The organism is Silvimonas iriomotensis, assembly GCF_014645535.1.
GTDB lineage: Bacteria > Pseudomonadota > Gammaproteobacteria > Burkholderiales > Chitinibacteraceae > Silvimonas > Silvimonas iriomotensis.
Genome location: NZ_BMLX01000009.1, coordinates 1 through 54,281, shown reverse-complemented (window position 1 = coordinate 54,281; position 54,281 = coordinate 1). Strand labels below are relative to the sequence as shown.

General features: G+C 59.2%; 65 protein-coding genes, 2 tRNA genes and 1 pseudogene (1 of these 68 running past the window's edge). 23 read left to right on the top strand and 45 right to left on the bottom strand.

Features of this window, described 5'->3' with window-relative positions:
• From IEX57_RS20295 to hemF, 3 genes are all read left to right on the top strand, one after another.
• Positions 1–464 carry the 3' portion of a hypothetical protein gene (locus tag IEX57_RS20295; RefSeq protein WP_188706989.1) on the top strand. Its footprint begins 88 nt before the window's first position, so the window shows 464 of its 552 coding nt (coding positions 89–552); the start codon falls outside the window, past its left edge; its stop codon occupies positions 462–464.
• Between the two features lie 96 nt (positions 465–560).
• Positions 561–938 carry an aspartate 1-decarboxylase gene (panD, locus tag IEX57_RS20290; protein ID WP_184100318.1) on the top strand — a complete coding sequence of 126 codons (378 nt, stop codon included), beginning with the start codon at positions 561–563 and terminating at the stop codon, positions 936–938.
• 117 nt (positions 939–1,055) lie between these two features.
• Entirely contained in the window at positions 1,056–1,952 is an 897-nt protein-coding gene (gene hemF / locus IEX57_RS20285; RefSeq protein ID WP_188706988.1) for an oxygen-dependent coproporphyrinogen oxidase, read from the top strand.
• 686 nt (positions 1,953–2,638) lie between these two features.
• Here the strand turns inward: hemF and purD are convergent.
• The 5 genes from purD to dusB form a co-directional block, all read right to left on the bottom strand.
• Entirely contained in the window at positions 2,639–3,913 is a 1,275-nt protein-coding gene (gene purD / locus IEX57_RS20280) for a phosphoribosylamine--glycine ligase (protein ID WP_188706986.1), read from the bottom strand.
• Between the two features lie 13 nt (positions 3,914–3,926).
• Positions 3,927–4,487, bottom strand: a complete 561-nt coding sequence (locus IEX57_RS20275; protein WP_188706984.1) for an antimicrobial peptide resistance and lipid A acylation PagP — start codon at positions 4,485–4,487, stop codon at positions 3,927–3,929.
• A 364-nt stretch (positions 4,488–4,851) separates the two neighbouring features.
• A complete protein-coding gene (gene purH, locus IEX57_RS20270; protein WP_188706982.1) occupies positions 4,852–6,414 on the bottom strand; it encodes a bifunctional phosphoribosylaminoimidazolecarboxamide formyltransferase/IMP cyclohydrolase in 1,563 nt (520 codons plus the stop codon).
• Between the two features lie 110 nt (positions 6,415–6,524).
• Entirely contained in the window at positions 6,525–6,788 is a 264-nt protein-coding gene (gene fis, locus IEX57_RS20265; protein WP_188698084.1) for a DNA-binding transcriptional regulator Fis, read from the bottom strand.
• 76 nt (positions 6,789–6,864) lie between these two features.
• Positions 6,865–7,902 (bottom strand): tRNA dihydrouridine synthase DusB, encoded by a 1,038-nt coding sequence (gene dusB, locus IEX57_RS20260; RefSeq protein ID WP_188706980.1) that lies wholly within the window; start codon positions 7,900–7,902, stop codon positions 6,865–6,867.
• A 316-nt stretch (positions 7,903–8,218) separates the two neighbouring features.
• Between dusB and IEX57_RS20255 the strand changes: the two genes are divergently transcribed.
• The 7 genes from IEX57_RS20255 (at position 8,219) to IEX57_RS20225 (ending at position 15,993) form a co-directional block, all read left to right on the top strand.
• Complete coding sequence (locus IEX57_RS20255; RefSeq protein ID WP_188706978.1) at positions 8,219–9,412, top strand: hypothetical protein; 1,194 nt, start codon at positions 8,219–8,221, stop codon at positions 9,410–9,412.
• A 758-nt stretch (positions 9,413–10,170) separates the two neighbouring features.
• Positions 10,171–11,232, top strand: a complete 1,062-nt coding sequence (hisC, locus tag IEX57_RS20250; protein WP_188706976.1) for a histidinol-phosphate transaminase — start codon at positions 10,171–10,173, stop codon at positions 11,230–11,232.
• Positions 11,233–11,412: 180 nt separating this feature from the next.
• Positions 11,413–11,982 carry a LemA family protein gene (locus IEX57_RS20245; protein WP_188706974.1) on the top strand — a complete coding sequence of 190 codons (570 nt, stop codon included), beginning with the start codon at positions 11,413–11,415 and terminating at the stop codon, positions 11,980–11,982.
• A gap of 15 nt (positions 11,983–11,997) precedes the next feature.
• Entirely contained in the window at positions 11,998–13,002 is a 1,005-nt protein-coding gene (locus IEX57_RS20240; RefSeq protein WP_188706972.1) for a hypothetical protein, read from the top strand.
• Positions 13,003–13,077: 75 nt separating this feature from the next.
• Positions 13,078–14,676: an NAD+ synthase gene (locus IEX57_RS20235; protein ID WP_188706970.1), complete on the top strand. Its 1,599-nt coding sequence runs from the start codon at positions 13,078–13,080 to the stop codon at positions 14,674–14,676.
• A gap of 71 nt (positions 14,677–14,747) precedes the next feature.
• Positions 14,748–15,278, top strand: a complete 531-nt coding sequence (locus tag IEX57_RS20230) for an RBBP9/YdeN family alpha/beta hydrolase (protein WP_188706968.1) — start codon at positions 14,748–14,750, stop codon at positions 15,276–15,278.
• Positions 15,279–15,351: 73 nt separating this feature from the next.
• The gene (locus IEX57_RS20225) at positions 15,352–15,993 is read left to right on the top strand and encodes a LysE family translocator (RefSeq protein WP_188706966.1); all 642 of its coding nucleotides are present in this window, start codon (positions 15,352–15,354) and stop codon (positions 15,991–15,993) included.
• Positions 15,994–16,006: 13 nt separating this feature from the next.
• Here IEX57_RS20225 and IEX57_RS20220 read toward each other — a convergent pair whose 3' ends face one another.
• Both IEX57_RS20220 and IEX57_RS20215 read right to left on the bottom strand, forming a co-directional pair.
• A complete protein-coding gene (locus IEX57_RS20220) occupies positions 16,007–17,545 on the bottom strand; it encodes an MFS transporter (protein WP_229709152.1) in 1,539 nt (512 codons plus the stop codon).
• On the bottom strand, positions 17,542–18,033 hold the full coding sequence (locus tag IEX57_RS20215) for a MarR family winged helix-turn-helix transcriptional regulator (RefSeq protein ID WP_188706964.1): 492 nt from the start codon (positions 18,031–18,033) through the stop codon (positions 17,542–17,544). The genes IEX57_RS20220 and IEX57_RS20215 overlap by 4 nt, the downstream gene beginning before the upstream one ends.
• Before the next feature lie 228 nt (positions 18,034–18,261).
• Here IEX57_RS20215 and IEX57_RS20210 point away from each other — a divergent pair, with 228 nt between their 5' ends.
• A complete protein-coding gene (locus IEX57_RS20210; RefSeq protein ID WP_188706962.1) occupies positions 18,262–20,046 on the top strand; it encodes a GGDEF domain-containing protein in 1,785 nt (594 codons plus the stop codon).
• A gap of 73 nt (positions 20,047–20,119) precedes the next feature.
• Here the strand turns inward: IEX57_RS20210 and IEX57_RS20205 are convergent, their stop codons facing one another.
• Entirely contained in the window at positions 20,120–21,394 is a 1,275-nt protein-coding gene (locus IEX57_RS20205; RefSeq protein WP_188706959.1) for an O-acetylhomoserine aminocarboxypropyltransferase/cysteine synthase family protein, read from the bottom strand.
• Between the two features lie 183 nt (positions 21,395–21,577).
• On the opposite strand from IEX57_RS20205, the gene mutL reads away from it, so the two are divergent.
• The 5 genes and pseudogenes from mutL to IEX57_RS21265 all read left to right on the top strand — a co-directional run.
• Positions 21,578–23,479, top strand: a complete 1,902-nt coding sequence (gene mutL, locus IEX57_RS20200) for a DNA mismatch repair endonuclease MutL (RefSeq protein ID WP_188706957.1) — start codon at positions 21,578–21,580, stop codon at positions 23,477–23,479.
• Positions 23,480–23,488: 9 nt separating this feature from the next.
• Positions 23,489–24,262 (top strand): hypothetical protein, encoded by a 774-nt coding sequence (locus tag IEX57_RS20195; protein WP_188706955.1) that lies wholly within the window; start codon positions 23,489–23,491, stop codon positions 24,260–24,262.
• Positions 24,259–25,215 carry a tRNA (adenosine(37)-N6)-dimethylallyltransferase MiaA gene (gene miaA / locus IEX57_RS20190; protein ID WP_229709151.1) on the top strand — a complete coding sequence of 319 codons (957 nt, stop codon included), beginning with the start codon at positions 24,259–24,261 and terminating at the stop codon, positions 25,213–25,215. Before IEX57_RS20195 ends, miaA begins: the two co-directional genes overlap by 4 nt.
• 2 nt (positions 25,216–25,217) lie before the next feature.
• Complete coding sequence (locus IEX57_RS20185) at positions 25,218–25,655, top strand: GNAT family N-acetyltransferase (RefSeq protein WP_188706953.1); 438 nt, start codon at positions 25,218–25,220, stop codon at positions 25,653–25,655.
• 13 nt (positions 25,656–25,668) lie between these two features.
• Positions 25,669–26,061, top strand: a pseudogene (locus IEX57_RS21265) (NUDIX domain-containing protein); the annotation flags it as partial.
• A gap of 135 nt (positions 26,062–26,196) precedes the next feature.
• Here the strand turns inward: IEX57_RS21265 and IEX57_RS21260 are convergent.
• The 3 genes from IEX57_RS21260 to IEX57_RS20170 form a co-directional block, all read right to left on the bottom strand.
• On the bottom strand, positions 26,197–26,697 hold the full coding sequence (locus IEX57_RS21260) for an SRPBCC family protein (protein WP_229709150.1): 501 nt from the start codon (positions 26,695–26,697) through the stop codon (positions 26,197–26,199).
• Positions 26,675–27,031 carry an ArsR/SmtB family transcription factor gene (locus IEX57_RS20175; RefSeq protein WP_188706949.1) on the bottom strand — a complete coding sequence of 119 codons (357 nt, stop codon included), beginning with the start codon at positions 27,029–27,031 and terminating at the stop codon, positions 26,675–26,677. Before IEX57_RS20175 ends, IEX57_RS21260 begins: the two co-directional genes overlap by 23 nt.
• Positions 27,032–27,187: 156 nt before the next feature.
• Positions 27,188–28,435 carry a 6-phosphofructokinase gene (locus IEX57_RS20170; protein WP_188706947.1) on the bottom strand — a complete coding sequence of 416 codons (1,248 nt, stop codon included), beginning with the start codon at positions 28,433–28,435 and terminating at the stop codon, positions 27,188–27,190.
• 378 nt (positions 28,436–28,813) lie between these two features.
• Here IEX57_RS20170 and IEX57_RS20165 point away from each other — a divergent pair, with 378 nt between their 5' ends.
• From IEX57_RS20165 to IEX57_RS20150, 4 genes are all read left to right on the top strand, one after another.
• Positions 28,814–30,241 (top strand): circularly permuted type 2 ATP-grasp protein, encoded by a 1,428-nt coding sequence (locus IEX57_RS20165; protein ID WP_188706945.1) that lies wholly within the window; start codon positions 28,814–28,816, stop codon positions 30,239–30,241.
• Between the two features lie 162 nt (positions 30,242–30,403).
• Positions 30,404–31,342, top strand: a complete 939-nt coding sequence (locus IEX57_RS20160) for an alpha-E domain-containing protein (RefSeq protein WP_229709149.1) — start codon at positions 30,404–30,406, stop codon at positions 31,340–31,342.
• Positions 31,343–31,352: 10 nt separating this feature from the next.
• Complete coding sequence (locus tag IEX57_RS20155; RefSeq protein ID WP_188706944.1) at positions 31,353–32,192, top strand: transglutaminase family protein; 840 nt, start codon at positions 31,353–31,355, stop codon at positions 32,190–32,192.
• Between the two features lie 113 nt (positions 32,193–32,305).
• Complete coding sequence (locus IEX57_RS20150) at positions 32,306–33,052, top strand: proteasome-type protease (protein ID WP_188706942.1); 747 nt, start codon at positions 32,306–32,308, stop codon at positions 33,050–33,052.
• Positions 33,053–33,062: 10 nt separating this feature from the next.
• On the opposite strand, the gene IEX57_RS20145 is transcribed toward IEX57_RS20150, so the two are convergent.
• Positions 33,063–33,812 carry an alpha/beta hydrolase gene (locus tag IEX57_RS20145; RefSeq protein ID WP_188706940.1) on the bottom strand — a complete coding sequence of 250 codons (750 nt, stop codon included), beginning with the start codon at positions 33,810–33,812 and terminating at the stop codon, positions 33,063–33,065.
• Between the two features lie 124 nt (positions 33,813–33,936).
• On the opposite strand from IEX57_RS20145, the gene prmB reads away from it, so the two are divergent.
• Positions 33,937–34,845, top strand: coding sequence for a 50S ribosomal protein L3 N(5)-glutamine methyltransferase (gene prmB / locus IEX57_RS20140; protein ID WP_188706938.1), 909 nt, complete (start codon positions 33,937–33,939; stop codon positions 34,843–34,845).
• On the opposite strand, the gene IEX57_RS20135 is transcribed toward prmB, so the two are convergent.
• The 4 genes from IEX57_RS20135 to IEX57_RS20120 form a co-directional block, all read right to left on the bottom strand.
• A complete protein-coding gene (locus tag IEX57_RS20135) occupies positions 34,839–35,645 on the bottom strand; it encodes a class II glutamine amidotransferase (RefSeq protein WP_188706937.1) in 807 nt (268 codons plus the stop codon). The two genes, prmB and IEX57_RS20135, sit on opposite strands and share 7 nt — an antisense overlap.
• 202 nt (positions 35,646–35,847) lie before the next feature.
• Positions 35,848–36,630 (bottom strand): enoyl-ACP reductase FabI, encoded by a 783-nt coding sequence (gene fabI, locus IEX57_RS20130; RefSeq protein WP_188706935.1) that lies wholly within the window; start codon positions 36,628–36,630, stop codon positions 35,848–35,850.
• A 100-nt stretch (positions 36,631–36,730) separates the two neighbouring features.
• Entirely contained in the window at positions 36,731–37,744 is a 1,014-nt protein-coding gene (ygfZ, locus tag IEX57_RS20125) for a CAF17-like 4Fe-4S cluster assembly/insertion protein YgfZ (RefSeq protein ID WP_188706933.1), read from the bottom strand.
• A 112-nt stretch (positions 37,745–37,856) separates the two neighbouring features.
• A complete protein-coding gene (locus IEX57_RS20120) occupies positions 37,857–39,086 on the bottom strand; it encodes a hypothetical protein (protein ID WP_188706931.1) in 1,230 nt (409 codons plus the stop codon).
• A 158-nt stretch (positions 39,087–39,244) separates the two neighbouring features.
• Here IEX57_RS20120 and IEX57_RS20115 point away from each other — a divergent pair.
• Both IEX57_RS20115 and IEX57_RS20110 read left to right on the top strand, forming a co-directional pair.
• Positions 39,245–39,320, top strand: a tRNA-Asn gene (locus tag IEX57_RS20115).
• Positions 39,321–39,771: 451 nt separating this feature from the next.
• A tRNA-Asn gene (locus IEX57_RS20110) sits at positions 39,772–39,847 on the top strand.
• A gap of 266 nt (positions 39,848–40,113) precedes the next feature.
• Here IEX57_RS20110 and rplQ read toward each other — a convergent pair.
• The 29 genes from rplQ to IEX57_RS19965 all read right to left on the bottom strand — a co-directional run.
• Positions 40,114–40,500: a 50S ribosomal protein L17 gene (rplQ, locus tag IEX57_RS20105; RefSeq protein ID WP_184100393.1), complete on the bottom strand. Its 387-nt coding sequence runs from the start codon at positions 40,498–40,500 to the stop codon at positions 40,114–40,116.
• Between the two features lie 25 nt (positions 40,501–40,525).
• On the bottom strand, positions 40,526–41,509 hold the full coding sequence (locus tag IEX57_RS20100) for a DNA-directed RNA polymerase subunit alpha (RefSeq protein WP_188706929.1): 984 nt from the start codon (positions 41,507–41,509) through the stop codon (positions 40,526–40,528).
• A gap of 36 nt (positions 41,510–41,545) precedes the next feature.
• Complete coding sequence (gene rpsD, locus IEX57_RS20095) at positions 41,546–42,166, bottom strand: 30S ribosomal protein S4 (RefSeq protein ID WP_188698165.1); 621 nt, start codon at positions 42,164–42,166, stop codon at positions 41,546–41,548.
• 15 nt (positions 42,167–42,181) lie between these two features.
• Positions 42,182–42,574 carry a 30S ribosomal protein S11 gene (gene rpsK / locus IEX57_RS20090; RefSeq protein ID WP_053939957.1) on the bottom strand — a complete coding sequence of 131 codons (393 nt, stop codon included), beginning with the start codon at positions 42,572–42,574 and terminating at the stop codon, positions 42,182–42,184.
• Positions 42,575–42,597: 23 nt separating this feature from the next.
• The gene (gene rpsM, locus IEX57_RS20085) at positions 42,598–42,960 is read right to left on the bottom strand and encodes a 30S ribosomal protein S13 (protein WP_188706927.1); all 363 of its coding nucleotides are present in this window, start codon (positions 42,958–42,960) and stop codon (positions 42,598–42,600) included.
• Between the two features lie 59 nt (positions 42,961–43,019).
• Positions 43,020–43,133, bottom strand: a complete 114-nt coding sequence (gene rpmJ, locus IEX57_RS20080; RefSeq protein WP_018748524.1) for a 50S ribosomal protein L36 — start codon at positions 43,131–43,133, stop codon at positions 43,020–43,022.
• 278 nt (positions 43,134–43,411) lie between these two features.
• Positions 43,412–44,716 carry a preprotein translocase subunit SecY gene (gene secY / locus IEX57_RS20075; protein WP_188698169.1) on the bottom strand — a complete coding sequence of 435 codons (1,305 nt, stop codon included), beginning with the start codon at positions 44,714–44,716 and terminating at the stop codon, positions 43,412–43,414.
• A gap of 18 nt (positions 44,717–44,734) precedes the next feature.
• Entirely contained in the window at positions 44,735–45,169 is a 435-nt protein-coding gene (gene rplO, locus IEX57_RS20070; RefSeq protein WP_188707079.1) for a 50S ribosomal protein L15, read from the bottom strand.
• Between the two features lie 13 nt (positions 45,170–45,182).
• The gene (gene rpmD, locus IEX57_RS20065) at positions 45,183–45,368 is read right to left on the bottom strand and encodes a 50S ribosomal protein L30 (RefSeq protein ID WP_188698171.1); all 186 of its coding nucleotides are present in this window, start codon (positions 45,366–45,368) and stop codon (positions 45,183–45,185) included.
• Complete coding sequence (gene rpsE, locus IEX57_RS20060) at positions 45,365–45,880, bottom strand: 30S ribosomal protein S5 (RefSeq protein ID WP_188698174.1); 516 nt, start codon at positions 45,878–45,880, stop codon at positions 45,365–45,367. Before rpsE ends, rpmD begins: the two co-directional genes overlap by 4 nt.
• 19 nt (positions 45,881–45,899) lie before the next feature.
• Positions 45,900–46,253 (bottom strand): 50S ribosomal protein L18, encoded by a 354-nt coding sequence (gene rplR, locus IEX57_RS20055; RefSeq protein ID WP_188706925.1) that lies wholly within the window; start codon positions 46,251–46,253, stop codon positions 45,900–45,902.
• A 13-nt stretch (positions 46,254–46,266) separates the two neighbouring features.
• Positions 46,267–46,800: a 50S ribosomal protein L6 gene (gene rplF, locus IEX57_RS20050; protein ID WP_188698180.1), complete on the bottom strand. Its 534-nt coding sequence runs from the start codon at positions 46,798–46,800 to the stop codon at positions 46,267–46,269.
• A gap of 12 nt (positions 46,801–46,812) precedes the next feature.
• On the bottom strand, positions 46,813–47,205 hold the full coding sequence (gene rpsH, locus IEX57_RS20045; RefSeq protein ID WP_188706923.1) for a 30S ribosomal protein S8: 393 nt from the start codon (positions 47,203–47,205) through the stop codon (positions 46,813–46,815).
• Between the two features lie 19 nt (positions 47,206–47,224).
• The gene (rpsN, locus tag IEX57_RS20040; RefSeq protein WP_188706921.1) at positions 47,225–47,530 is read right to left on the bottom strand and encodes a 30S ribosomal protein S14; all 306 of its coding nucleotides are present in this window, start codon (positions 47,528–47,530) and stop codon (positions 47,225–47,227) included.
• 10 nt (positions 47,531–47,540) lie between these two features.
• A complete protein-coding gene (gene rplE / locus IEX57_RS20035; protein ID WP_188698188.1) occupies positions 47,541–48,083 on the bottom strand; it encodes a 50S ribosomal protein L5 in 543 nt (180 codons plus the stop codon).
• Positions 48,084–48,094: 11 nt separating this feature from the next.
• Positions 48,095–48,415: a 50S ribosomal protein L24 gene (gene rplX / locus IEX57_RS20030; protein WP_188706919.1), complete on the bottom strand. Its 321-nt coding sequence runs from the start codon at positions 48,413–48,415 to the stop codon at positions 48,095–48,097.
• A 12-nt stretch (positions 48,416–48,427) separates the two neighbouring features.
• Positions 48,428–48,796 (bottom strand): 50S ribosomal protein L14, encoded by a 369-nt coding sequence (rplN, locus tag IEX57_RS20025; RefSeq protein ID WP_184100434.1) that lies wholly within the window; start codon positions 48,794–48,796, stop codon positions 48,428–48,430.
• A gap of 236 nt (positions 48,797–49,032) precedes the next feature.
• Positions 49,033–49,296: a 30S ribosomal protein S17 gene (gene rpsQ, locus IEX57_RS20020; protein WP_188706917.1), complete on the bottom strand. Its 264-nt coding sequence runs from the start codon at positions 49,294–49,296 to the stop codon at positions 49,033–49,035.
• A gap of 1 nt (position 49,297) precedes the next feature.
• Positions 49,298–49,486: a 50S ribosomal protein L29 gene (gene rpmC / locus IEX57_RS20015; RefSeq protein WP_188707077.1), complete on the bottom strand. Its 189-nt coding sequence runs from the start codon at positions 49,484–49,486 to the stop codon at positions 49,298–49,300.
• Positions 49,486–49,902 (bottom strand): 50S ribosomal protein L16, encoded by a 417-nt coding sequence (gene rplP / locus IEX57_RS20010; protein ID WP_184100438.1) that lies wholly within the window; start codon positions 49,900–49,902, stop codon positions 49,486–49,488. Before rplP ends, rpmC begins: the two co-directional genes overlap by 1 nt.
• A complete protein-coding gene (gene rpsC / locus IEX57_RS20005; RefSeq protein ID WP_184100440.1) occupies positions 49,886–50,590 on the bottom strand; it encodes a 30S ribosomal protein S3 in 705 nt (234 codons plus the stop codon). The genes rplP and rpsC overlap by 17 nt, the downstream gene beginning before the upstream one ends.
• 9 nt (positions 50,591–50,599) lie before the next feature.
• Positions 50,600–50,929 carry a 50S ribosomal protein L22 gene (rplV, locus tag IEX57_RS20000; protein ID WP_184100442.1) on the bottom strand — a complete coding sequence of 110 codons (330 nt, stop codon included), beginning with the start codon at positions 50,927–50,929 and terminating at the stop codon, positions 50,600–50,602.
• 9 nt (positions 50,930–50,938) lie between these two features.
• A complete protein-coding gene (gene rpsS, locus IEX57_RS19995; RefSeq protein WP_184100444.1) occupies positions 50,939–51,214 on the bottom strand; it encodes a 30S ribosomal protein S19 in 276 nt (91 codons plus the stop codon).
• 6 nt (positions 51,215–51,220) lie between these two features.
• The gene (gene rplB, locus IEX57_RS19990) at positions 51,221–52,054 is read right to left on the bottom strand and encodes a 50S ribosomal protein L2 (RefSeq protein ID WP_188698201.1); all 834 of its coding nucleotides are present in this window, start codon (positions 52,052–52,054) and stop codon (positions 51,221–51,223) included.
• A 12-nt stretch (positions 52,055–52,066) separates the two neighbouring features.
• Entirely contained in the window at positions 52,067–52,372 is a 306-nt protein-coding gene (gene rplW, locus IEX57_RS19985) for a 50S ribosomal protein L23 (protein ID WP_184100448.1), read from the bottom strand.
• On the bottom strand, positions 52,369–52,989 hold the full coding sequence (gene rplD / locus IEX57_RS19980) for a 50S ribosomal protein L4 (RefSeq protein WP_188706915.1): 621 nt from the start codon (positions 52,987–52,989) through the stop codon (positions 52,369–52,371). Before rplD ends, rplW begins: the two co-directional genes overlap by 4 nt.
• Entirely contained in the window at positions 52,989–53,633 is a 645-nt protein-coding gene (gene rplC / locus IEX57_RS19975) for a 50S ribosomal protein L3 (protein WP_188706913.1), read from the bottom strand. Before rplC ends, rplD begins: the two co-directional genes overlap by 1 nt.
• Positions 53,634–53,832: 199 nt before the next feature.
• Positions 53,833–54,144 carry a 30S ribosomal protein S10 gene (gene rpsJ, locus IEX57_RS19970; RefSeq protein WP_184100454.1) on the bottom strand — a complete coding sequence of 104 codons (312 nt, stop codon included), beginning with the start codon at positions 54,142–54,144 and terminating at the stop codon, positions 53,833–53,835.
• Positions 54,145–54,154: 10 nt separating this feature from the next.
• Positions 54,155–54,281, bottom strand: a 127-nt coding sequence (locus IEX57_RS19965; RefSeq protein ID WP_505965937.1) for an EF-Tu C-terminal domain-related protein, incomplete at its 5' end; no start/stop codon positions are given.

Genomic DNA, 54,281 nt, shown 5'->3' with positions numbered 1-54,281 from the left:
GTTGCGGCCACATGCTGGGCGCTAAAGACATGTTTGGCGTCGCGCGCTTGCTTGATGACAGCCTGGCGATTGCCGCCAAGGCCCAATGCCCCAAGTGTGGCGAGGTTTTTGGCGTGGCCTGTCGCGTGGATAACCACAAGCGCGTGACACGGGTGATCATGCCGGCCTTCCTGTTTGGCTGGTTCCTGCGCAACCTGCCAGTGCAACCGCGCGAGCGTGAAGCGGAAGTCGCCCGCGCCGCCGCCATGCTGGCCCAGGCCACCGAAGCCGCCGCGCCGCCGGCGCCAGTGACACCCCAGGAAATCATCCGCGCCGACGAAAGTGTGGGGAGCTACCAGGGCAAAGTGATCCCGGCCTGGGTGAAAGTAGATGGCCAGCAGATGGCGTTTGACCGCGTGTTGCTGAACGCGCGCCCAGGCCCGGGCGAGTTCTTGCTGGACGACTGCCTCGTCTACCGCGCCTGATCATTGATCAAACAGCCAGATGGCTGAAAGTGCCAGTACACCGGCCATATTTGCGATTTATAATCGCGCCCTTACAAGTGATGTCGGAGCTTTACCATGAACCGCAGCATGCTCAAATCCAAGATCCACCGTGTCACGGCCACCCATGCCGAACTGCACTACGAAGGGTCTTGCGCTATCGATGAAGATCTCCTCGAAGCAGCGAACATCCGTGAGTTTGAAGAAGTCACCATCTGGAACATCAACAACGGTGCACGTTTTTCGACCTACGCCATCAAGGGCGCACGGGGCTCGGGCATCATCTCGCTGAACGGTTCCGCCGCGCGCCAGGCCCAGGTGGGCGACTTGCTGATCATCGCCACCTTTGCCCAATACAACGAGACCGAACTGGCCAGCCATCACCCGGCGCTGGTGTTCGTTGATGCGCAAAACAAGATCAAGGAAATCAAGCACGGCATCCCGACACAAAACTGAGTGTCGCCGCCGCAGCTAAAAGCCCCGCCCGCACGCGGGGCTTTTGTTTTGGCGTCATGCGCCGGACCGGGCATGAATCACGTACCATTTGCTTCTTTGCATCCGGAGAAAACCCCCATGTCCGCTTCCCAGGTGCGCGACTATCTGTTGTCGCTGCAGCAAAACATCGTCGCTACGCTGGAAAACCTGGATGGTCACACCTTCCGCCACGATCAGTGGGACCGCGCGGAAGGCGGGGGCGGGATTTCACGGCTGGTGGAAGACGGTGGCCTGATCGAGCGCGGCGGGGTTAATTTCTCTCACGTCAAAGGGCAGACACTGCCCCCTTCTGCCACCGCGCACCGCCCGGAACTGGCCGGCCGCGCGTGGGAAGCCATGGGCGTATCGCTGGTCATTCACCCGCGCAACCCCTACGTGCCGACCGTGCACATGAACGTGCGCATGTTCCGCGCCTATGCCGAAGGTCACGATGATGTCGTGTGGTTTGGCGGCGGCATGGACCTGACGCCCTACTACGGCTTTGAAGAAGACGCCCATCACTTCCACACCACCTGCCGCGACGCCCTGGCGCCGTTTGGCGACGCGTACTACCCCAAGTACAAAGCCTGGTGCGACACGTATTTCTTCCTCAAACACCGCAACGAACCGCGCGGCATTGGCGGCATTTTCTTCGACGACTTGTCAGAACTGGGTTTTGAAGGCGGCTTCGCCTTCATCCGCGCCGTAGGCGACGCCTTCCTGCATGCCTGGGTACCCATCGTCGAACGCCGCCGCGAATACCCGTTTGGCGAACGCGAACGCGACTGGCAAGCCTATCGCCGCGGCCGCTACGTCGAATTCAACCTGGTATGGGACCGCGGCACCCTGTTTGGCCTGCAGTCTGGCGGGCGAACCGAATCCATCCTCATGTCGATGCCGCCGATTGTGAAATGGCGCTACGACTGGCACCCACCACAAGGATCAGCAGAAGCCCGCCTGATGAGCGACTTCCTCATCGGCAAGGACTGGGTGTGAGGTGTGAGGTGTGAGGTGTGAGGTGTGAGGTGTGAGGTGTGGCAGAGCGTACGTTGGATTGCTCTGCGCATCCACCCTGCACACCGGGGCAGAGCTGGCTTGAGTGGTGCTGTTTCAGGGCTTTACTGGATTCCCGCCTGCGCGGGAATGACGAAGTGGTGAGGCTGCCGGGTCATTCTTGCAAGCAGACAGTTTGCGCGATTGGTCTGCCGTTGCCGTTGCCGTTGCCGTTGCCATTGCCATTGCCATTGCCATTGCCATTGCCGTTGCCGTTGCCGTTGATTTCCGGGGTTGCAGTTGCTTTTGACGTCCCTCCCCCTGACTGCGCCGAGCATCGCAGCGAAGTCCGGGGTTGCGGCGAAGGGGTGTTTGAGCGAAGCGAGTTCCCGTAGCCAGCCGGACTTCGCGAGAAGCGCAGGGAACTCGCGTAGCGAGCGCCGTCGCAGGGGTCGCCTTTCTTTTGGGTACTTTTCTTTGGCGACCCAAAGAAAAGTACCGTGCTCCGGGCACCCCCGGTATCAAAACACCGCGCCGCAGGCGCTAACAAGGTTTGGGTTTGGGTTTGGGTTTGGGTTTGGGTTTGGGTTTAGGCTTCACAAGCTAACCACTCCCCCTCCCCCCAAAAACAAAAAAAGCCATCTCAACGACGGCCTTTTTTTGCCCAACCCCCACCCCACCCAAACAAATCACTTCCGGCTAATCGCCCGCCAGCCAATATCCGTCCGGTGCTGCTCACCATCAAAATGCACCCCGGACAACAACTCATAAGCCCGCTTCTGCGCCGCCTTGAACGTCTCACCAAACGCAGTCACGCACAACACGCGCCCGCCGCTGGTAACCGGCTTGCCATCTGCATTGAGCTTGGTACCGGCATGGAACACATGGCCGTCTTCCACCTCAGGCGTCGCGCCAGTGATCACATCACCCACGCGCGGGGTCTCCGGGTAATTGGCAGCAGCCATCACCACACCCAGCGCCACGCGGCGATCCCATTCGGCTTCAACCTTGTCCAGCGTGCCTTCAACGGCATGCTCGACCAGGTTCACCAGATCGCTCTTCAGACGCAGCATGATCGGCTGGGTTTCCGGGTCGCCCATGCGGCAGTTGAATTCCAGGGTCTTGAGCTGGCCTTCCGGGCTGATCATCAGACCGGCGTACAAAAAGCCGGTGAAGATGATGCCGTCGCGTGCCATGCCCTGTATGGTCGGCATGATCACTTCACGCATGGCCCTGGCGTGGATTTCCGGCGTCACCACCGGGGCCGGGCTGTAGGCGCCCATGCCGCCCGTGTTGGGGCCTTCGTCGTGGTCTTTCAGACGTTTGTGATCCTGGCTGGAGGCCAGCGCCAGCACGTTCTTGCCATCTACCATGACGATGAAGCTGGCTTCTTCACCGGTCAGGAATTCTTCAATCACCACACGCGCGCCAGCGTCGCCCAGCTTGTTGTCAGACAACATGCTGTCCACGGCGTCATGGGCTTCTTGCAGCGACATTGCCACCACCACGCCCTTGCCGGCGGCCAGACCATCGGCCTTGATGACAATCGGAGCGCCCTTGGCGTCGATATAGGCGTGCGCTTTGGCGGCGTCAGAGAAGGTCTCGTAGTCGGCAGTGGGGATGCCATGGCGCTTCATGAAGGCCTTGGCGAAATCCTTGGAGCTTTCCAGCTGTGCTGCGGCTTTGGTCGGGCCAAAAATCTTCAGGCCGGCTTTGCGGAACGCATCGACCACCCCTTTGGACAACGGGGCTTCCGGGCCAACGACGGTAAGCTGGATCTGCTCGCGCTGGGCAAAGGCCACCAGCACGTCGATATCAGTGATCGGCACATTGGTCAGATTGGGCTCCAGCGCGGTACCCGCGTTGCCCGGCGCCACAAATACCTTGCCCACACGGGGCGACTGCGACAATTTCCAGGCCAGCGCGTGTTCGCGCCCGCCATTGCCGATTACAAGCACGTTCATGTGTATATCCTGATTATTCAAATGCGTAGCGACTGAAGAAGAAAGCCACATCCCCGTTGTTCACGCCGCCCAGGCTGGGAATCCAGGTGCCCATGATGTAAACCTGACGATAGCGGATCGCGGCCACCGGCAGCGCGATCGGGAAAGGAATACCACCAAAGATGTCCCGGCGGGAGGTCATGCCGACGGAGTAACCACCGCCGAACGACAAGCCGCCCAGGATCGGGTCGGTAAACCACAGCCCGGCGTAGCCCACCATGAATTCCGGGTTCTTGTGCGAGTCAGAAAACATCAGGCCCAGAACGATATCTTCGTTGCCCTTGTCATCAATGACGTGCCGGCCATAACCGCCACCCCAGCCCCACTTGTTCAGTTGTTCCAGTTTTTCTTCGGTGTACTGGTGCGGGTCATGCCAGGTGTAGCCGGAGATATAAATATCCGACTTGCCGTTCTGGTACACATCAGAAACGTGTGTACAGGCCTGGTCGAGCCAGCTTCCCATGCCGGTGCAGTCAATGGCTGACGCCAACGGCGCAGCAAGGCTCAAGATCAAGGCAGCAAGTGTTTTTTTCATGAGAGACGAGTTTCTTCTGGTGAATATGAAGCGGTACGGATCTGACCAGTTGCGGGCTGGTTGGCACGATCCGTGAACCTGATTGCAACGCAGCATGCACGTTCTGCCGGCATTTTACAGCCTGCCGCGTCCATGCCAAGCAAGCCAGTCAACTTCCTGCAAGGAAACCAGACTGTCCCTACGGGGCGCGGGCCTGTTCGGGCCGGTACTGTTTGCTCTTAACGCAGCAAAGCACATCAGGTTGAACCGGTTGCCCTGCCGTCAGTGTGATCCGACAACATGACAACCAGATATGAAGCTCATCCTGGCACCCCTTATGCCAGACAGCACACACGGGATGACCAGGAAGGTGGGACTGGTTTGCTTAGTGACGGAAGTGGCGGATGCCCGTCAGCACCATGGCGATGCCATGTTCGTCGGCTGCGGCGATGACTTCTTCATCACGCACAGAGCCACCCGGCTGGATGATGGCCGACACGCCGTTTTCAGCGATCACATCGACACCGTCGCGGAACGGGAAGAAAGCATCCGACGCGGCCACGGAGCCACGCAGTTCCAGACCGGCCGAGCGTGCCTTGATGGCGGCGATCTTGGTCGAATCAACGCGGCTCATCTGGCCGGCGCCGATACCCAGGGTCTGGCCATTGCCGCAGAACACGATGGCATTGGATTTGACGAACTTGGCCACGCGCCAGGCAAACAACATGTCTTTGAGCTGTGCTTCAGTCGGGGACTTCTTGGTCACGACCTTCAGATCAGACAGCTTGAGGGCGTGGACATCCGGTGTTTGCACCAGCAGGCCACCACCAACGCGCTTCACATCAAACTTGTTCTCACCCGATTCCAGCGGCACGGTCAGTACGCGCACGTTCGGCTTCTTGGCCAGCAGCGCCAGCGCATCGGCGCTGTAGCCCGGGGCGATCAGCACTTCCAGGAACTGGGCAGCCACGGCCTGGACGGTGTCGCCATCCACTTCGCGGTTAAACGCAATGATGCCGCCGAAGGCCGAGGTGGTATCGGTCGCGAACGCAAGGCGGTACGCGCTGAAGGTATCGGCACCCACGGCCACGCCGCACGGGTTGGCGTGCTTGACGATCACGCAGGCCGGCTCTTCAAACTGCTTCACGGCTTCCCATGCCGCATCAGAGTCAGCGATGTTGTTGTACGACAGTTCCTTGCCTTGCAGCTGGGCGTAACGCGACAGGCTGCCGGCGGCCGGGTCCAGATCGCGGTAGAAGGCGGCGGACTGGTGCGGGTTTTCGCCGTAACGCATGTCCTGCACCTTCACGAATTGCAGGTTCAGGCGTTCCGGGTAGGCTTTTTTCTCGCCGTCTGTGGTCAGTGCGGTCAGGTAGTTGGAGATCGCGCCGTCATAGGCAGCGGTATGGCTGAACGCCTTTTTGGCCAGACCCACGCGGGTAGCCAGCGTCAGGCCGCCCTGGTTGTCTTTCATTTCTGCGATCAGCGGTGCGTAGTCAGACGCATCGGTCACAATGGCAACGTGGGCGTGGTTCTTGGCGGCGGAACGCACCATGGCCGGGCCACCGATATCGATGTTCTCGATGGCATCTTCAAAGCTGCAATCGGGCTTGGCGATGGTGGCTTCGAACGGGTAGAGGTTCACGCACACCAGGTCGATATTGCCAATACCGTGTTCGGCCATTTTGGCCACGTGGCTGTCCAGATCGCGACGGCCCAGAATGCCGCCGTGGATTTTGGGGTGCAGCGTTTTCACGCGGCCATCCAGCATTTCAGGAAAGCCGGTGTAATCGGCCACTTCAATGACCGGCACGTTGTTGTCTGCCAGCAGTTTGGCGGTACCACCGGTAGAGAGGATCTCTACACCGAAACCCGAGAGGGCTTTGGCAAATTCGAGTACACCGGTTTTGTCGGAAACGCTGATCAGCGCGCGCTTGATGATGGTCATTGCTGTTTTTCCTGATGCCCGTGGAGGTAAAGATCAAAACACTAACGAAACAACTCACAGTAAAACCGGGTGCCCCGCTGGCGGTGGCACGTGCTGCCCTGACCAGATGATCAAAGCATGTCGTAGGTCTGCAGTTTTTTACGCAACGTATTGCGATTGATGCCCAGCACTTCTGCGGCGCGGGTCTGGTTACCGGCAACGTGATCAAGGACGAGCTCCAGCAACGGTTTTTCAACGCGTGCCAGAACCATGTCATAAAGCGCGCACGGCGCTTCACCATCCAGATCCTCGAAATACCGGGCCAGCGAGGACCGGATGGATTCAGCGATAGGATCTTCTTCCTGCGTAATGACGCAAGTGGCTGGCTGGTTCATGGTTACTTCCCTGAAACTGCCCTCAGGTCTTGCCTGGGACTTTTAGTGATAAATGCGGCGGCCTTGTGGCCTGCCGTCATGCTGCCGCGAGCGCGACATCCGCGTGCGTGGCAGTCTCCTCCATGTCGTAAATCAACCGCTCGCCCAGTTCAGCCAGACTATCGAAATACGCGCTCACAGCGGCATGCTGCGCAGCGGTCGAGTCCAGCTTGTACATGGCCTGGCGAAAAGCATTGCCATCCTTCAGGCCCTTGGTATACCAGGCGATATGCTTGCGGGCAATCCGGCAACCGGAATACTCGCCATAAAACGCATAAAGCTCGTCAAGGTGTTGCAACAATACAGCACGAATCTCGCTGACCTCGGGCGCAGGCAGTATGTCGCCAGTGGCCAGATAGTGCGCAATTTCGCGGAACAACCAGGGCCGACCCTGCGCTGCGCGACCAATCATGATCGCGTCGGCACCGGTTTCGGCCAGTACGGCTTTGGCTTTTTGCGGCGTATCGATGTCGCCATTGGCAATCACCGGAATACGCAGCATGGATTTGACTTCACGAATCAGCCCATAGCGGGCCGCGCCGTTATACATGTCTTCCCGCGTGCGGCCATGCAGGGCCAGCGCGGCAATACCGGCGGCCTGGGCACGCTCTGCCACACGCAGTACGTTTTCTGCCCCGTTGCTGAAACCCAGGCGGGTCTTGAGCGTGACGGGAACATCTACCGCCGCGACCACGGCATCCAGAATCTCGCCCACCAGGGCCTCATCCTTGAGCAGCGCGGAACCGGCCAGCTTGTTGCACACCTTCTTGGCCGGGCAGCCCATATTGATGTCGATAATCTGCGCGCCCAGTTCCACATTAAGCTTTGCCGCCTGAGCCAGCATGGCCGGATCAGAACCTGCAATCTGCACCGCAATCGGGCCGGGCTCGCCAGCGTGGTCCATGCGGCGACGGGTCTTTTCGTTATCCCACAGCGCGTTATTGGCCGTAATCATCTCGGACACGGCGTAGCCTGCCCCGAAATGACGGCACAACTGGCGAAACGGTCTGTCGGTTACACCCGCCATGGGCGCGACGAACAGGTTGTTTTGTAAGGGAAAAGGACCGATCTGCATGGTGACCGCTGTCGCAGAAAAGGCCGGAATTCTACCGCCTGCTTATTTTTTGGGCAACCGCAACGGCTTGGGCGGTGTCACCAAAGCGTCACGCCAGGCGGTCAGGACCAGCACTGGCGGCCTCCTGGCGCGTTTTTGATCAAGCGCAAACTTTGCCGTTTGGCAGAACCGGCTTTTTTCTGCCGCAACGCACACAAGGCTGAAACTTACGGCGAGCAGCAGCCAGGGCTGTAACGTTTATTTACGCAAAGGTCATCAGAGCGGTTCACAATCAGTCGACACAGAGTACGAAACCCACAGAACGAGTCGATAAAACATGAACACACGTCGCCCTGCTGCCCGCCATTCCCTGTACGCCTACGCCTGGGATCTGGCCGGGCGCGATACCCGCAGCACTGTTGATGAAATCCTGGATCTGGGCGTGGATGGCCTGAGCCTTGCCGCCAGTTACCACGCCGGCAAATTCATGCGCCCACGCGCAACAGGCGCCGGCAAGGTGTATTTCCCGGAAGACGGCACGGTGTATTTCAACCCGCAGCCCGCCCGTTACCGTGCCATCCAGCCGCAACCGCACTCTGACGCCGCGGTGCGCCAGGTAGCGTATGACCTGGCCGATGACGGCCGTCTCAAGCTGTCGGCCTGGACCATCCTGTTCCACAACACCCGCCTTGGCGAAGCACGCCCGGAACTGACCGTGAAAAACGCCTGGGGCGACAGCTATGTTTACGCGCCCTGCCCCATGCAGCCGCAACTGATCGACTACGCCACCGATCTTTCGACCGACCTTGCCAGCGCGTTGCCCTGGCAAAGCCTCACGCTTGAATCCCCCGGCTGGGCGCCGTATGCACATGGCTATCATCACGAATTCGCACAAGTGCGCAGCAATGTCTGGCTGGATACCATGTTGGGCCTGTGCTTTTGCGACGCCTGTAAAACCCGCGCCCGCGAAGACGGTATTGACGCCGTCGGCCTGGCTGCCCGCATCCGCACGCGCGTGGACGGTTATCTGAACGGCCCCGCCGACGCCAGCGACACCCAGGCCGCCGCCTGGCTGGCCGCCGACATCCTGGACGACATCGAACTGGCCGCCTTCCTGCGCATGCGCCAGCGCCACGTCACCAGCATTGTCAGCCGCATCCGCGCCGCGATCCCCGCCGAAGTCGCCCTCTATGTCATCCCGACCGTGCAACGCCCCACCGCGCAAACCTGGCTGGAAGGCACCGACCTCAAAGCCATGGCCCACGCAGCCGACGGCATTGAAGTACCCTTCTACGAACCCGACGCCAACCGCGTACTGGCCGACGCACTCGACACCATCCGCCGCGTGGGCGACGCCAAACGCGTCCGGGGCATCCTGCGTCCCGGCGTACCCGACCTGGGCGACGGAGCCCAAACCGGCGCCGCGCTGGCCGGCCTGCAACGCATGGGAATCGAACACGTCGGGTTCTACAACTACGGCATGCTGCGGCAAGTGCACCTGGATGGTTTGCGCGGCGTGCTGAAGAAGTAATCAGGGCGCGTTGCACCAGTCACAGCGATGTCGTTGCCGATCTTCACGCTATGCGGTTCTTGCCAGAGCATGGCGCCGCTCCGGCGCCGCACTGGATACCTGCCTGCGCAGGAATGACGAGGTGGTGGGATGCAAGCGCAGTAGATATCGCCGTTGCCTTTGTTTTTAGGGATTGCAGTTGCCATTGCAGTTGATTTTCGGGGTTGCAGTTGCAGTTGCAGTTGCTTTTGACGTACCTCCCCTTGACTGCGCCGAGCATCGCAGCGAAGTCCGGGGTTGCGGCGGAGGGGTGTTTGAGCAAAGCGAGTTCCCGTAGCCAGCCGGACTTCGCGAGAAGCGCAGGGAACTCGCGCAGCGAGCGCAGTCGCAGGGGTCGCCTTTTCTTTGGTTACTTTCTTTTGGCGAAGCAAAAGAAAGTAACGTGCTCCGGCCACCGCCGGTATCAAAACACCCGCGCCGCCAGGCGCTAACACCTGCCCCCCCCCCTTCAAACACCACAACGGTGGACTGCCGCCAAGCTCCAACTCCCCCCTACCCCCTGACTCTGGCCACAACAGAGCCCCATCCAGGCTCCAGACTGGATTCCTGCCTGCGCCGGAATGACGAAGTAGTTCGATGGAGTAAACGATGCACTCCTGCCCAGATCACACCTGCGACTCCCCGCCCGCACAAGAATTGACACGCCAGTACCAAAAAACCCCTCCCCCCGCTTCATGTTACGATATCCCCCCAATCCACCCTCCCTCGTGAACCACGCCATGAGCCGCTTCTGGAGCCCCATCGTCCAAACGCTGACCCCGTATGTACCGGGTGAGCAACCCAAGATTGCCAATCTGATCAAACTCAATACCAACGAGAACCCGTACGGCCCGTCCCCGCGCGTGCTGGAAGCCATTGCTGCCGAAAGCAGCGACGCCCTGCGCCTGTACCCGGACCCGAACTCGGATCGTCTCAAGCAGACCATCGCGCATTACCACGGTATCGAGCCCAACGAGATCTTTGTCGGCAACGGTTCGGACGAAGTGCTGGCCCATACCTTCATGGCGCTGCTCAAACATGACAAGCCGCTGCTGCATCCGGATATTTCCTACTCGTTCTATCCGGTGTACTGCGGCCTGTATGGCGTAGAGAACAAACTGGTGCCGCTGGATAGCGCAATGCGCATCAACCCCGCCGATTACAACCAGGATTGCGGCGCCATCATCATCGCCAACCCCAACGCCCCGACCGGTATTGCACTGACCGCGGCTGAGGTGGAAACCCTGGTGCAGGCGCACCCGGACAAAGTGGTGGTCATTGACGAGGCGTATATCGATTTCGGCGGCGAGACGGTGATTCCGCTGATCAAGCGCTACCCGAACCTGCTGGTGATCCAGACGCTGTCCAAATCCCGTTCGCTGGCAGGCTTGCGTATTGGCTTTGCTGCCGGCCACCCGGACCTGATCGAAGGGCTGGAGCGCGTGAAGAACAGTTTCAACAGCTACCCGCTGGACCGCATTGCCATTGCGGCCGGTGTGGCGGCGTATGAAGACGAGACTTACTTCCAGCGCACCGTCCAGGCGGTGATCGATACCCGTACTAATCTGGTTGCCGGCCTGACCTTGCTGGGCTTTGAGGTGCTGCCTTCGGCCACCAACTTTGTGTTCGCCCGCCACCCGCGCCACGATGCGGCCAAACTGGCGACCGACCTGCGGGCCAAGGCCATTCTGGTACGGCATTTCAAGCAGGCGCGCATTGATCAGTACCTGCGCATCAGCATCGGCACGGATGAACAGTGCGAGGCGCTGGTCAACGCGCTGCAAGCGTTGATCGCGGCCTGATCGCCCCCGACAAAGCCCGGCCGGCGCCGGGCTTTTTTCGCGCCTGGCCCATGCCAATTGCATAAGCAAGCGCTTATGGCAAATCAGTCGTCCCTATTTGGCGACACCTGCCGCACCAGGCTTGCGGCACTGCACACCCGGGGTTAATGTGCCCAACACAGAACGTACGGAAAAACCCTGATGCCGCTCCTGATTTTCTTCGCCCTGATCGTGGTTGTGCTGGTGTATTTCGTGATGATCTACAACAACCTCGTCAGCCTGAAACACAACATCGGCCGGGCCTGGTCCAATATCGACGTGCTGCTTAAACAGCGCCACGACGAACTGCCCAAGCTGGTGGAGACCTGCAAGCACTACATGCAGTTCGAGGCCGAGACGCTGGAGAAAATCATGCTGGCGCGCGGCGGTGTGGCGCAGGCGCGCGAACAGCGCGACATGGTGGCGCTGGGGGCGGCAGAACAACAATTGCGCAGCCGCCTTGGCGCGCTGTACGCCACGGTGGAGGCCTATCCGGAACTGCGGGCCAACATGCAGTTCCAGCATCTGGTCGGGCGCATCACCCAGTTAGAGAACGATATCGCGGATCGCCGCGAGTTCTACAACGACACCGTGAACGTCAACAACGTGCGGATCGAACAGTTTCCGGATGTGATCGTCGCCAATGCGTTTCACTTCAAGCCGGCGCAATTGCTGGAATTCGACAGCCACGACAAACAGGATGTCTCGGTCGGCACCTTGTTCCAGCGCTGATTCTCATTACGCACCATGCTGCAAATCCCTTTAGACAACCTCTGGCTGGATCGCCTGCGCCGCTGGCCGCTGGGCGCGGTCATGCTGGCTGCCCAGGCCGTGGTCCTGACCACTGGCGCCGCGCACGTACACCGCCCGCGTGATTTCCTGCTGTTGCTGTGCCTGATCGCCGTCATGTCTGGCTGGGCGTGGGTGCATCATCGCCGTCGTTACATGTTGCTGGGCGGCACGCCGTTAGCGCGCATCGGTTCTGCACCGCAGGGTTACGTGCAGGTGGCCGGGGTGGCCCAGGCGCTGGATGACGGCACGCTGGTGTGTCCGGGCGTGGATATGCGCTGCGTCTGGTATCAGGTGGTGGTGGAACAGCGCCAGTGGTCCGGTACGCAAAACGGCGGCGAATACCGTTACGTCGATACCTTGCAAAGCGCCCACGGCTTTTTGCTGGCCGATGACACCGGCCGCTGCCTGATCGACCCGGATGGCGCTGAAATCCGCAGTACCGACACCATGGTGGAGCACAAGGACAACTGGCGTTATACCGCCCGCATGATTTGCGAAGGCGAGCCCATTTACGCCATTGGCGAGTTTGTCTCGGTGCGTGATCAACCCGTGGACATGAAACTGGCCGTTTCGCAAAAGCTGGCGGACTGGAAGCGGGACCGGGCCGAGTTGCTGCGCCGCTTTGATACCGACCGCAACGGCCAGATTGACGAGAACGAATGGACCGCCGCGCGCAAGGCGGCCGAGCGTGAGGTGAGCGATGAAACCGCCGAGGCGCAAATGCAGGCGCCGGCCCACGTCATGCGCGCCAGCCGCGATGGCCGCCCGTTTCTTGTCGCCACAGAAGACCCGTCCGAGGGCGTATCGCGCAACCGGCGCTGGGGCTGGCTGCATCTGGCGCTGCTGCTGGCCACGCTGTTTGGCACCTTGTATCTGGCCCACCATCCGCAGTGGATTCCGGGCCATCACCCCGCTGCGGTCGATACCGTCAGCGGTAACGCCGGCAACAGCAATCCCTGACCTGTGCGCCGGCGCTTCGCCGGTGCGTCCGCCCGGCGTACAATCACGCTTTACGCCCACCGGATCTGAACCCGCATGCGCATCGCTCTTGCCCAAATCAATGCTGTTGTTGGCGATCTGCCCGGCAACCTGGACCTGATCCTCGCCGCCGTGGCCGAGGCGCGCAAACAAGGCGCAGACCTCATCCTGACGCCAGAACTGGCGCTGACCGGCTACCCGCCCGAAGACCTGTTGCTGCGCCCCGCTTTCCTTGATGAATGCCGCAAGGCCATTGGCCGGCTGATTGATGAAGTGGACGGCATTACGCTGGTGATTGGCCACCCGTACGGCAGTGGCGAAGACCGCTTCAACTGCGCAACGGTGATCCGCGATGGCCACTTGCTGGGCCGTTACGAAAAAATGCTGCTGCCCAACGATGAAGTGTTCGATGAAGTCCGCTACTTCACGCCGGGCGTGCAACCGCTGGTGTTCGAACAAAACAACACGCAGATCGGCATTGTCATCTGCGAAGACGCGTGGGATATCGACCCCGCCAGCGCCGCGCAGGAAGCCGGCGCAGAACTGCTGCTGGTCCTGAATGCCTCGCCCTATCACCTGAACAAGCAAACCACGCGACTGGAAGTACTGGGCCAGCGCGTGGAAGAAACCGGCATCCCACTGGTGTACGTGAACATGGTCGGCGGCCAGGATGAACTGGTGTTCGATGGCCACAGCTTTGCACTGAACCGTGAAGGCAAGCTGGTTGCCCAGTTGCCGGCATTTGAATCTGCCCTGCAGGTGGTGGAATTCAAAGGCGGTGATCTGCTGCCCACAGCCATTGTGCCGGCGCTGTCTGAAGAAGCCAGCGTATGGGCCGCGCTGGTGACCGGCGTGCGCGATTACATTGGCAAGAACCGTTTCCCCGGCATTTTGCTGGGCCTGTCGGGCGGGATCGATTCTGCCGTGGTGCTGGCGATTGCCTGCGACGCGCTGGGCGCCGACAAGGTGCACGCGGTGATGATGCCGTCGCGCTATACGGCCGATATCTCGGTTAATGACTCGCGCGAGATGATCCAGCGGCTGGGCTGCAAGTATTCCGAAATCGAAATCTGGCCGATGTACGAAGCCTTTATGGGCGGTCTTGCGCCCGAATTTGCCGGCCTGAAAGAGGACACCACAGAAGAGAACCTGCAAAGCCGGATTCGCGGCACCTTGCTGATGGCGCTCTCCAACAAGAGCGGCAAGCTGGTGCTCACCACCGGCAACAAATCAGAAATGACTACCGGTTACGCCACGCTCTATGGCGACATGGCCGGCGGCTTTGCTGTGCTCAAAGATGTGGCCAAGACGCTGGTGTACCGCCTGGCGCGCTGGCGCAATACGATGAGCGAGGTGATTCCCGATCGCATCATCACCCGCCCGCCGTCGGCCGAACTGCGCCCGGACCAGAAAGACCAGGACAGCCTGCCGGCGTATGAAATCCTCGATGCCATCTTGCAGATGTACGTGGAAGAGAACCTCTCCAAGGCCAATATCGTGGCGCGCGGTTTCGAGACGGCCGATGTGGAGCGCGTGGTCAAACTGCTGAAGATCAACGAATACAAACGCCGCCAGGCCCCGGTTGGCCCGCGGGTCACCCACCGCGCCTTTGGCAAGGACTGGCGCATGCCGATTACGCACCGCTTCAACCTGTAAACATTATCCGCACGACAAGGGGGCTTTTGCCCCCTTTTTTCATGACAAAAAAACTGGAGAAAACCACAGCCATGCCCGCCCCTGTCCTGATCCTGCCCGGCCTGTATTGCTCTGGCCCGCAACACTGGCAAAGCCATTGGGAAGCCGCCAACCCGGACTTCATCCGCGTTGAACAAGCCGATTGGGAAACACCGCACTGTGCCGACTGGGTAAGCACACTGGACACAGCCATTGCCGCGTGCGCCGAGCCGCCGGTGCTGGTCGGCCACAGCCTGGCGTGCACGCTGATTGGCAAATGGGCCGAACAACATCAACGTCCGATCAAGGGCGCCTTGCTGGTGGCGCCCAGCGATATCGAAGCCCCCAGCTACCCGGAAGGCACCAGCGGTTTTGGCCAGATGGTGACCCTGCGGCTGCCTTTCCCCAGCATTGTGGTGGCCAGCAGCAACGATGAATACGTGACACTGCCCCGCGCGCGGGCGTTTGCCGCCAACTGGGGTAGCGAGGTGGTGGAAGTCGGCCCGTTGGGGCATATCAACAGCAGCAGCAACCTGGGTCTGTGGCCAGAAGGATTTGCGTTGCTGGAGAAACTGCGCGGCTGATTTTTCGGCCGACTGTCTCTGGTCTGATCCGGGCATGGCGGTATACTCCTGACTCTTTCGCAGGAAAGAAACTATGTCCGGCATCCACAGCCTCACGCTGTTCGTCCTCTCCGGCCTTCTGCTGAATATCGCGCCCGGCCCTGACTCCTTCTACATCGTCACCCGCAGTGTCACCCAGGGCTTCAGAGCGGGCTCTGCCGCCGCATTGGGCATTGGCGCGGGCACCATGGTGCATATCTTCGCCGCAGCGTTTGGCCTTTCTGCCGTGCTGGCGACGTCAGCGGCGGCGTTTACGGTCGTCAAGCTGATTGGTGCGGCCTATCTGTTGTATGTCGGCGTGGGCATGCTGCGTTCGCGCTCAAACAAAGCGGCGACCGCCGAGACGACCCCGGTGATTCCGCCTGCGCCGCTCTGGGCCATTTTCCGCCAGGGCTTCTGGACCAATGTACTGAACCCGAAAGTCGCGCTGTTCTTCCTGGCGTTTGTGCCGCAGTTCATCAATACCGATGCCCCGCACACCGCGCTGAGTTTTGTCATTCTCGGGCTGATCTTCAATTTTAACGGCATGCTGTGGTGCCATTTCCTGGCGCTGACCGCACACCAGGCCGCCCGGCGCTTGCGCGGAGCCGGTCGATTCACGGCCTGGTTGAACCGGGTGATGGGTGGGGTGTTTGTCTATCTGGGAGTGAAGCTGGCGTTAGTGCAGCAGCGCTAGGCGAATCGGCCTGTTACTGCAGTTTTTTCTGCGCAAAGATAATCGCCGCCGACACCAGCGCCAGCAGCGCCAGCACGCGGTACAGGTCGTTGCAGGCGATCAGCAACACCTGGTGATCCACCACCCCGGCCACCTGCGCCAGCGCTGCGCGGGTGGCTTCATCGGCCGGCATGCCCTCATGCATGAACACGGCTTTCAGCGTGGCGATCATGTGGTTGAAGGCCGGATTGAATTCATTGGCAAAGCCGGCGTAATAGTCATACACCGCCGCTTGCCGGTTCTGCATCATGATCGCCGCCACGGCCTGCGCCAAAGAGCCCGACCATTGCCGCAGCAGGTTCTTGTTGCGATAGCCGTGGGCAAACTGCTCGGCCTTGAGTTCACGATAAGTCAGCCCGGCGACCGGAATCACCAGCAGCACGCCAAAGAGGCCCTTGGCAATCAGCGGCAAAAAGAAGGCAGAGAGCGGCATGCCAGGTGGCATGAAAGAGAACACCAGGCTGCACGCCGCCAGCGCAAACACGCCGGTCAGCATCAACGGTTTTTTCTGCTTGAAGCGCGATGCCCAGCGCAAATAGCCCAGGATCACCAGAAAACTCACCACGGATGAAAACGTATTGAGCCAGCCCGCGGTCTCGACCGGCACGCCTTGCGCACGTTCAGCGTAGATGGGAAAAAGGTAGTTACTGAAGTTGGCCAGGAAGTAATGAATGAAATACAGCCCCAGGCCCGTCAGATAGACCTGGTTATTCAGCCCGCGCAGCACAAACACCGGTGACGGGTGCCGGTACTGATGCCAGGTAAACCAGGACAGCGCGCCCACGCCCACCAGCACAAACAGCGCAAAGTGCAGCGGGTAGGCAAAAAAATCAAAACGCGCTTCCGACAGTGCCAGTTGTACGCTGATTACGCCAACGCCAAAGATGACCAGCGGAATCGGGGTGAAATCGCCGCCGTGCTGCTGTTTGGGCACCACCACCGGCAGCCACAGAAAACATCCCAAAGAGGCCACCGCCGCCACCGGCACCACGCCCCAGAACACCCAGCGCCAGGAATAGTTTTCAATCCAGGTGCCCGCCAGCGCCGGTGCCAGCGCAGAGACCGAAAAAATGGCGATCATGAAATACCTGACCGCCGTGCCACGCTCTTTCGGGTTGAACATCAGATTGATCAAGATGCGGCTGCTGGTAAACAGCGCCCCGCCCCCGAGGCCCTGAATGGCGCGGCACAAGATCAACTGATCCGGCGTATTGCAAAAACCGCTGAGCAACGCGCCCAGCGCAAACAGCGCCAGCGCCGCGCCCAGGAAATTGCGATACCCCAGGCGGTGCGCCAGCCAGGCCTGCTTCATGATCACCAGCATGCTGGTGCAGGCATAGGCGGCGACGGCGAGGACAAACTCTTGCGGCCCGGCGTCAATACCGCCCTGGATATGACTGCTGCTGAAAACAAACAGACTGTTTTCAAAAAATTCGACTGCGGTGGTCAACCCAAGCAGCGCCATGACCCAGCGCTTGTCATTGGGCGCACAGTACGGCGCCAGGCGTTTCACGCGGTCTGGTTCTCCAGGCCCTCATGAAAGTGGGTCAGCTCGGCGGCAATCTGGTCCTGGCTGTCGTTGTCGAACACCGACCAGGCGCGTTGATAGACCGCGTGCACCACTGGCACCGCCAGCTGCAGTTGTGCCTTGCCCTCAGCCGTGAGGGTCAGCATCATGCGGCGACGGTCTTCTTTATCCAGCGTGCGGGTGACCCAGCCTGCGGTTTCCAGGCTATCCATCAGCCGGGTGACCTGGGTGCGGGTCATGTCGAGCAGTTTGCTCACTTCGGAGGGGTTGGTCGGCGGTGCGCTTTCATCGGCCAGCAACATGGCCATGGCCAGATACTGAGGCATGTTCATGCCGCAGGGTTCCAGCGCTTCGTTGATCCGCATCTCCAGCATGGCAGCCGCCCTGAACAGGGTGCGGGAGAGGAGTATTTCTTTTTGTGGTGCTGCATCAAAAGACTGGCAAAACCTGGCAATACGCGCTTGGTAGCTCATGAGAAATCCCCCTGATTTATTATTTCTTATGTGATTATTGCAAATGTAATTGAAATGATGTTGCTTGTAAATATCAAGTTTAGTGAAGTCGACTGAACACGACGCAACCAGATGACGGGGTGTTGCTAAAGTGTCAGTCATCACGCGTGTACATGCCGCTACACGCTTGTCATGGATTCGTAATCGGGCTGTGTCAGCCTTGCCGGGATGAATACCCGAGCAGCCTGTATGAACCCCCTTTTGAATCTGGACAATCTTCGACGCGATCTGGAAGAAATCATCCGGGAAAAACGCCTGTCGGCATTGTTCCAGCCCATTGCTTCACTGCATGACGGTGAAGCCTTCGGGTATGAAGGATTGATCCGCGGGCCGTCGACCAGTTTTCTGCATTCCCCGATCAACCTGTTCCGCTGTGCCGAACAGGTGGGCATTCTGCCCTTGCTTGATTTCGCCTGCCGCCGCGCGATTATTGAATCGTTCGTGGCGCAAAATCTGCCTGGCCGGCTGTTCCTCAATGTCAGCCCCGCGTGTCTGTCGCACCCTGATTTTCACCCTGGGGCCACGCTCGATATCCTGCGTGAAACCGGCATGGCGCCGCAGCGGGTGGTGATCGAGCTGACCGAAACCCAGCCCACGCATGATTACGAACAACTGAAAGAAGCCCTGTTGCATTACCGCGAAATGGGCTTCCGGATTGCGCTGGATGACCTGGGCGAGGGGTTCTCTTCGCTGCGCTTGTGGTCTGAACTGAAGCCGGACTTCGTCAAGATCGACAAATACTTTGTGCAGGGCCTGGCGGCTGATGCGCAAAAGCGCCAGTTTGTGCGCTCCATCCAGCACATTGCGCTCAATATCGGCACCCGCGTGGTGGCCGAAGGCATCGAGACGCCGCAAGAGCTGCAAGTGGTTCAGCGCATTGGTATTGCGTTTGCCCAGGGGTATCACATTGGCAAGCCGCTGGCGCACCCGCCGCGCCATATCGCGCTGGATCTGTCTGAAACCCCCAGCCCGCCGCTGCCCGGCCAGGGTCACCGCAACGCCGGTGGCCTTTTGGTGACCGTGGATACCGTCCCGCCCTCTGAAACCAGCAACGCCGTCTACCAGCGCTTTACCGAAGCACCGCAGCTGTATGCGATTCCGGTAGTGGAAAACCAGCGCCCGCTGGGTTTGCTCAAGCGTCACGAGGTGCTGGAGTTTTTCTCGCGCCCGTTCTCGCACGAGTTGCATGGTTCACGCGCGTGTTCGCATCTGATGGATCGCGCCCCGCTGATCGTCGAGCAATCGATGAGCCTGCAGGAACTCTCGCAAATGGTGACCACGGCCGAGCGCCGTTATCTGGCAGATGGCTTCATCATTACCCAGAACGGCCACTACCAGGGCATGGGTACCGGTCACGATCTGGTGCGCGCCATTACCGAACTGCAAATCCGCGCCGCCCGTTACGCCAACCCGCTGACGCTGCTGCCCGGCAATGTGCCAATCCAGGAAAAGCTGGAAACGCTGCTGGATGAAGCGCGCCCGTTCACCATGGTCTATTTCGACCTGGACTACTTCAAGCCGTACAACGATGTGTACGGCTATGTGCGTGGCGACGACATGATCCGCCTGACCGGCGAATTGCTGATGCGTGCCGCCGACCCGCAAACCGATTTTGTCGGCCATATTGGCGGTGATGATTTTGTGGTGATCTTCCGCTCCAGCGACTGGCACGAGCGCTGCGAAGCGTTGCTGGAAGAATTTGCCCAGCGTGTTTCCGGCTTCTTTTATGCCGAGCATCTGGCCGCCGGGTTTTATGATGCCCCGGACCGTTGCGGCATCATGCAGCAACAACCGCTGGTGACGCTGTCGGCCGGCGTGGTGGAAGTGGAACCGGGCCAGTTTGAGAACCACCACCAGGTTGCCGCCGCCGCTACGCACGCCAAGAGCATGGCCAAGCAATCAGCCGGTTGCTCTTTGTTTATCGAGCGTCGCCGCCAGCCGCCAGAACCCCTGCCCGCCCCGATCGCCGCGTGATTGTCGATCACTGACAAGGCAACCACAAACGCCAGCGGCCACCGCTGGCGTTTGGCTTTTCAGCGCAATGCCATCAGGCCGCCTTATCCAGCGCCTGCTGCAAATCGGCAATGATGTCGTCGATATGCTCGATCCCGATAGACAAACGCACGGTGTCCTCGGTCACGCCCGCTTTGGCCAGTTCGGCCGGCGATAGCTGACGGTGCGTGGTGCTGGCCGGGTGGCACGCCAGACTCTTGGCGTCGCCAATGTTCACCAGCCGCGTGATCAGCTGCAGCGCATCCTGGAAGCGCGCACCGGCATCGCGCCCGCCCTTCACGCCAAAGGTCAGCAAGCCGGACGCTTTGCCGCCGAAATACTTCTGCACCAGCGCATGCGACGGGTGATCCGGCAGGCCGGCGTAATTCACCCATTCCACGGCACGATGCGTTTTCAGGAACTGCGCCGCTTTGAGCGCGTTCTCTGAGTGGCGATCCAGCCGCAGGCCCAGTGTCTCCAGCCCTTGCAGGATCAAAAAGGCATTGAACGGCGAAATGGCCGCGCCCATATTGCGCAACGGCACGGTGCGGGCACGGCCGATATAGGCGGCCTCGCCCAGCGCTTCGGTGTAGACCACGCCGTGGTAGCTCACTTCTGGCTCGTTCAGGCGCTTGAAGCGGGTCTTGTGCTGCGCCCACGGAAACTTGCCCGAATCCACAATCGCCCCGCCAATGCTGGTGCCGTGGCCGCCAATGTATTTGGTCAGGGAATGCACGACGATATCCGCACCGTGTTCAAACGGCCGCGTCAGGTACGGCGTCGGCACCGTGTTATCGACAATCAGCGGTATGCCGCCAGCGTGGGCGACCTCGGCAAACGCGGCGAAGTCCACCACGTTGCCCAGTGGGTTGCCGATGGATTCGACAAACACCGCCTTGGTGCGACCATCAATCAACGCGGCCGCGGCTTGCGGGTCTTTGGCATCGGTAAAGCGCACTTCAATGCCGTACTGCGGCAACGTGTGGGCAAACAGGTTGTAGGTGCCGCCGTACAGCGTGCTGGTGGCGATGATGTTGTCCCCGGCCTCGGCAATGGTCAGGATCGAATACGTGATGGCGGCCTGGCCAGACGCCAGCGCCAGCGCGCCAATGCCGCCTTCCAGCGCGGCCAGGCGTTTTTCCAGCACGTCGGTGGTCGGGTTCATGATGCGGGTATAGATGTTGCCGGCCACCTTCAGATCAAACAGGTCGGCACCGTGCTGAGTGTCGTCAAACGAGTAGCTGGTGGTCTGGTAGATCGGCACCGCCACGGCGCGGGTGGTGGGGTCGCCATCAAAACCGGCGTGGATGGCCAGGGTATCGAACTTCATCGCTACGACTCCTCGTTGTGACTGCGTTTGGGAAAACAGCAGATTGCGCCAGCGGCCGGATGTTTTCAATATTCCAGTGAAGAATTAGTTTTCACATCAATATAACCAATATCTAATCATGCGAAGCGTGGGGAGCGCTGTTGCCACTGGTATAATCCGGTCTTTGCTCCCTCCTGGCCTGCCATGCCCCGCATCCAGCTTTTGTCCGACCAACTGGTTAACCAGATCGCCGCTGGCGAAGTGGTCGAGCGCCCCGCCTCTGCCCTGAAGGAATTGCTGGAAAACAGCCTGGATGCCGGTGCCGAAAACATTGGCGTGGAACTGGCGGCTGGCGGCACCAAGCTGATCAAGGTGATCGACGATGGCATTGGCATTGAGCGCGAAGACCTGGCGCTGGCCTTGCATCGTCACGCCACCAGCAAGATCCGCGACTTTGACGATCTGCAAAAGGTCGCCACGCTGGGTTTTCGGGGTGAAGGTCTGGCGTCGATTGCGTCTGTCTCACGCATGACGCTGACCAGCCGTTTCAATGGCGCCGCGCACGCTTGGCGCATTGAGTCTGACCACGGCCGCCTGCATGATGCCGAACCCGCTGCGCTGGCCGTCGGCACCACCATTGAAGTGCATGATCTGTATTACCAGACCCCGGCGCGGCGCAAGTTTCTGAAGTCAGACAGCACCGAATTTGCCCATTGTGAAGACATGGTCAAGCGCCTGGCGCTGGCTAATCCGGATAAACAGTTCACGCTGATCCATAACAACCGCGCCAGCTTGCGCGTGATGCGCGGCGACGTCTTGAAGCGTTGCGCCGCCTTGCTGGGCGATGAATTTGCGCAATCGGCCGTGCAGGTAGAAGAACGCGCCGGCCCGCTGCGCTTGTGGGGCCTGGCGGGCAGCCCGACGCTCTCTAAAGGCACGCGCGATGCGCAGTACTTCTTTGTGAATGGCCGCTTTGTGCGCGACAAGGTGATCGCCCACGCCCTGCGTGAAGCGTACCGCGACGTGCTGCATCACGATCGCCACGCCGCGTATTGCCTGTTCCTGGAGCTGGACCCGGAAGGCGTGGATGTGAACGTGCACCCGACCAAGATCGAGGTGCGCTTCCGCGAATCCCAGGCCATTTACGGTTTTATGCTGCGTAGCCTGACCAAAGCACTGGCCGCAACCAAAGCCGGTTCTGCGCCGGCGGGGATTGATCCGGAAACCGGTGAAATCCTCACCCCGCCTCCCGCAGCGCCAGCGCACGCCCCGGCGCCGGCGTACCAGGCCCCGATGTGGCGGCAGCAGCCGATGAATATTCCGGTCGTGCAAGAGCCCATGGCGGTGTACGACCGCATGTTTGGTGATCTCAAACGCGACCCGACAGCGCCGCAACCGGCGTGGCAAGCGACCACCGCAGAAGCTGCCGATACCACCACGCTGGCCAGCCCGAACGCCTGGGCGCCCCGCCCCGCCATCGCTGCCGCCCGCCCGGTGATGCCGGCGGACAACGAAGACGGCATCCCGCCGCTGGGTTTTGCCGTGGCGCAGATTCATGGCGTGTATATCCTGGCGCAGTCGGCAGAAGGTTTGATCGTGGTGGACATGCACGCCGCGCATGAGCGCGTGGTGTATGAAAAACTCAAGAACGCGCTTGATCTGGACAACATGCCCAGCCAGCCCTTGTTGATCCCGCATCTGTTTGGCGCAGACCGCTTTGAAGTGGCCGCCGTGGAAGATCACCGCGACGCGCTGGTGCAACTGGGGTTTGATATCTCCATTGCCTCGCCCACCCAACTGGCGATCCGTGGGATTCCCATGTTGCTCAAAGACGCGGACGCCGTCGAACTGGCGCGCTCGGTACTCAAGGATGTGCGTGAAGTCGGCGCCAGCCAGATGCTGACCGGCCGCCGCAATGAACTGCTGGCGACCATGGCCTGCCACGGCGCCGTGCGAGCCAACCGCGCGCTGACCATTCCGGAAATGAATGCGCTCTTGCGCGAAATGGAAGCCACCGAACGCTCCGGCCAGTGCAATCATGGCCGTCCGACGTGGTTCCGCCTGACCATGCATGATCTGGACAAAATGTTCATGCGGGGTCAGTAAGCGGCGGCCATGAATTCAGTATTGATCGTCAAACTGTGCGCCGGGCCGCTGGTGATTGCGCTGGCCAGCCTGGCCGGTAAACGCTGGGGCCCAACCTTTGCCGGCTTGATCGGCGGCCTGCCGCTGATTGCCAGTTGCGTGATGGTGACGCTGTGGCTGGCGTATGGTCAGGATTACACCATGGCCACCGCCTTCAGTGCGCCCTCCGGCTTGTGGGCCAACGCGCTCTACATGATTGCGCTGGGCTGGAGCGCCCGCCGTTTTGGCTGGGCCGGCATGCTGGCCTGCGGCTGGGCGGTGTATCTGGTGAGTGCCTGGGCGCTGGCGGCCAGCGGTCTGGCCCAGCAAGACTGGGTGCGCTGGGGCGCCATCCCCGCCTTGTGGGGCGCCTTGTATCTGCTGCCCGCCATTGATGGCGCGCCAATCCCGCGCCCGTTACCGCACAGCGAACTGTTTGCACGCATGGCCGTAGCTCTGGCGCTGGTCGCCACGCTGACGACGTTGTCGCAACAACTGGGTACCTCGCTCACTGGCGTGCTCTCGGGTGGGCCGGTGGCCGCCACGGTGATCCCGGCGTTTACCCGCGCCCGGGGCGATAGCAACGGCGTGGTCTATCAGGTACGCGGTTTTCTGATCGGGCTGATTGGTTTTGGCCTGAGCTTTTTGTTACTGGTGCCGCTGGCCGGACATATCGGCGCATGGGCGGCCTTGCCCGCTGCCCTCGTCGCGGCCGGCACCAGCCTGGCGCTGAACTGGTTCAGCCGCCGCCGGAGTCGCACATGAACACACCTATGCCGCCTGCCATTTTCCTGATGGGCCCGACCGCCAGCGGCAAAACCGCCAGCGCCATCGGGCTCATCGAATCCGGCCTGCCGGTGGAATTGATCTCGGTTGATTCCGCGCTGGTGTTCAAGGATATGGACATTGGTACCGCCAAGCCCACGCCAGAGGAACTGGCGCGCGCGCCGCATCATCTGATCGACATCATCAACCCGGAACAGGCGTATTCCGCCGCGCAGTTTCGCACCGACGCCCTGGCCCTGATGCACGACATCACCGCGCGCGGCAAAGTGCCGGTGCTGGTGGGCGGCACCATGCTGTACTTCAATACGCTGCAACACGGCATTCACGATCTGCCCACCGCCAACCCGGCGCTGCGGGCCGAACTGCACGCCGAAGCCGCCCAACTGGGCTGGCCCGCCATGCATGAAAAACTGGCGCGGCTTGATCCACCCACCGCCGCGCGGCTTGAGCCCGGCGACTCACAACGCATTGAGCGTGCGCTGGAAATCTGCATCCTCGCCGGCCGCCCCATGTCTGAATTACTGGCCGAACCCGCCGCCGGCCCGGTGCCGTACCAGTTGCTGAAACTGGCCTTGTTGCCGGATGACCGCGCCGTCTTGCATGAACGCATCGCCCTGCGCTTTGACCAGATGCTAAGCGGTGGCTTGATTGATGAAGTAAGCCAGTTGCGCCGGCAGTACACGCTAACCCCGGAATTGCCATCGATGCGTTGCGTGGGTTACCGGCAAACCTGGGACTACCTGGACGGCTTGATCGACCTGCCCGCGCTGCGCGATAAAGGCCTGGCGGCTACCCGGCAACTGGCCAAGCGCCAGCTGACCTGGCTGCGCGGGATGGATGACGTCACGGCGATCAATTGTCTTCGCCCCGATTTACCAGGCGCCGTCCGCGATGCGGTCAGCCATTTCATGAATAACGCCAGCGCAGCCTGAGCATGAGTGTTTGCCCCCTGCACATCCGCCCCGCCACCCTGACCGACGCCGATGCAATCTCTGCCCTGTTGCCGCAATTGGGTTACCGGTTATCTGCAGCACGTCTGAACGACAAGCTGACCCGCTTTGCTACCTCCGCCAACGACGGCGTACTGGTGGCCGAACGGGACGGCGAACTGCTGGGCCTGATCAGCATGCATGCGCTGGAATGGCTGCATGCCGACGGTAATCTGGGCCGCATTACCGCATTGGTCGTGGCTGAGTCTGGCCGTGGCCAGGGCACCGGCGCCGCACTGGTCCACGCCGCAGAAACCTGGTTTACCGCCCATGGCGTCACCCATGTGGAAGTGACCAGCAGCGAGCATCGCACTGCCGCGCACCAGTTCTATGAAGCGTGCGGGTATGCGGTGATCAAGCAGCGGTTTGTCAAAACGCTTTAGCGACTGTTGCCTGATGCCACAACGCTTGCCCTTCTCCGCCCACGTATTCCTCTACCGCCAGCGCCCCGGCGAAGTGCGCGAGTACCTGCTGTTCTTGCGCCACCCCCGGCCAGAACTCACGTTGCCGGCGTTCTGGCAGGGCGTTTCCGGCGCGCTGGAGGCCGGTGAGACCTTCGCCGCTGCCGCGCAGCGTGAGGTGCTGGAAGAAACAGGCCTCATCATTGATGACCCGGCAGACATAGGTTTCGCCCAGTATTTCCCGATTCTGGACGCATGGCGAGATGCCTATGGGCCGTTGCCAGTACAGGTCCAGGAACAGGTGTTCTGCGCGCAGGTACCGGTTGATGCCGAACCGGTGTTATCCAGCGAGCACCAGCGCCATCAATGGCTAACGCTGGCCGACGCCCTGCCGCTGCTGGATTTTTGCGCTAACCGTGACTGCCTGCTGGCAGTGGCGCAATGGCTTGATCAACAGCAACAAAGAAAACGGCGCCCTAAGCGCCGTTTTCTTTTGCAGCAATCCACATCAAGTATTTTCCCTTCAGGCCGGCAGGGCATCCACCGCACGGGCCAGGTTGTCGAACACCGCAGCCCAACCCTGTTCGTGGTCGGCGCACATGCCTTCAGTCGGCATGCCGTTGTGGCGGAAAGTCAGCAGGGTCTGTTTTTCGCCGTGCGGCGTAAACAGCACCGTCACCTGCATGTCGAGCGGTAAAGACATGCCCTTTTCCCATTCAAAACTGAAGACCAGTTTCTGGTCGGGAATGATCTCTTTGTAGACACAGCGGATGATCATTTCCTCGCCGCTGCGCGGGGATTTGAACGCCACGCGGAATAACCCGCCCACGCGAAAATCGAAATCCAGGATGGTCGAATTTCCCGGGCCGCCGCTTTCACTGGTGGGCGTCCACCAGTTCGCCACCTGGGCGCGGTCTTGCCACAGGTTGAACACGCGCGCGGGCGGGGCGTTCAGGATGCGGTTCATCACCAGTTCATGGGCGCCGGCTGACAAAGGTGTTTCAAGTTCCACTTTCGCGTTCATGGTCTTGCTCCTTGCGTTGCAGTTCGTCGAGGTATGCCGCCATCTGGTCGAGGTTGTCTTCCCAGAACTTGCGGTATTGATCCAGCCAGCCCGTTGCTTCCCGCAGCGGTTCCGGCGCCAGCCGGCGCGGCCGGTATTGCGCCGCGCGGCCTTGTACCACCAGCCCCGCCCGCTCCAGCACCTTGAGGTGTTTGGAGATGCTGGGCAAAGCCATGTCAAAGGGTTCTGCCAGTTCGTTCACGCTGGCTTCGCCTTGCGCCAGCCGGGCCAGAATGGCGCGGCGGGTGGGGTCTGCCAGCGCACCAAAGACTGCGCTGAGTGCGTCTTGATTCATCTTATTTAGCCAGTTGGTTATTTACCAAAAAGGCTAATTAAATGACGATGGCAAGTCAATGCATGGCCCGATGACCGGCAGGTTTACAGATCAGCCCGGATAAGCGGCCATAAAAAAAGCGCCCATCAAGGGCGCTTTTCTACAAAGCGGGCCGCGTCAGAGAATTTCAAATGGCGGCAGTTTCTTTTCCATCAGCGGAAAATGCCAGACCGGGTAATCCGGCAGGCCATGGTCGAACGGCGGCGGCGCTTCGCCCAGAATCAGCGGCGCAAAATAAGCGCGGCCCATGACCGACAGATGCATGCCATCGTCACGCAGATAGCTCTCTGGCAGCGGTTTTTCCTTGTTGGCCACGTCCTTGAGCGACACCGGGGCGATATGCCAGCGATACGGCTGGTCGGCCTCACGCACAATGGCCGGCATGACGCTGCGTTGACCATTCAGGGCGAAATCAACTGCGGCCTCGCCCACGGCGATGGCTTGCTCCAGATCGTTGGCCGAGGCCAGGTGGCGCGCGGCGCGTTGCATATAGTCAGCGACCGCCCAATGGCATTTGTGGCCCAGTTCAGCCCGGATGATATTGGCCAGCAAGGGCGCAACGCCGCCCAGTTGGGTATGGCCAAACGCGTCAGTCCCGCCGGATTCGGCCAGGCGGTGGCCACCCGCATCGCGAATTCCTTCCGCCGCAACCACCACGCAGTAACCGATATGGTTGACGGTCTCTTTCACTGCCCGCAAAAAGCGTTGTGCATCAAACGGCACTTCCGGCAGCAAGATCAGGTGCGGCGGTTCAGCCGGGGTGCGACTGGCCAGACCGGCCGAGGCCGCCAGCCAGCCGGTGTGGCGGCCCATGACTTCCAGGATGAACACTTTGGTCGATGACGACGACATGGACGCGAGGTCCAGCCCGCATTCACGCGTGGTGGTAGCGATGTATTTGGCTACCGAACCGAAACCGGGCGAGGTATCGGTATGCGGCAAGTCGTTATCAATGGTCTTGGGAATGTGGATGGCGGTCAGATCAACGCCCTGGTACTGCGCGTATTCGGCCACTTTCAGGCAGGTATCGGCCGAGTCGCCACCGCCGTTGTAAAAGAAATAACCGATGTCATACGCCGCGAACAACTCGAACAAACGCTTGAGTTCGCTGCCGTGCTTGAGTTTGTGGCGGCAAGAACCAAACGCGCCGCCCGGGGTGTGGCGCAGGGCCGCCAGCTGGCTTTCTGCCACGCTGCCAATGTCGATCAACGATTCGGTCAGGGCGCCCAGAATGCCGTCTTTTGCGGCGTACAACGTGCCGATCTTGTCCGGATGGCGTCGTGCGGCGGAAATCACCCCCCACGCAGAAGCATTGATAACAGGGGTTACACCGCCCGATTGGGCATATAACGCGTTTCTGGGCACGGTCGCGCTCCTTGTGGGTTTGCACTGGCATTTGAACGATTGCTGTTCATGTTGCGCGATGCAGCATCGGATCGCATCGGGACTTTCGCCACGTGGGACAACCCTGATACCAGCGTTTGCCGGTCACTGACAGCAAAAACACGCCCCGCGGTCTAACCTGAAGGCGCGGTGCACCCGTGTGACCAGCGCGGTGCAGCAGCGGCATGCGCGCCCCAAGGCGGTGCAGCAACACGCACAAAACCGGTCTTTTTGCGTGCAAAACCCCTTGTGAGAGCTGGCACAGGGTTTGCAGGAACGACAGCAGCAGCACGTGCTGCCTCTGCCAGGCGCGGCCACGTCGGCGCGCATCGTCACGTACCCATCATGGAAGTGCGTACCATGCACCAGATCGATTTGCCTGCCCAAACCGGATTTGACGAAATGCTGGACCGGGATCATTCCATCCGGCCGCACTACAAACCTTTTTTTGAATGGCTGAACGCGCAAACCCCCGCCATGCTGGCGCAGCGCCGCAAGGAAGCCGAGTTGTTGTTCCACCGCGTCGGGATCACGTTTTCGGTTCACGGCGATGAAAGCGGCAATGAGCGGCTGATCCCGTTCGATACCATTCCGCGCATTATTCCTGCGGCAGAATGGCAACAGCTGGAGGCCGGCCTCAAGCAGCGGGTGGCGGCGCTCAATGCGTTTTTGCATGACATCTACCACCACCAGCACATTCTGAAAGCGGGCAAGATTCCGGCCGAACAAGTGCTGGTCAACGCGCAATACCGCTCTGCCATGTGCGGTATGGATCTGCCCCACAATCTGTACGCGCATATCGCCGGGATCGACATCATCCGCCATGGCGACGGCAACTATTACGTGCTGGAGGACAATCTGCGCGTGCCCTCCGGCGTGTCTTACATGCTGGAAAACCGCAAGATGATGATGCGCTTGTTCCCGGAGCTGTTTGAAAAACACGCGGTGGCGCCGGTCGAGCACTATCCCTCGCTGTTGCTCTCCACGCTGCGCCAGAGCAGCTATACCGACAACCCCACGGTCGTGGTCATGACGCCGGGCCATTACAACAGCGCGTATTTCGAGCACGCGTTCCTCGCCCAGCAAATGGGCGTCGAACTGGTCGAAGGCCGCGACTTGTTTGTCAAAGACCTCAAGGTGTTCATGCGCACCACCGCCGGCCCCAAGCAGGTGGATGTCATTTACCGGCGGCTGGATGATCTGTTTATTGATCCACTGGTGTTCCATGCCGATTCCACGCTGGGCGTGCCGGGGCTGATTGCGGCGTATCGCGCGGGCAATGTGGTGCTGGCCAATGCCATTGGCACCGGGGTGGCCGATGACAAATCCATCTACCCCTACGTGCCGGACATGATCCGCTTTTACCTGGACGAAGAACCCCTGCTGCTGAACGTGCCCACCTGGCAGTGCCGTAATCCCAGCGAGTTAAGCCACGTCCTGGCCAATCTGGATGAGCTGGTCGTCAAGGAGGTCCACGGCGCTGGCGGCTACGGCATGTTGATCGGCCCCAAAGCCACCAAAGCAGAGATCGAACATTTCCGTGAGCTGTTGAAGGCCAACCCGGCCAACTATATTGCCCAGCCGACGCTCTCGCTCAGCACCTGCCCGACCTTTGTCGAAGAAGGCATCGCCCCGCGCCACATTGATCTGCGCCCGTTTGTGCTGTCTGGCAACACCGTGCGCATTGTGCCTGGCGGGCTGGCGCGGGTGGCGCTGCAAAAGGGTTCGCTGGTGGTCAATTCGTCGCAGGGCGGCGGGACTAAAGATGCCTGGATTCTGGAAGCATGAGAGTCAGTTTACGCACTGCTGCGCTTGGGTGATCCGGCGTTGAAACGAAACTCAAAATGCGCATTGACTGCCAGCCAACTCCGCTTTTTTGCTTCGTTTCGCCTTGGCTGACCCTGCGCTCGTCAGCGCGTAAACCGGCTCTCCAATGGGAGATTGATAATCATGATGCTCAGCCGCACTGCCGATCATTTGTACTGGATGTCCCGTTACCTTGAGCGTGCTGAAAACCTGGCGCGCTTGCTGGATGTGAGCTTCAGTCTTTCGCTGTTGCCCCAATCGCAAGGCGCCCGTGCGGAAATGCGCGCGCCGCTGGTGATTACCGAAACGCTGGACCGTTTCTCTGCCCGGTATCCCAAACTCACGGCCGAAGCGCTGTTGCAGTTCATGGCGCTGGATCGGGACAACCCGGCCAGTATCATCAGCTGCATCCGCCATGCGCGCGAAAATGCCCATGCAGTGCGCGGCAAGATCACCGTGGAAATGTGGGAGAACATCAACGCCACCTGGCTGGAGGCCAAAACGTTTGAGGCCAACGGCATTGCCAATGTCGGGGATTTTTTTGACTGGGTGAAGGCCCGCTCGCACGTGTTCCGCGGCATTGCCTACGGCACCATCCTGCGTGGCGATGCCTACAGTTTCATCCGGCTTGGCACCTTTATTGAACGCGCCGACAACACCGCGCGCCTGCTGGATGTCAAAGCCAGCCTGATTGCCCAGGCCAACAAAGACAACCCGCAAGACGCGCAGGACTACTACGCGTGGAGTTCGCTGTTGCGGGCATTGTCGGCGTATGAGGCCTATGTGGAGATGTACCGCGAAGGCGTCGAGATGCGCTCGGTCACCGAGTTGCTGGTGCTCTCGCCACGGCTACCCCGCTCGCTGTGCGCCTGCCTTGATGCCATCTGCAAGATCGTGGCGCAAATCGAGGGCGACAATGGTCGGCTGGTACAGCGGGAAGCGCATCTTTTGCTGAACGATCTGCGCTTTACAGAAGTCGATGAAATACTGGAGCACGGTTTGCACGAATACCTCAGCGAATGCCTGGTAGAGATCAACGCGCTGGGCAACACCATTGACGAGGCCTACCTGCGGGTGGCCTGACGGAATCGGCATGCATCTGGAAATCCATCACGAAACCGTTTACCGCTACGACACGCCCGTCTCGCATAGCGTGCAATTGCTGCGCCTGTCGCCACGCCGCGATCCGGACCAGACCACCTTGCACTGGCAGCTGGAAATCCCCGGCCCGACGGATCTGACCATCGACGCCTACGGCAACGAGCAGCATGTGCTGACGCTGGATCAGCCGGTGAACGAGATCCGCATTGTGGCGCAAGGCGTGGTGGAGACGCGCCCGCCGGTGCCGCAGCGTGATGTCATCCCGCCGCTGGTGTTTCGGCAGCCGACATCGCTGACCACCGCCGATGACGCCATCAAGACCTTCGCCCACAACTACCAGCGGCTGATCGAAAAACACGGTCGCCAGGGGTTGATGGACTTGATGGCCGATCTGCTGGACCGCATGCCCTATACGCCAGGCCAGACCGACGCCAGCACGCCGGCACAAGAGTCTTTCGCCCGCCGTCTGGGCGTGTGCCAGGACCATGCGCATGTGTTCATTGCGGTGTGCCGTTATCTGGGGGTGCCGGCGCGCTATGTCAGCGGCTATCTGTATACCGAGAACGACCATCACGTCGCCAGCCATGCCTGGGTGGAAGCGCTGACCGATGGCGCCTGGCATGCCTTTGACGTGAGCAATGCGTGTATTCCGGATGAGCGTTACGTGCGGCTGGCGATCGGGCTGGATTACCTGGATGCCTGCCCGGTACGCGGGCTGCGGCGCGGTGGTGGTGCAGAGACCATGGTCAGTCATGCCCGCGTGCGCTCCATCCTGCATTTTCAGCAGCACCAGCAACAGCAACAGCAACAGCAACAGCAACAACAGCAGTAACCGGGCCGCCGCGGCCGTCACACTGGCGCAACAGACCACCTGAACGCTTTGCCTGTGCCGGCCATGCGGCGCAGTACAATAATGATTCGCCCCAGCCAATAACGAGCCGGTCCATGACTTACTGTGTTGCCATGCGCCTGAAAGACGGGCTGCTGTTTGCCTCTGACTCCCGCACCAATGCCGGGGTCGATCACATTGCCACGTTCCGCAAAATGCATGTGTTCGAAGTGCCGGGCGAGCGCACCATCATCATTCTCACCGCCGGCAATCTGGCCACCACCCAAAGCGTAGTGAACCTGCTGCAGGCGCGCACGCAGCAAGAACTGCATCATCTGCTGAACGTGAACTCCTTGTACGAAGCGGCCATTCTGGTGGGCGAAACCGCGCGTGAAGTGGTCAGTCGCGACAGCCAGGGCTCGGGTAATGTCAGCATGTCGCAGGGCGTGGATTTTGGCGGGTCGTTCATTGTCGGCGGGCAGATTCGCGGCGAAGCGCCGCGCCTGTTCAACGTTTACCCGCAATGCAATTTCATTGAGGCCTCGGAAGACACGCCGTATTTCCAGATTGGCGAATCCAAATACGGCAAGCCGATCCTGGACCGCGTGATCCAGTACGACACGCCACTGGAACAAGCGCTCAAATGCATGCTGATCTCGTTCGATTCGACCATCCGCAGTAATTTGTCAGTGGGCCTGCCCATTGATGTACTGCGCTGCAAGACCGACGCGTTTGCCAGGGTCAAACCGTACCGCATTGAAGAAAACAACGCTTGGTTCAACCGCACGCGCAAAGCGTGGAGCACCGGTTTGCGCAAGGTATTCGGCCAGATCCCGGAGGCCGACTGGTTCGACCAGTTGTAATGCGCCGCGCTTATTCGCGGCCTTTCTGGATGATCCACTCTGCCACGGTCTGCGCCATCTCCCGCCGGTGCGCCCCAAAGCACAGGCCGTGATCGGCCTCTGGCATCAGCACAAAACGGCCACCCGCCGCCATCGCCGCTTGCTGCCCGACTTCCGGTTTGACCACGATATCTTTGCCACCGTGAATCACCATGACCGAAGCATGAGCGTGGGTCAGCGTGGCATTCAGATCAAACGCCAGCGCCTCTGCCACCAGCGCCGGGCTGATCTCCAGCCCGATAAAGTCGGCGCTGCCGTTATCCAGCCGGGGCGAATGGGCCATCACTTCTTGCAGGTATTGCCCCACGGTGCCGGCCGGCGCCAGCAGCACAAGGCTGGCCAGATCACCGCGCCGGGCGCCGACACTGGCCGCCGCCAGCGCCCCCATGCTGTAGCCGAATACATGCCAGCGCAGGCCCGGGTATCGCTCCGCCAGCTCATCAAGCAACACGTCGGTCTGCATGATCTGGTCGGCAATCGACAGATCGGCAAAGTGACCGGTGCTTTCGCCGCAGCCGGCAAAATCAAAGCGAAATACCGTCAGCCCCTGCGCAGCCAGATACCGGCCCAGCTCCACAAACAGATAAGCAAACTCGATGCGTGATCCGGTAAAGCCATGCAGTAGCAAGACCGCGTCGCCCGTGACGCCGGCCTCTGGCAGATGCGCCGAGCCCGCCAGCACCTGATTACGGTAGTTCACGCTCAAACTGATCTGGGCCATGGCCGCTCCTTGAAAACGACGACATTACGCCAGGATAGCTATGACGTGGTGTGCCGGCATTGTGCAGTCGTCGGGCTTGACGAGCCTGCTACACTAGAGGCATTCCGCCTATCGAGTACCTTCAATGTACGATCTTGCCCGCTCCCAGCTTGTTACCGTGCGCGATTGCCTGCGCTTTGCCGTCTCGCGGTTCAAGGATGCCAACCTGTTTTACGGTCACGGTACCGACAACGCCTATGACGAAGCCGCGTGGCTGATCCTGTCGATGCTGGGCCTGCCGCTGGACCGGCTGGACCCGTTTCTGGATGCGCGCCTGTTGCCGCAAGAACTGGACAAAGTGGTCGAGGCCATCCGCCAGCGCGCCGAAGACCACATCCCGACTGCGTACCTGACGCATGAAGCCTGGCTGGGCGAGTACAAGTTCTATGTGGATCAGCGCACCATCGTACCGCGCTCGTTCATTGCCGAAATCCTGCGCGATGGCGCGCTGGAACCGTGGATCGAGCATCCGGAACTGATTCACCGCGCGCTGGACCTGTGTACCGGTTCGGGTTGCCTGGCAATCCTGGTGGCGGATCATTTCCCGGATGCTGAAGTCGATGCGATTGATCTCTCGCCCGATGCGCTGGATGTGGCTGAAATCAACGTCGCCCAATACAACCTGGGCGAACGCATTCACCTGATCGACTCTGACCTGTTTGCCGAAGTCGAAGGCGAAACCTACGATCTGATCGTCTCCAACCCACCCTACGTCGATGCGCCGTCCATGGACGAGTTGCCGCAGGAATACCGCCACGAGCCGGAAATGGCACTGGGCAGCGGCGAGGACGGCCTTGATATCACCCGCAAGATCATTGAATCGGCCACCACCTATCTGAACGAGATGGGCGTGCTGATGGTGGAAATCGGCCACAACCGCGACGTGCTGGAAGCGGCCTACCCCACGCTGCCGTTTGTGTGGATGGATACCACCAGCGGTGACGGCTTTGTGTTCTTGCTGACCCGCGAGATGCTGGTCGAAGCCGGTTACTGACCCGCGCCGGCCACGGCGACTTCTTCGGACACGGGCAACTGATGCGGTTGCCCATCAATAAACATCAGCAAGTCGCCGCTATTCATGCGCACCCAGCATTCGTTGTCCGTCAACGGCTGGGTGGCGATCACCGCCACCATGTCCTTGGGGCCGGTGTAATGGGCAAAGTCCACCGAGACATCGGTATCTGACAGATGCGCCGTCGCAAAGGGGGCGCAACGCACAATGTAGTGCAGGTCTGTCGCGCAGCGGGCAAACAGCGCCGTGCCATCCGACATCAGAAAATTGAAGGTGCCGTGACCGGCCAGGCGCTCGGCCAGTTCGGCCAGCGCGGCGTGCAGCACCGGCAGCGGCGGTTTGTCGACAAACCGCAGTGCCAGTTCATTCATGATCCAGCAAAACGCGTATTCACTGTCTGTCGTGCCCACGGGCCGGAAGCGGGAGCTACCCAGCGGCGGCAACCCCGTGAGGTTGCCGTTGTGCGCAAACAGCCAGTAGCGGCCCCATAACTCGCGTTTGAACGGATGGGTATTGGCCAGCGACACCACGCCTTGCGTGGCCTTGCGGATATGCGCAACCACATTGGTGCTTTTGATCGGATACCGGTACACCAGCTCCGCCAGCGGCGACAAGGCAGAGGGCTGGTGATCCAGGAACATGCGGCAGCCGTCATCCTCGAAGAACGCGATCCCCCAGCCATCCGAGTGGTGATCAGTTACGCCACCACGCTGGCGGAATCCTTCGAAGGAAAAAACGATATCGGTAGGCACATTGCAGTTCATGCCCAATAACTGGCACATGGCATCACTTCTCTGAAACAACTCAAGCAGTCTTCATTATGCGGTTGTCACGGGCGCAGTGGAACCCTGAATCGCGACCGAATGTACACACGTGTTGCAATAGTGCCTTGAGTGGCAAGCAAAAATCCCGGCTGAGGCAATCACGCAACAAAAAAGCCCGGCAGGTGCCGGGCTTTTTGCGACTACGTGTAATGGCAACCGGTCAGTCGCCCAGGGCGCCTGCCCCGATGCTGAAACCGCAATCCACGTAGAGGATTTCACCCGTCATGCCGGACGACAGATCCGACATCAGGAATGCGGCAACATTGCCGACTTCCAGCTGGGTGACGTTGCGCTTGAGCGGCGTTGCATCAGCAGCGCGCTTGAGCAGCGAACCGAAATCCTTGATCCCGGATGCGGCCAGGGTCTTGATCGGACCGGCCGAAATACCGTTCACGCGAATGCCGCGTTCGCCCATGGCTGCCGCCATGTAACGCACGTTGGCTTCCAGCGATGCCTTGGCCAGACCCATTACGTTGTAATTGGGGATGGCACGCTCTGCACCCAGGTAAGACAGCGTGATCAGTGCGGCGTTATCGGCCAGCAGCGGACGCGCAGCCTTGGCCATGGCGGCAAAGCTATAGGAGCTGATGTCGTGCGCAATCTTGAAATTGTCACGCGTCACGGCGTCCAGGTAATTGCCCTTGAGCGCTTCACGCGGCGCAAAGCCAATGGAGTGCACCAGACCGTCCAGCTTGTCCCAGTGCTTGCCCAGTTCTACGAACAGGGCTTCGATTTGTTCATCGCTGGCCACGTCACAGGGCAGTACCAGCGTGGAATCAAAGTCAGCAGCCAGATCTACCACGCGCTGCTTCAGATCTTCACTGACGTAGGTAAATGCCAGTTCGGCGCCTTCGCGCTTGGCAGCTTCTGCGATGCCATAAGCGATCGAGCGATCAGACAGCAACCCGCTGATCAGGATTTTTTTGCCGGCCAGAAAACCCATTCTTTAACCCTTGTCATTTCATTCAGTCGCGCGATTATAGACGAAACCGCAGCGGCCGTGCTTTTCACACGACAGGGACAGCCAGATGGCCGGCCAGAGGTCAGGCCACCGCGTAGGGCAGATCAAGCACCTGGGCCTGCGGGCCAGTCACCGCGCCCAGATGCAGGCCGTGCTCCAGCGAGCTGGTCTGCACCACCACAAGGGCCTCGCTCGCGCCCTTGCCCACCGGCGCCGCCAGCATGACCTTGCCGGAGGCCTGGCCATTCATTTCCGGGCTGAATACGTCTTGCCCGGCAACGACATCAGCATTGACGTGCACGCGGTACATGCGGCGCTTGAGTTTGCCCAGGTATTGCGTGCGCGCCACAATTTCCTGGCCCGGGTAGCAACCCTTGTTGAAGCTGACCGCGCCAATCAGTTCCATATTGGCCATCTGCGCAACAAACTCTTCTTGCGTGCTGGCGGTAATCCACGGGATCCCTGCACGGACATCCGACAACCGCCAAGCGGGCTCGCCAACTGGCGTCGCACCGGCCTGCTGCAATGCCTGCCATACCTTTGCGGCCTGGTCCGCGACGACAGCCAGCTCAAACCGGCCATGCGGCAACGCCAGCACCACACCGTCAGACCAGGCATGATGCGTAAAATCAGCCGCAGGCGCGTCCCCGGCCACCGCTTTGACAACCGCAGCGGCATTGGCGCCCGCCACGCCAATCAGCGCGATGTCGGCAGAGGCATCGTCTGCTTTGGTCTTGCTGCGCAAAACAAACATCGAGAGCCGCTTCTGGATGGCTGCCTGCAAATCACGCGGGATCTGCAGCAGATAATCATCACCCATGCGGAAAATCAGGAAGCTGGCCAGCATGCGCCCTTTGGGCGTGGAGTAGCTGGAGTACTGCGCCAGGCCGTTTTCCAGCTGGCGGACATCACTGGAAAGCTGCCCTTGCAGGAATGCGCCGGTTTCTTCACCCCTGAAACGGATCAGCCCAAACTGGCTGAGCGGTGAAATCACGGTACCGTTCGCCAGTACGTCGGCCTCATTCGTGGCCCCCGCAAAGGAACGCACCACACCGTTTTCGATCTCGGCACCCGGCAATGCATCTACCCAGCTCATGCTTTTACTCTCTTGTTCATCGGTTAACCTGAACCAGCAAAATGGGGGTGGCTCAGCGGATTTGCAACTGCAATCCGATAAACCACCCCCATGAATCTACGCCTGAACGCGCTTACTGTGCAGCCGAAGCCGCCGGCTCCACGACATGCTGGTCGTTCTGCTGCACCTGGGTTGCCGCATCCAGCGGATCATCATGGCCGGCCCGGCGTGCGCCAGAAGAACTGAACGCCGGCGTATCAAGCAAGCCGCCAATACGTACCGTGCTTGCCGCCAGAATACCACTGCTGGCCAGACGGGACTGCGCAACCCCCTGCAGCTTGCCACCACGCGTGACATGCAACTGGCCGGAGGCGGTGAACTTGCCGCTATCGAGCTTCACGTCAGTGATATCCACGTGGTCGGGCTGAACTGCCACCTTGGCCGTGAAGTTATCGAAGGCGGTACGCCCACCCCGTGCATACACCACAGGCGCGCTGGATTTGAGCGGCGCCACCAGATCAAAGTTATGCAGATAGCCATCACGCACATGCAGGTCTGCCAGCACAGCAGGCTTGTCGAACAGATGCGTCCAGCTATCGGCTTCGTAACTGAAGGTCGCATCCCCTTCCAGACGACCTGCAAGGTGGGTCGCCGGGCTGAACACCATCGACAGCGGTTCGGACTGCAGGCTACTGCCGTGCAGCGCGCCAGTCAGTTTCCAGCCATTGCTCCAGTCCAGTTGTGCAGTACCGGTCACGACACCGCTATACAACTCGCCCTGGATTTCAGAAATCTGCAGGCCGGTTTCGCCAATCACGCCTTTCAGTTGCAGCGAATCGAACACCACCGGGTAACCCAGCGGTACAGTCCAGTGGCGTGCCACAAACGTCGCGGCAAAATCCTTGCCCTGCGGCTGGATGTCCAGGTTCGACTGGCCTGCGGCATCGCTCACCGACAAACCGGCCAGATTGCCGGCGCTGTCAAAACGCAAAACGCCATCAACCGGGCCAAGTTCGTTGTTGCCCAGCAAAATGCTGGCGCGGCGCAGTTGCAGGTCATCAATATGCGCCAGGGTATCACCCGGACGCGGCCGCATGCGTTCAGACAATTTGGCCGCATAGGCCGGGCTGAAGCGCGCGCCTTCCGCACTGGCTTCACGAACACCCGTACCCCAGTGGGTCAGGTTGTAAAAGCTCAGCGGAACACGAATGAAATCGATATGCCCCACCGCCGGGTCGTTCTCCAGCGTGACGTCCTGTAGTACCAGCGCCGGGTTCGGTGTGTAGTCAAAGCGCAGCTGACGAATCTGCACCGGGCCATGCATCACCTGTTGCATCTTGGTGGTGATATCGGTCAGAAACATGTTCAGCGGCAAAATAACTGGCAGAGCTGCGACAATCGCAATCAAAATTACCAGCGAAATCAATAGTGTTTTTATTTTTTGCATGCGTTCCTCACGTTTTTCTTTATATACATATTGACAGGCACGGGGATCGTATCTATTATACGCAACTCACCGATTCCCCGATAGCTCAGTCGGTAGAGCAACGGACTGTTAATCCGTGTGTCCCTGGTTCGAGCCCAGGTCGGGGAGCCAGATACCAACGCCGTGAATCCTGCAAAGGTTCACGGCGTTTTTCATTTCATCGTGCGTGTATGCGATTGGCCAACTTGCGATTGCGTGCATCCGGAAAAACATCCTGGTTACGGTTCAGATTCCGGCAGCAGGATACCGCGTCCGGCCACGGCACAGCCATCGTGCATCGTCAGGCGGCGCCACCCCACCGCCGATTGGTACAGCCACCCATACCCACAGCCTGACAACGCCAGCGCCACGCAAAGCACCCATTACTGGCGCCATAATCAAATATCGTGAACACCCGCATTTCCGGCACCCTGGCAAATGCAATGATTTTCAGAATACATTAGCCGCGCAATTCTGCCTGGAATGCCAATCAGAAATACCCGAAATGCATTTGTGAAAATCAATTTGAAGTTACAGTTGAAAGACAGCGAATGATTAGTTAGAATACGCCCCTCTTACCGATTCCCCGATAGCTCAGTCGGTAGAGCAACGGACTGTTAATCCGTGTGTCCCTGGTTCGAGCCCAGGTCGGGGAGCCAAATTCCAGCGCCGTGAATCCTGCAAAGGTTCACGGCGTTTTTCATTGGTGCGCCCGACAGCAGCCCTTTGCCCTGCGCAATCCAGCCCAGCGCTTTCCTGCAGCACCACCCTCACCCGCCAGCACCCAATCAGATACCCTGCGCGCCATAAACAGCCACAGACACCCAAAACACCCAAAACGCCCAAAACACCACGCTGTAACGAGCAGGCAAAAGAAAAGGCCAACCCGAAGGTTGGCCTTTTCAATTAGCTGGCAATCTTTCGATTATTCAGCTTCAACCACTTCTGCATCTTCCGGACGGTCCACCAGTTCAACCAGTGCCATCGGGGCGTTGTCGCCCTGACGGAAACCGTACTTCAGAATACGGAGGTAACCACCGTTACGGGCAGCGTAGCGCGGGCCCAGAACGTCGAACAGCTTCACCACGATCTCGCGGTCGCGAGTGCGGTTGAAAGCCAGACGGCGGTTGGCCAGGCTCGGTGCCTTACCCAGGGTGATCAGCGGCTCGGCAACGCGACGCAGCTCTTTCGCCTTGGGCAGTGTGGTCTTGATAACTTCATGACGCAGCAGCGCATTCGCCAGGTTGCGCAGCAGCGCCTGACGGTGAGCCGACGTGCGGTTCAGTTTACGATTGGCAAGACGGTGACGCATTTGTCAATTCCTTTCCGTTGGCCGCTCAGGGCTTTTCCAAGCCGACTGGAGGCCAGTTTTCGAGGCGCATGCCCAGGCTCAAGCCCTTGGACGCCAGCACTTCCTTGATTTCATTCAAGGACTTGCGACCAAGATTCGGCGCCTTCAACAATTCTGTCTCAGTACGCTGGATCAGGTCCCCGATGTAATAAATATTCTCAGCTTTCAGGCAGTTCGCCGAACGCACGGTCAGTTCCAGATCATCCACCGGACGCAGCAAGATCGGATCGATCTGCGGCGCAGCCGGCTTCTCTTCTTCAACCGGAGTACCTTCCAGATCCGCAAACACGGACAGCTGGTCAACCAGAATACGGGCAGCCTGACGGACTGCGTCTTCCGGTGTCAGTACACCATTGGTTTCGATGTCGAGAATCAGGCGATCCAGGTCGGTACGCTGTTCAACACGCGCACTTTCAACCGCATAACTGACGCGACGAATCGGGCTAAACGAGGCATCAAGCTGAATCGTGCCGATAGTGCGGTTCTCATCACGACCCAGACGTGCCGGGGCGGGCTGATAACCACGGCCCTTTTCCACCTTGATTTCCATGTTCAGCTTGCCGCCAGCCGAGAGGTGCGCAATCACGTGACCGGGATTAACCACTTCCACGTCATGCGGCACCTGAATATCGGCAGCAGTAACCAGACCTTCGCCGTCTTTGGACAGCGTGAGCGTCACGGCCTCACGACCGTGCAGCTTCAGCACCACGCCCTTCAGATTCAGAAGGATATCGACCACGTCTTCCTGCACGCCATCCAGCGCGGAGTATTCATGGACGATACCTTCGATCTTGACTTCGGTCGGCGCGTAGCCCGGCATCGAAGACAGCAGGATGCGGCGCAGGGCGTTACCGAGCGTATGGCCATAACCGCGCTCGAACGGCTCCATGACCACGCGCGCCTGCGCGCTGGATTGGGCCTGCACGTCGATGATGCGCGGCTTGAGCAACTCATTAGCGAGGTTTTGCATATATCAGTATCCCTTAGCCTTTTCCGGTGCTGGTTATCACTTGGAGTAGTATTCGACGACCAGCGATTCATTGATATCGCTGGACAGGTCGGAACGCTCCGGCATGCTCTTGAAGACACCTTCCATCTTCTTCGAGTCAACCTGCACCCAACCCGGGAAACCGATGCCTTCGGCCAGCGCGAGTGCTTCAACAACACGCGCTTGCTTCTTGGCCTTTTCACGAACGCTGACAGCGTCGCCGGCTTTCACCTGGTAAGACGGGATATTGACAACTTCGCCGTTCACCACGATTGCTTTGTGAGAGACGAGCTGACGGGCTTCCGCGCGGGTCGAGGCGTAACCCATGCGATAAACCACGTTGTCCAGACGCGTTTCAAGGATCTGCAGCAGGTTTTCGCCTGTGGAGCCCTTCTTGCGGCTGGCTTGTTCAAAATAACGACGGAACTGACGTTCCAGCACGCCATAGATACGGCGAATCTTTTGCTTCTCGCGCAGGTGAACACCGTAGTCCGACAAACGCGGAGTCTTGGCGCCGTGCTGGCCTGGGGCTTGTTCCAGCTTGCACTTGCTATCGAGCGAGCGACGAGCGCTCTTCAGAAAAAGATCCGTACCTTCACGGCGTGCGAGTTTGCACTTGGGTCCGATATAACGAGCCATGATTTACTCCGGGAATTAGATACGACGCTTCTTGGGCGGACGGCAGCCGTTGTGCGGCACTGGTGTCACATCCGAGATGCTGGTGATCTTGAAACCCAGGGCATTGAGTGCGCGGACAGCGGACTCGCGACCCGGACCCGGACCCTTGATACGAACTTCAAGGTTCTTTACACCATATTCCTGGGCAACTTTACCAGCGTGCTCCGCAGCAACCTGTGCTGCAAAGGGTGTACTTTTCCGAGAGCCTTTAAAACCAGCACCGCCCGAGGTAGCCCAGGAGAGAGCATTCCCTTGGCGATCAGTGATGGTCACGATCGTGTTGTTGAAGGACGCATGAACATGCGCAATACCTTCAGACACGCTCTTTTTGACTTTCTTCCGTACACGCACTGTGTTTGCTTTAGCCATTACAAAATCCTTTAGTTACCAGCTTACTTCTTGCCGGCAATAGCCTTGCGCGGGCCCTTGCGGGTACGTGCATTGGTACGCGTGCGTTGGCCACGAACCGGAAGGCCCTTGCGGTGACGCAGACCACGATAGCAGCCAAGGTCCATCAGACGCTTGATGCTCATGGTTACTTCACGGCGCAGATCGCCCTCGACGGTGTACTTGCCTACTTCGTCGCGCAGTTTATCAAGTTCAGCTTCACTGAGATCCTTCACCTTCTTCGTCGGATCGATCGCAACGGCCGAGCATACCGAGTATGCGCGGGTGCGGCCGATACCGTAGATCGCTTGAAGGCCGATCACAGTATGCTGATGGTTAGGGATGTTAACCCCAGCAATACGGGCCATACTTCTTACCCCAGGTTAAAAAGTTGCAGATTATAACGCGAAAAGCCGATTGCCTCAAATCAGCCTTGGCGTTGCTTGTGCCGCGGGTCGGTGCAGATCACGCGCACAACACGGTTGCGGCGGATGATCTTGCAGTTGCGGCAGATTTTCTTGACCGATGCTTGAACTCTCATGGTCTGTCCTTTTCTTCAAAATGAAATTCCGGATCGCTTTTGATCCGGAATACGATGCAGTCCCTGTCAAAGAGGACGGATTATAGCCGTCTTTCTGGTCAATCAGGAAGATGACGATTTGTTAAAAACACCTCGTCGTTCCCTCAGGATTTTTTGACAGGACCCGCATGTCCTTGTCGGGATAACTCATCAGGCCGCCTCGCGGCATTTCAAGCACCCCATCCAGTAGTACCGGAGCGCATCTTTCGATCACGCTCCGGAACCGGTCTTTCTCAGGCTTAGCCCTTGAAGTTAGCCTTCTTGAGCAAGCTTTCGTACTGGTGCGACATCACATAGGACTGCATTTGAGCCATGAAGTCCATGGTTACCACCACCAGAATCAGCAGCGAAGTACCGCCGAAGTAGAACGGAACGTTCCACTTCAGAATCAGGAACTCCGGAATCAGACAGATAAAGGTGATGTACAACGCACCGATCAGAGTCAGTTTCAGGATCAGCTTTTCGATGTAGCGCGCGGTATGCTCGCCCGGACGATAGCCTGGGATCATTGCACCACTCTTCTTCAGGTTGTCCGCGGTTTCCTTTGGATTGAAAACCAGCGCCGTGTAGAAGTAGCAGAAGAAAATGATCGCAGCTGCGTACAGGATGACGTACAGCGGCTGACCCGGATGGAGCATGTCACCGATCGACTTCAGCCACGAGAACCGCTCACTGTTACCACTCCACGACAGAACCGTGGCCGGGAACAGGATGATCGACGAAGCAAAAATCGGCGGGATGACCCCAGCCATGTTGATCTTGAGCGGCAGGTGAGTGCTCTGGGCCTGCATGATGCGGTTGCCAACCTGACGCTTTGCGTAGTTGACAGGCACCTTGCGTTGACCACGTTCGACAAACACCACTGCTGCAGTCAGCAACACCACACCGACAAACAGGCCCAGCACCAACAAGATGGGCAGGGAACCCTGATTAGCCAATGCAAGCGTCTTGCCGATCGCAGCCGGTACGCCAGAAGCGATACCTGCACAGATCAGAATCGAAATACCGTTGCCAATGCCACGCTCAGTGATCTGTTCGCCCAGCCACATCAGGAACATCGTCCCGGTCACCAGCGTAATGATGGTGAGCGGAACGAACTGCACCGAGGGCAGAACCACCAGATTCGGCTGCTTCAGCAAGAGCGAAGCGATACCGAAGCTCTGGAAAGTGGCCAACAGGACCGTCGCATAACGCGTGTATTGCGTAATTTTGCGACGACCTGCTTCGCCTTCTTTCTTGAGCTGCTTGAGCTGAGGCAACACTTCCGCGGCCAACTGCAAAATGATGGACGCGGAAATGTAAGGCATGATCCCGATGGCGAACACGGTAAAGCGCGACAGCGCGCCCCCCGAGAACATGTTGAACATGTTCAAAAGGCCCGTTTGGGACGACTCGAACAACCGGGCCAGCTCGACCGGATTGATCCCGGGCACGGGGATGTGTGCACCGATACGGTACACAATCAACGCGCCCAGCATGAACCAGATCCGTTTCTTCAGATCCGCAAACTTGTTTGCGGAACCAGCCAGAGCGGGATTCGCCACGTTTTAGCCTCTCAGCAATTACTCAGCGATGCTGCCGCCAGCTGCTTCAATCGCAGCGCGGGCACCCTTGGTAGCAGCGATGCCTTTCAGCGTCACAGCCTTCTCGATCTTGCCAGCCAGAATAACCTTCACACGCAGGGTCAGGTTACCGACCAGACCAGCTTGCTTGAGGACGAGCAGATCGACCTCAGCAACCGGCAGGGCTTGCAGGTCGGACAGGCTGACTTCACCTGTACGGCCCTTGGCCAGCGAGACGAAGCCACGCTTGGGCAGGCGGCGTTGCAGCGGCATTTGACCGCCTTCAAAACCAACCTTGTGGAAGCCACCAGCGCGGGACTTCTGACCTTTGTGACCACGACCGGCAGTCTTGCCCAGACCCGAGCCAATGCCACGACCAACGCGACGCTTGGCGTGCTTGGCGCCGACACCCGGAGTGAGGGTATTCAGTTCCATAGTGTTAGCCATGTTAGCCCTCCACTTTCAGCAGGTAGCTGATCTTGTTGATCATGCCGCGGTTTTCCGGGGTATCGATCACTTCAGAGCTGCTGTTGAGCTTGCGCAGACCCAGACCACGGGCGCAGGCCTTGTGGCTTTCCAGGCGGCCGATCAGGCTCTTCACCAGCGTTACTTTTACTTTCTTGACGTCAGTCATTCCGCCACCCCAAGAATCTCTTCAACGGTCTTGCCGCGCTTGGCAGCAATATCCGAAGCGGTGTGCAGCTTGGACAGGCCGTCCAGCGTTGCGCGAACCAGGTTGTACGGGTTCGTGGAACCGTGGCACTTCGCAGTGATGTTGTGAACACCCATCACTTCGAACACAGCGCGCATCGGGCCGCCGGCGATAATACCGGTACCTTCGGATGCAGGTTGCATGAACACGGTAGTTGCACCGTGCTTGCCAACCACTGCGTGCGGAACGGTACCGTTCTTCAGCGGCGCCTTGAACATCTTGCGGCGTGCTTCGTCCAGACCCTTTTGCACAGCAACCGGCACTTCCTTGGACTTACCCTTGCCCATGCCGATGCCACCATCGCCATCACCAACTACGGTCAGTGCGGCGAAACCGAGAATACGACCACCCTTCACAACCTTGGTTACGCGGTTAACCGCAACCATCTTCTCACGAAGGCCGTCCGAGCGATCTTCCGATTCGTTTCTAGCCATTTGATAACTCCGAACTCAATTAGAAGACCAGACCGGCTTCGCGGGCAGCATCTGCCAGCGCTTTCACGCGGCCGTGGTATTTGAAACCGGAACGGTCAAATGCCACGTTTTCGATACCTGCAGCCTTGGCTTTTTCGGCAATGCGCTTACCGATCAGAACAGCAGCGTCAACGCTGGCGCCATTCTTGATCTCACCGCGACCTTCCTTTTCCAGGGAGGAAGCGGAAACCAGCACCTTGCCACCAGTTTCATCGATGATCTGGGCGTAGATGTGGCTGTTGGTACGGTGTACCGACAGGCGCACAGCCTTGAGCTCAGCAATCTTTGCACGGGTTTTACGTGCGCGGCGAACTCGAGTTTCTTTCTTGTCCATGATTCAGCCTCAATTACTTCTTCTTGGTTTCTTTCAGCGTCACCACTTCATCCGAGTAACGCACGCCCTTGCCCTTGTAGGGTTCCGGAGCGCGGTAAGCGCGGATTTCAGCAGCAACCTGACCAAGAACTTGCTTGTCGGCGCCCTTGAGGACGATTTCGGTTTGCGACGGGGTTTCAACCTTCACACCAGCCGGCATCTTGTGCGCGACCGGGTGAGAGAAGCCCAGCGTCAGATTCAGCAAATCGCCTTGAGCTTGAGCACGGTAGCCCACGCCTACCAGGGTCAGCTTGCGCTCGAAGCCCTTGGAAACGCCAACAACCATGTTGTTTACCAGCGCGCGGATGGTACCGGACATAGCGCGTGCATCTTTGCTTTCGCCATTGGCGGCAAACACGACGCTGTTGTCTTCGACCTTGACCGACACATTGCCAGTCAGCGGCTGAACCAGGGTGCCGTTCGGACCCTTGATTGCGATCTCGTTGGCAGTGAGCTTGACTTCAACGCCCGACGGGATAGCGACCGGATTTTTTGCTACGCGAGACATGAATTCACCTCATCAAGCAACGAAGCACAGAAGCTCGCCACCAACACCGTTGGCACGCGCTTTGCGATCGGTCATCACACCCTTGGACGTGGAAACGATTGCCACGCCAAGACCATTCATTACCTGCGGGATGCTGTCGGAACCCTTGTACACGCGCAGACCAGGCTTCGAAACGCGTTCGATGCGTTCGATAACCGGGCGGCCGGCGTAGTACTTCAGTTCAATCGTCAGTTCACGCTTTACATCGCCGGCGACGCTGAACGATTCAACGTAACCTTCGTCTTTCAGTACCTGAGCGATAGCCACCTTCAGCTTGGAAGACGGCATGGTTACCGACGCCTTGTCCGCACGCTGAGCGTTACGGATGCGGGTCAGCATATCGGCGATAGGATCATGCATTGCCATATTTCTTCTCCTGTCCCGATTACCAGCTTGCCTTGGTCATGCCGGGGATTTCACCCTTCATGGCCAATTCACGCAGTTTGTTACGAGCCAGACCGAACTTGCGGAAAGTACCGCGAGGACGACCGGTCAGAGCGCAACGATTACGCACGCGGGACGGGCTGGCGTTGCGGGGCAGTTGCTGGAACTTCAGACGCGCTGCAAAGCGGTCTTCTTCGGACGCGTTCTGGTCGTTGACGATCGCGAGCAGCTGAGCGCGCTTGGTTGCGAACTTGGCAACGGTAGCGCGGCGCTTTTCCTCACGATTGATCAATGAGAGTTTTGCCATGGTGTTCGCCTCAATTCTTGAACGGGAACTTGAAGGCGGCCAGCAGCGCGCGCGCTTCATCATCGGTCTTCGCGGTGGTGGTGATGGTAATGTTCATACCACGCAGCGCGTCGATCTTGTCGTACTCGATTTCCGGGAAAATGATCTGTTCCTTGACGCCCATGTTGTAGTTACCACGGCCATCAAAGGACTTGCCATTCACGCCACGGAAGTCGCGAACGCGCGGAAGCGCAACCGACACCAGACGATCCAGGAATTCGTACATGCGTTCACGGCGCAGGGTTACCTTGCAGCCGATCGGGTAGCCGTCACGGATCTTGAAGCCAGCGATGGACTTCTTGGCCTTGGTCACGACGGCCTTCTGGCCAGTAATCGCTTCCATATCGCCAACAGCGTGTTCCATCACTTTCTTGTCAGCAACCGCTTCGCCAACACCCATGTTGACGGTGATCTTTTCGATCCGCGGCACTTCCATGATCGACTTGTAACCGAACTGTTCAACCAGTTGCGGCACAACTTTTTCTTTGTAGAAATCTTGCAGACGGGCAGTCATTGTCTATCTCCTTAAGCGCCAACAACTTCGCCGTTGGACTTGAAGAAGCGAACCTTCTTGCCGTCTTCCAGCACCTTGAAGCCAACGCGATCGGCCTTGCCGGTGGTCGCGTTAAAAATGGCAACGTTGGACACGTGGATAGAAGCGTTCATTTCGACAATCCCACCTTGCTGACCGCGCATCGGGTTCGGCTTCTGGTGTTTCTTCACCACGGCCACGCCTTCAACAACAATGCGGTCTTCATTGGGGATTACACGCAGCACAACACCGCGCTTGCCCTTATCCTTACCGGTGATGACGATGACTTCGTCACCTTTGCGAATCTTGTTCATGCAGCCTTCTCCTTACAGCACTTCGGGCGCGAGCGACACGATCTTCATGAAGCGCTCGGTACGCAGTTCACGCGTAACCGGCCCAAAGATACGGGTACCGATCGGTTCCAGTTTGGCGTTAAGGAGGACAGCGGCATTGCCGTCGAACTTGATGAGCGAGCCATCAGCACGACGAACGCCCTTGGCAGTGCGAACCACCACGGCGTTGTAAACATCGCCCTTCTTGACGCGACCACGCGGTGCAGCGTCTTTGATGCTGACCTTGATGATGTCGCCAACGGATGCATAGCGACGTTTGGAGCCGCCCAACACCTTGATGCACATTACGGAACGCGCACCGGTATTGTCTGCAACCTCCAGCATGGATTGCATTTGAATCATTGGAAAAAAACCTCCAACTTAACCCGCAACACTTCGACAAGTCGAAGCAAGCGCTCGACGAATGCCGAGCATATCGCGGCCAGTTTTGGACCCCGTTCGGGGAAAACGATGCAACTTCGCGAGAGAAACCCCCGTTCGGTTGCAACATGGAAAAACGGGCATTGTACACAACGTACAATGCCCGCGCAACCACTTGAGATGATTTAAATTTCCTGGCGGACCAGGAAACTTTCACATCAAACGATACGTGCCTTCTCAACCAGCGTAGTTACCACCCAGGCCTTGGTCTTCGAGAGGGGACGACCCTCTTCGATAACGACCAGATCACCTTCGTGGTACTGATTGGTTTCATCGTGTGCGTGGTACTTCTTGGAGCGACGTACAACCTTGCCGTAGAGCGGGTGTTTCACCAGATGCTCAACCAGCACGGTCACGGTCTTGTCCATCTTGTCGCTTACAACGCGACCAGTCAGCGTGCGCTTCAGTTTCGCTTCGGACATGTTAAGCCGCCTTTTGTGCCAGGATGGTACGAACGCGCGCAATATCCTTGCGCACACGATTGATCTCGCTGGTCTTGGCGAGTTGGCCCGTGGCGTGCTGCATACGCAGACTGAATTGCGCTTTCAGCAACGCAGTCAGTTCACTCTTCAGCTCGCCCTCGGTTTTTTGACGAAGTTCAGCAGCTTTCATCATTGCCCCACTTGACGAGAGACGAAGGACACTGCGAACGGCAGCTTGGCCGAAGCCAGGCGGAACGCTTCGCGAGCGATTTCCTCAGCGACGCCATCCAGTTCGTAGAGCACTTTGCCCGGTTGAATTTCAGCAACCCAGTATTCCGGGCTACCCTTACCGTTACCCATACGCACTTCAGCCGGCTTGGTCGAGATCGGTTTATCCGGGAACACACGGATCCAAACGCGACCGCCACGCTTGATGTAGCGGGTAATGGCACGACGGGCGGACTCGATCTGACGCGCGGTCAGACGGCCACGACCCATAGCCTTCAGGCCAAAGGTACCGAAAGCAACGCTGTTACCGCGAGTAGCGATACCGGTGTTACGGCCCTTCTGAACCTTGCGGTATTTCAGTCTAGTTGGCTGCAGCATTGCGAGGCCCCTTACGTTCACGCTTGCGGGTTTCTACCGGTTCTTGTGCTGCCTTTTCGCCAGGCTTCACTTCACCCTTGTAGACCCAAACCTTGATACCGATGATGCCGTAAGTGGTCTGCGCTTCCGAAGTCGCGTAGTCAATGTCGGCACGCAGGGTATGCAAAGGCACGCGGCCTTCGCGATACCATTCGGTACGCGCAATTTCGATACCATTCAGACGACCGGACGACATGATCTTGATGCCCTGGGCACCCAGACGCATGGCGTTTTGCATCGCGCGCTTCATGGCACGACGGAACATCACACGCTTTTCGAGTTGCGAAGCGATGCTGTCGGCGATGATTTGTGCGTCGATTTCCGGCTTGCGGACTTCTTCGATGTTCACGTGAACCGGCACTTTCAGGATACCCTGCAGTTGGCTCTTCAGAACTTCGATGTCCTCGCCTTTCTTGCCGATCACAACACCCGGACGAGCCGTGTGAATGGTGATCTTGGCGTTCTTGGCCGGGCGTTCGATAACCACGCGGCTAACAGAAGCGTTAGCCAGCTTCTTCTTCAGGAATGCGCGGACTTCAACATCTTCCGTCAGCATCTTGCTGAAGTTACGGCTGTTGGCGTACCAGCGCGAAGCCCAGTTTTTGGTTACAGCCAGACGGAAACCCGTCGGGTGGATTTTCTGACCCATTTTCGCTCCTTAGTCGCCAACAGTCAGCGTGATGTGGCAGGTTTGCTTCTCGATGCGGTTGCCGCGGCCCTTGGCACGAGCAGCAAAACGCTTGAGAGACGGACCCTTGTCCACATAGATCGTAGCGACCTTGAGAGAGTCGATATCGGCGCCTTCGTTGTGCTCGGCGTTGGCGATAGCAGACTCCAGCACTTTCTTGATCAGCACTGCACCCTTTTTCGGGCTGAAAGCCAGGATGTTCAGTGCTTGCTCAACCGGCTTGCCACGCACGAGGTCAGCGACAAGACGAGCCTTCTGGGCGGAGAGACGAGCATTGCTCAGTACAGCGGATACTTGCATGTCATCACCTTAGCGCTTGGCTTTTTTGTCGGCGGCATGACCTTTGAAAGTCCGGGTGAGTGCGAACTCGCCCAGCTTGTGGCCAACCATGTTTTCGTTCACGTATACCGGAACGTGCTGCTTGCCGTTGTGCACGGCGATCGTCAGACCGACGAAATCAGGCAGCACGGTCGAGCGACGCGACCAGGTCTTGATCGGGCGCTTGTCGTTCGAGTTGCGCGCAGCCTCAACCTTTTTGATGAGGTGCAGGTCAACGAACGGGCCCTTCTTGATAGAACGTGCCATGTTCAATTACCCCTTGTTCGCAGGACGGCGACGTACGCGCATGTTGTCCGTACGCTTGTTGTTACGGGTACGGTAGCCCTTGGTCGGCTGGCCCCACGGGCTAACCGGCACACGACCTTCACCAGTACGACCTTCACCACCACCGTGCGGGTGGTCGATCGGGTTCATGGCAGTACCACGAACGGTCGGGCGAATACCCAACCAGCGCTTGGCACCAGCCTTGCCGTAAGAACGCAGGCTATGCTCTTCGTTACCGACTTCACCCAGGGTAGCGCGGCAGTCAACGTGAACCTTGCGGATTTCACCCGAACGCAGACGCAGCTGAGCGTAGATGCCTTCGCGAGCCAGCAGCTGAACGCTAACGCCAGCAGAGCGAGCCAGTTGGGCGCCCTTGCCAGGTTGCAGTTCAACGCAGTGAATCGTCGAACCCACCGGAATGTTGCGGATCGGCAGTGCATTACCAGCCTTGATCGGGGCTTCAGCGCCCGATACCAGCACGGCGCCGGCCTTCACGCCCTTCGGGGCGATGATGTAGCGACGTTCGCCATCGGCGTAGCACAGCAGCGCGATGTTCGCGGTGCGGTTCGGATCGTATTCCAGACGCTCAACAGTCGCCGGGATACCATCCTTGTTACGCTTGAAGTCGATGATACGGTAGTGCTGCTTGTGGCCACCGCCCTTGTGACGGGTCGTGATCACACCGCGGTTGTTACGACCGGCGGTTTTGGATTGCGATTCCAGCAGCGGTGCGTACGGGGCACCCTTGTGCAGGTCAGGGTTAACAACCTTGACAACTGCGCGGCGACCGGCGGACGTCGGTTTTACTTTTACCAATGCCATTTCTCAGTCTCCTTATTGCGCAGCCGCGAGGTCAATTTCCTGGCCCGGAGCAAGGCTGATATAAGCCTTTTTCCAGCTGGCGCGACGACCGGTGAAACGACCGTGGCGCTTGACCTTGCCGTGCACGTTCAGTACTTGAACGCTCTCAACCTTGACCTTGAACAGCAGCTCAACAGCAGCCTTGATCTCAGCCTTGGTCGCATCCGTGGAAACACGGAACACGATCTGCTCTGCCTTTTCGGCTACGAAGGTCGACTTTTCAGAAACGACCGGGGCACGCAGCACTTGCAGCAGGCGGTTTTCAGTAAATTGCGTCATGCGAACATCTCCTCGAAGGCGGCCAGCGCATCGCGGGTCAGCACAACCTTCTTGAAACGCACGAGGCTGACCGGATCGGCCTGCGACGGCTCCAGAACCAGCACATTCGGCAGGTTACGGGAAGCGAGGTACAGGTTTTCGTCCAGTTCCTTCGTGATGATCAGCGCGGAATCAAGCTTCAGAGCATCGAGCTTTTGCACGAAAGACTTGGTCTTCGGTGCGTCCAGCTTGATGTCGTCAACCACGACCAGACGATCTTCGCGAACCAGTTGCGACAGAATGGTCGCGATACCGGCGCGGTACATCTTGCGGTTAACTTTGTGGCTGAAGTTTTCGTCCGGGCTGTTCGGGAAAATACGACCACCACCACGCCACAGCGGCGAGGAAGTCATACCAGCACGAGCACGACCAGTGCCCTTTTGCTTGAACGGCTTCTTGGTGGAGTGATTTACCTGTTCGCGGTCTTTCTGAGCGCGATTGCCGCTACGGGCATTCGCGAAGTACGCGGTCACCAACTGGTGAACGAGCGCTTCATTGAATTCGCGACCAAACAGGGCATCGGAGCCGGCGACAGCAGCTTGTGCTTCGCCAATTGCATTAATGACTTTCAGTTCCATTACGCACCTGCCTTCACACTCGGGCGAACGACAACGTCATTGCCCTTGGAGCCCGGGACAGCGCCCTTGACCAACAGCAGTTGACGTTCAACGTCGATACGGACGACTTCCAGGTTCTGCACGGTACGCTTGACGTTACCCAGTTGACCGGCCATGCGCTTACCCGGGAAAACACGACCCGGATCTTGCGCCATACCGATGGAACCCGGCGAGTTGTGCGAACGCGAGTTACCGTGCGAAGCACGGTTGGAAGAGAAGTTGTGACGTTTAATGGCGCCGGCAAAGCCTTTACCCTGGCTGGTGCCAGAGACATCCACCATTTGACCAACAGCGAACAGTTCGACCGACAGCGAATCACCAGCCTTCAGATCAGACAGTTTGTCAGCAGCGATACGGAACTCAACGAGATCCAGACCTGCTTCAACGCCTGCTTTGGCAAAGTGACCGGCTTCAGCCTTGTTCACACGATTGGCCTTCTTTGCACCGAAAGTAACCTGAACGGCTGCGTAGCCATCAGTTTCCGGCGTCTTGACTTGCGTGACGCGATTGGCCGACATATCCAGCACAGTTACCGGGATGGACACGCCATCATCAGCAAAAATGCGGGTCATGCCGACTTTACGTCCGACGAGACCTAAGCTCATAGTTATTTCCTTTTCAGGGCCGATTTCGATTGACCGGCAAATAACCGTTAATTAAAAAAAACGAGCTTACCGCCATAAAAACGGTAAGCTCGCGATATTAGCACTAAATTTCCTGTCGTTGCAAGCACTTAGCGCGCATCGACCATCAATTTGTACTTTTGCCTTTCGGCGGCGGCACCTTCCGGCGCCGCCCTCTGCATTACTGCAGCTTGATTTCGACGTCCACGCCAGCCGGCAGATCCAGCTTCATCAGCGCGTCAACGGTCTTGTCGGTAGGATCGACAATGTCCATCAGGCGCAGATGAGTGCGGATTTCGAACTGGTCGCGGGAGGTCTTGTTCACGTGCGGCGAACGCAGAACGTCGAAACGTTCGATTTTCGTCGGCAGCGGAACCGGACCCTTGACAACGGCACCGGTACGCTTGGCAGTTTCGACGATTTCCTGAGCGGAACGGTCGATCAGCGCGTAGTCAAATGCCTTCAGACGGATGCGAATTTTCTGGTTTTGCATGATTTATGCCTTACTCAACGATCTTGGCAACAACGCCGGCGCCAACAGTACGGCCACCTTCACGGATGGCGAAGCGCAGACCTTGTTCCATGGCGATCGGGGCGATCAGGGCAACAGTGATGGTCACATTGTCGCCC

Coding starts and splice junctions, on each gene's coding strand:
- IEX57_RS20185 (WP_188706953.1), top strand. CDS start 25,218: ATGAGTGTTTGCCCCCTGCACATCCGCCCCGCCACCCTGACCGACGCC.
- rpsD (WP_188698165.1), bottom strand. CDS start 42,166: ATGGCTCGTTATATCGGACCCAAGTGCAAACTCGCACGCCGTGAAGGT.
- hisC (WP_188706976.1), top strand. CDS start 10,171: ATGAGCCGCTTCTGGAGCCCCATCGTCCAAACGCTGACCCCGTATGTA.
- mutL (WP_188706957.1), top strand. CDS start 21,578: ATGCCCCGCATCCAGCTTTTGTCCGACCAACTGGTTAACCAGATCGCC.
- purD (WP_188706986.1), bottom strand. CDS start 3,913: ATGAACGTGCTTGTAATCGGCAATGGCGGGCGCGAACACGCGCTGGCC.
- fis (WP_188698084.1), bottom strand. CDS start 6,788: ATGAACCAGCCAGCCACTTGCGTCATTACGCAGGAAGAAGATCCTATC.
- prmB (WP_188706938.1), top strand. CDS start 33,937: ATGTACGATCTTGCCCGCTCCCAGCTTGTTACCGTGCGCGATTGCCTG.
- rpsS (WP_184100444.1), bottom strand. CDS start 51,214: ATGGCACGTTCTATCAAGAAGGGCCCGTTCGTTGACCTGCACCTCATC.
- IEX57_RS20215 (WP_188706964.1), bottom strand. CDS start 18,033: ATGAGCTACCAAGCGCGTATTGCCAGGTTTTGCCAGTCTTTTGATGCA.
- IEX57_RS20175 (WP_188706949.1), bottom strand. CDS start 27,031: ATGAATCAAGACGCACTCAGCGCAGTCTTTGGTGCGCTGGCAGACCCC.
- purH (WP_188706982.1), bottom strand. CDS start 6,414: ATGACCATCATCAAGCGCGCGCTGATCAGCGTTTCCGACAAAACCGGT.
- ygfZ (WP_188706933.1), bottom strand. CDS start 37,744: ATGAGCTGGGTAGATGCATTGCCGGGTGCCGAGATCGAAAACGGTGTG.
- IEX57_RS20245 (WP_188706974.1), top strand. CDS start 11,413: ATGCCGCTCCTGATTTTCTTCGCCCTGATCGTGGTTGTGCTGGTGTAT.
- IEX57_RS20160 (WP_229709149.1), top strand. CDS start 30,404: ATGATGCTCAGCCGCACTGCCGATCATTTGTACTGGATGTCCCGTTAC.
- rpmD (WP_188698171.1), bottom strand. CDS start 45,368: ATGACTGACGTCAAGAAAGTAAAAGTAACGCTGGTGAAGAGCCTGATC.
- dusB (WP_188706980.1), bottom strand. CDS start 7,902: ATGCAGATCGGTCCTTTTCCCTTACAAAACAACCTGTTCGTCGCGCCC.
- rpsQ (WP_188706917.1), bottom strand. CDS start 49,296: ATGTCCGAAGCGAAACTGAAGCGCACGCTGACTGGTCGCGTTGTAAGC.
- rplX (WP_188706919.1), bottom strand. CDS start 48,415: ATGAACAAGATTCGCAAAGGTGACGAAGTCATCGTCATCACCGGTAAG.
- rplB (WP_188698201.1), bottom strand. CDS start 52,054: ATGGCATTGGTAAAAGTAAAACCGACGTCCGCCGGTCGCCGCGCAGTT.
- panD (WP_184100318.1), top strand. CDS start 561: ATGAACCGCAGCATGCTCAAATCCAAGATCCACCGTGTCACGGCCACC.
- IEX57_RS20100 (WP_188706929.1), bottom strand. CDS start 41,509: ATGCAAAACCTCGCTAATGAGTTGCTCAAGCCGCGCATCATCGACGTG.
- rpsN (WP_188706921.1), bottom strand. CDS start 47,530: ATGGCAAAACTCTCATTGATCAATCGTGAGGAAAAGCGCCGCGCTACC.
- rplE (WP_188698188.1), bottom strand. CDS start 48,083: ATGACTGCCCGTCTGCAAGATTTCTACAAAGAAAAAGTTGTGCCGCAA.
- rplQ (WP_184100393.1), bottom strand. CDS start 40,500: ATGCGTCACCGTCTTGCCAATCGTAAACTGAACCGCACGTCGGCTCAC.
- IEX57_RS20135 (WP_188706937.1), bottom strand. CDS start 35,645: ATGTGCCAGTTATTGGGCATGAACTGCAATGTGCCTACCGATATCGTT.
- IEX57_RS20150 (WP_188706942.1), top strand. CDS start 32,306: ATGACTTACTGTGTTGCCATGCGCCTGAAAGACGGGCTGCTGTTTGCC.
- miaA (WP_229709151.1), top strand. CDS start 24,259: ATGAACACACCTATGCCGCCTGCCATTTTCCTGATGGGCCCGACCGCC.
- IEX57_RS20195 (WP_188706955.1), top strand. CDS start 23,489: ATGAATTCAGTATTGATCGTCAAACTGTGCGCCGGGCCGCTGGTGATT.
- rpmC (WP_188707077.1), bottom strand. CDS start 49,486: ATGAAAGCTGCTGAACTTCGTCAAAAAACCGAGGGCGAGCTGAAGAGT.
- rplW (WP_184100448.1), bottom strand. CDS start 52,372: ATGACGCAATTTACTGAAAACCGCCTGCTGCAAGTGCTGCGTGCCCCG.
- rpsE (WP_188698174.1), bottom strand. CDS start 45,880: ATGGCTAGAAACGAATCGGAAGATCGCTCGGACGGCCTTCGTGAGAAG.
- rpsM (WP_188706927.1), bottom strand. CDS start 42,960: ATGGCCCGTATTGCTGGGGTTAACATCCCTAACCATCAGCATACTGTG.
- IEX57_RS20225 (WP_188706966.1), top strand. CDS start 15,352: ATGTCCGGCATCCACAGCCTCACGCTGTTCGTCCTCTCCGGCCTTCTG.
- rpmJ (WP_018748524.1), bottom strand. CDS start 43,133: ATGAGAGTTCAAGCATCGGTCAAGAAAATCTGCCGCAACTGCAAGATC.
- rpsC (WP_184100440.1), bottom strand. CDS start 50,590: ATGGGTCAGAAAATCCACCCGACGGGTTTCCGTCTGGCTGTAACCAAA.
- rplD (WP_188706915.1), bottom strand. CDS start 52,989: ATGGAACTGAAAGTCATTAATGCAATTGGCGAAGCACAAGCTGCTGTC.
- rpsH (WP_188706923.1), bottom strand. CDS start 47,205: ATGGCAATGCATGATCCTATCGCCGATATGCTGACCCGCATCCGTAAC.
- IEX57_RS20230 (WP_188706968.1), top strand. CDS start 14,748: ATGCCCGCCCCTGTCCTGATCCTGCCCGGCCTGTATTGCTCTGGCCCG.
- IEX57_RS20240 (WP_188706972.1), top strand. CDS start 11,998: ATGCTGCAAATCCCTTTAGACAACCTCTGGCTGGATCGCCTGCGCCGC.
- rplV (WP_184100442.1), bottom strand. CDS start 50,929: ATGCAAGTATCCGCTGTACTGAGCAATGCTCGTCTCTCCGCCCAGAAG.
- IEX57_RS21260 (WP_229709150.1), bottom strand. CDS start 26,697: ATGAACGCGAAAGTGGAACTTGAAACACCTTTGTCAGCCGGCGCCCAT.
- fabI (WP_188706935.1), bottom strand. CDS start 36,630: ATGGGTTTTCTGGCCGGCAAAAAAATCCTGATCAGCGGGTTGCTGTCT.
- rplR (WP_188706925.1), bottom strand. CDS start 46,253: ATGGACAAGAAAGAAACTCGAGTTCGCCGCGCACGTAAAACCCGTGCA.
- IEX57_RS20255 (WP_188706978.1), top strand. CDS start 8,219: ATGAACACACGTCGCCCTGCTGCCCGCCATTCCCTGTACGCCTACGCC.
- rpsK (WP_053939957.1), bottom strand. CDS start 42,574: ATGGCTAAAGCAAACACAGTGCGTGTACGGAAGAAAGTCAAAAAGAGC.
- rpsJ (WP_184100454.1), bottom strand. CDS start 54,144: ATGCAAAACCAGAAAATTCGCATCCGTCTGAAGGCATTTGACTACGCG.
- IEX57_RS20145 (WP_188706940.1), bottom strand. CDS start 33,812: ATGGCCCAGATCAGTTTGAGCGTGAACTACCGTAATCAGGTGCTGGCG.
- hemF (WP_188706988.1), top strand. CDS start 1,056: ATGTCCGCTTCCCAGGTGCGCGACTATCTGTTGTCGCTGCAGCAAAAC.
- rplF (WP_188698180.1), bottom strand. CDS start 46,800: ATGTCTCGCGTAGCAAAAAATCCGGTCGCTATCCCGTCGGGCGTTGAA.
- rplN (WP_184100434.1), bottom strand. CDS start 48,796: ATGATTCAAATGCAATCCATGCTGGAGGTTGCAGACAATACCGGTGCG.
- IEX57_RS20155 (WP_188706944.1), top strand. CDS start 31,353: ATGCATCTGGAAATCCATCACGAAACCGTTTACCGCTACGACACGCCC.
- rplC (WP_188706913.1), bottom strand. CDS start 53,633: ATGAGCTTAGGTCTCGTCGGACGTAAAGTCGGCATGACCCGCATTTTT.
- rplP (WP_184100438.1), bottom strand. CDS start 49,902: ATGCTGCAGCCAACTAGACTGAAATACCGCAAGGTTCAGAAGGGCCGT.
- rplO (WP_188707079.1), bottom strand. CDS start 45,169: ATGGAACTGAATACCCTCACTCCGGGTGTCGGCGCCAAGCACGCCAAG.
- IEX57_RS20210 (WP_188706962.1), top strand. CDS start 18,262: ATGAACCCCCTTTTGAATCTGGACAATCTTCGACGCGATCTGGAAGAA.
- IEX57_RS20205 (WP_188706959.1), bottom strand. CDS start 21,394: ATGAAGTTCGATACCCTGGCCATCCACGCCGGTTTTGATGGCGACCCC.
- IEX57_RS20165 (WP_188706945.1), top strand. CDS start 28,814: ATGCACCAGATCGATTTGCCTGCCCAAACCGGATTTGACGAAATGCTG.
- IEX57_RS20120 (WP_188706931.1), bottom strand. CDS start 39,086: ATGTTTCTGACCGATATCACCACCAAGATGCAACAGGTGATGCATGGC.
- IEX57_RS20275 (WP_188706984.1), bottom strand. CDS start 4,487: ATGAAAAAAACACTTGCTGCCTTGATCTTGAGCCTTGCTGCGCCGTTG.
- IEX57_RS20235 (WP_188706970.1), top strand. CDS start 13,078: ATGCGCATCGCTCTTGCCCAAATCAATGCTGTTGTTGGCGATCTGCCC.